We start from the raw sequence: 57,671 nt of genomic DNA on the forward strand, positions 1-57,671 counted from the left end.
ACGCTAAAAAATTCTGGAAAAATCATGGTTTCTGTAGTATTTCGAATCACTTTGGTTGGTCCGGTCAATGAGATTTCATCATACCCATCCAAAGCATGCAAAATGGTATAGTTGATATCCGTGTTTTGGTAAAGATAGCTATACATTCTAAGCAATTCCAAGTTGAAAACACCCACCAATTGATTTTTTGGAAAAGAAGGATTCACCATTGGTCCCAACATATTAAAAAAGGTTTTTACGGCCAAATCCTTACGGATGGGTGCCACATTTTTCATGGCTGGATGAAAGAGTGGGGCGTGCAAAATGCAAATTCCAGCCTCGTCTAACGATCGTTTTAGGAAATCAATATCCGAGGTGAATTTAATACCCAGATATTCCATAACGTTTGACGAGCCACAAGCCGAAGAAACGCCGTAATTACCGTGTTTGGTCACATTAACACCAGCACCTGCAGTGACAAATGATGCTAAGGTTGAAATATTGAATGTGTCTTTACCGTCGCCGCCCGTACCACATAAATCGATGCCGTTATAATCGGCCAAATCCACGTGCAAACAAAGTTCTAAAAGCGCATCCCTAAAACCTTGCAATTCTTCAATCGTAATGCTTCGCATCATATAAACGGTTAAGAAAGATGCAATCTGACTTTGGTTGTAACTTCCTTTTGATATGTTGACCAAGACCTGTTTGGCTTCTTCGCTGGAGATGCTTTCTTGGTTGATGAGTCTGTTGAGTATGTGTTTCATAATACTTCCTGCGAAGGCAGGAATCTTTTGTTGTTAAACTTAATTCTTTCTAAATAACTAGTTTTTAATACTAAATAACTCTTCAGTTTTCGTCCCGTCTTCTCGGGGTGAATCCGCCTTCCATTTAAAAGGTAAGGGTTTTTGCAACTAAATAATTTTTTACATTCTTTATCAGATCTTACCTTTTAAGTCTGAAGTGTTTTCTTCCTTAAGACTTAAAGGACTAACGTTGCTGATCTTGTGAGATTCCTGCCTGCGCGGGAATTTTAATCCAATTCTCCAAGATTTTTTTTCCATCCGGTGTCAGCACTGATTCTGGATGGAATTGCACCCCTTTTAAATCGTATGTTCTGTGGCGCAAGGACATTATTTGGCCGTTTTCATCAAAGGAAGTGGCTTCCAATACGTCAGGCAAATTAGGGTCTACCACCCAAGAGTGATAGCGTCCAACTTCAATGGTCTTATCCAGACCGTTAAAAAGCGCTTCGTCGTTTACGCTAGGGGTTACTTTGGTGGCAACGCCATGGTAAACATTATTAAGATTAACCAATGTGCCACCAAATACCTCACCTATTGCTTGTTGGCCAAGGCAAACGCCCAAAATACTTTTTGTGGATGCGTAGGTCTTTATAATAGCTTTTAGCAAGCCTGCTTCATCAGGAAGACCTGGTCCTGGCGATAGCACTATTTTCTCAAAGGCGTCTACCTCCTCAAGCGACAGTTGATCGTTACGTCGGACAGTGACCTCACAGCCCAAATCTTCAAGATAATGGACGAGATTGTAGGTGAAACTGTCGTAATTGTCTATAACTAATATTTTCATATCTATTCCTCGCGAACGCGGGGATCTTTTTAATTAAACGTTATTTTTCTTTGGCAGAACTATCAGGTCCATATTTTAATCCATTCATCTCCTGTTTCAAACCTGATAGGTCATTTAAAATTCACATATTGGCATGAGAGCCTTGCTTGTTTTCTCATATCTCCTTTGCCATATCGATGGCTTTAGTCAAGGCGCCCAACTTGTTATACACTTCCTGTAATTCGTCGTCAGGGTTCGACTTTGATACCAGTCCCGCGCCCGCTTGCCAATGCAATTGATGGTTTTTGCTTAGAAACGTACGGATCATAATGGCATGGTTGAAGTTACCCTGAAAATCCATAAAACCAATGGCGCCACCGTAAAAGTCACGACTCGTTTTTTCGTATTTTTCAATCAGTTGCATGGCTTTGTGTTTTGGTGCACCGCTCAAGGTGCCTGCAGGAAACGTATCGGCAACCATTTGCATGGTAGTGGTGTCTTTATGCTTTTTACCGGTCACCTTGCTCACCAAATGAATCACATGGGAAAAGAATTGGACTTCTCTATACTTTTCAACGGTTACTTGGCTGCCATGGCGACTCAAATCATTTCTTGCTAAGTCTACCAGCATGACGTGTTCTGCATTTTCCTTGTCGTCAATAGATAATTTTTTGGCAAGTTCAGCGTCTTTTTCGTCGTTGCCAGTTCGTTTGAAGGTTCCTGCAATCGGATGGATTTCAGCTTTGTCCTTATTGATGACCAATTGTGCTTCTGGCGAACTTCCAAAAATCTTGAAATCGCCGTAATCAAAATAAAAGAGGTAAGGAGAGGGGTTGATGCTTCGCAAGGCGCGATAGACATTGAATTCGTCACCTTTAAATTGCTGTGAAAATTTTTTTGAGAGCACGAGTTGAAACACATCGCCTCGGGCACAGTGCTTTTTTGCCAGGATAACATTCTCTTTGTACTCGTCGTCTGTTAAATTAGAAAATGTTTCGCCGTCCGTTGTAAAGTTAAAAGCTGCAAAATTTTTCGATTGGATGAGTTGAAGTATTTCCGAAATATTATTTTCAGTCTCAAAGCAATTTGCAAATACATAAGCCTCATTTTTGAAATGATTAATGGCGATAATGTTTTGGTACACCGCATAGTAAATATCCGGGATATCTTGATGGCCATCTTTTTTTGAGATGTCTACATCCTCAAAATAGCGTACGGCATCATAGGCGATATATCCAAAAACACCGTTGTTAATAAATTTGAATTTATCTTTTGTATCGGATTTAAAACGTTGGGTAAATTTGTGAATAACATCCGCCACATTGGTCTCTGATGTAATGGGTTGTCTTACTTCACTTTTATCCGGAAAGCGCTGTGTAATGACCTCATTCTTAACTGTAATTGAAGCAATAGGGTTGCAACAGATATAAGAGAAACTATTGTCGTTGGCGCGGTAATCACTGCTTTCCAGAAGAATACTATTGGGAAATTTGTCCCTTATTTTCAAATAAATGCTCACGGGCGTGATCGTGTCTGCGAGAATTTTCTTGTGATGTGTTTGTAAACTGTAGGTTTTCATTCGATTATTTGTAAATAAAAAAAGACCTGTCGTGAATGACAAGCCTTTTTTATATTAGATTTAAATATACTATAGCATTACCTCACGAAGATTGTTTCGAAAAGTTCCACCACCAAGTATGATTTAAAGTTGTGTACATGTTTTTGTTTTGTCAAATATAGAAATCAAAATTAAGTCTGCAAATGATTTCTGAAAAAAAATAAAAAAAATCCCGCTACCAGAAGTTGGCAGCAGGATTCGTTTTTATTTTCGCCAATGGGTTTTATTCCCCTAAGGCTTACCTGAATCTAAAGGACAATTGTTTTTTCATATCACGTGGACCTGACCGTTAGTGCCGATTAGGCCTCGAGATACTTAATTAAAAAAGTTGCTACAGTTTAGCTTTAGGTTTAAAACTTAAGGTTTACGCTGAGATCAAAATTATCATAAATAGCTTTGTCTTTAAGGTTGTCAAAGAAACTCGCTGATCTAAATTTTATATCATATTTGGTGCGGTCAACTTTAAGGTCGGCCTTAGCGGTATTTCCAGAAATGATCATATCAAAAGTGTTAGGGTTGGTAATGCCTTTAATGGTCAGGTCTCCCGTTACTTTGTATTTGCCATCTTTTCCAGATACATTTGTGATGACAAACTTTGCTTCAGTATGCTTGTCTGTGCTGAAAAAATCGTCTGACTTTAGATGCCCTTCAAGTTTGCCTTTCATCTCGCCTTCAAGGTCTGTTACAGTTAGCGTGGTCATATCCATGACAAAAGTTCCACCGGTGAGTTGATTCTGGTCATTAAATTGTAACGCCCCTTTTTGTAGAACGATGTATCCATCATGCTCTCCGGTTACCTTATGGCCTTTCCAGGTGATTTTACTATTGTCAACATCAACTTTCTTTTCGGTTGAAGTCAATAAATGAACTGGCTGCAAAAGCCATTGCTAAAATTAGTGTATTAGTCATAAAATTTGATTTAAATGTGTAATTAATTAATGGTTTAATTTCTAAGTTTTGTTAATAAATTATTTAGAGTTTTCAGTTCGTCTTGAGTTAAAGGCGATGTCATATTGGCTTCTGTTTCTGCTACTAAAGGATCTATTTCCTCTAAGAAGTTCAAACCATGCGCGGTTATGAAAATCTCAACTTTTCTACGGTTTTTTTCACATATAAAACGTTCTACATAGCCTTTCGAAATGAGCTTGTCTACCAATCTTGTGGTGTTGCTCATTTTGCTGACCATTCTACGTTGAATGTCCTGAAGGTTTGTCGCTTTGCCTTTCTGTCCGCGTAAAATTCGGAGGACATTAAACTGTTCAATGGATATATCAAAAGGTTTAAGACTGTTTAAAATACCGTCTCGTATCACATTTGCAGTATAGGAAATGTTCAGAACGGTCTTTTTTTCCAATGGTATTTCGGAGGTAGTTAATAAGATGTCTTCCAATTCTTTCATATACAATTGTTGTGGGTACAAATGTAAGATAAATTTTAGTTCTGATTATTATTTAGACGATAATATTTTGTTAAAGTTTAAGCAGTCATCGAATGGATTTTTATTTTTATCCCATGAGAACACTCTGTTTATTGGTTTTGATTTTAACGGCATCCTGTAAGGATTCGAACTCTCAAAATAAACCCATTGTAGATAAGGAGCCAACTGAAGATTATTCTGACGTTCCCTTAGAAGTTTATGATTTTGAAGGTCTAAAACCATTATTAAAAACATCTACTGACAAAGTTTATGTCGTTAATTTTTGGGCGACTTGGTGTGCGCCTTGTATTAAGGAACTACCTTATTTTGAAGCTTTGGGTGCGGCTTACAGCGATAGAAATGTGGAGCTTTTATTGGTGAGTTTAGACTTTCCAAAGAAATATGAATCCCACCTGAAACCCTTCATAAAAAAGAATAATTTAAAATCTAAAGTTGTAGCTTTAGATGACAATGACTCCAACACTTGGATTCCCGCTATTGATCCCGATTGGACCGGTGCCATTCCGGCAACATTGATTTTCAATAAAAACAAACGCCAATTTTATGAGCAAACCTTTACTTATGAAGAATTGGAAACTGAAGTCAAGCAATTTTTAAATTAGTGCTCATAGTTCACCTTAAAAAAAGGAACAATTCTTGCGTACTATAAAGATCAAACTATAAGTAAATAATTATGAAACATATAAAAGGAATTTTTGCAGTTGTTGCCATTGTCCTGCTTTCTGGTTTTGCAACTATTAGCCCTGGTTATGATATAGGTGATATTGCGACAGATTTTGAACTTGAAAATATTGATGGGAACATGGTTTCCTTGTCAGATTATAAAGATGCCAAAGGATTTATTGTCATTTTCACTTGTAATACCTGTCCCTATTCTGTGGCTTACGAAGATAGAATTGTTGCACTTGACAAAAAATATGCAAGCAAAGGCTATCCAGTTATTGCCATAATGCCTAACAATACAGATGTCCAGCCCCGAGATAATATGGACGCCATGAAACAAAGAGCAAAGTCTAAAGGGTTCACTTTTCCTTATCTCAAAGATGAGGGTCAAAAGATTTCTCCACAATATGGCGCCACAAAAACACCTGAGGTTTATGTATTGCAAAAAACGAATAAAGGAAATGAAGTCAAATATATTGGAGCTATTGACGATAATTATCAAGATGCAGGCGCGGTCAGGTTAAGATATGTTGAAAATGCCGTGGATGCACTCTTGGCAGGTCAACCAATTAAGGAGGCCAAAACAAGGGCTATTGGTTGTTCTATAAAGTTGTAGACCAATTTATTCGTACGACGAGCATTGCTCTCGAGGTTCTTGATTTACGCAAATTAAGAACACCTTGAACTGATTAAATCGAATGAGATGTTAAAAATTGAATCCGAAGGATAACACTTCGGATTTTTTTTCGTCTTTATCACAAAGAAATGTTAATTTTGTCGCTCTAAAAAAGAGTTTCTATGGCAGATTTAAAGCAACAAGAATGGGCGTCCCAATTGGAAAATGACAAAGACGCGGTTATTTTGGACGTAAGAACACAAGAAGAAGTTGATGAAGGCTATATTCCAGAAGCCATTCATTTAGATATTCACAAAGGACAAGAGTTTATTGATGAAATCAAGAAGCTTGATCCTGAAAAAAACTACTATGTGTATTGCAGGTCAGGTGGACGAAGTGGTCAAGCCTGTTCTATAATGAATTCCTTAGGATTCAAAAACGCCTACAATTTAGTGGGAGGTTTTAGTGAATGGGAGGGCCCATCTACACAATAAATCGTGATTACTTGCATTATAATACAGCTAAACCCCATATTATGAACCGTTTTTTGTTGATTTTTATTGTTGGTTTTACCTTCTTTACTGCTTGTAAGGAAAAAGTTGAAGGAGAGGTTAATTTAGTGACTGTTGAAGAAATGCAGTCTCTCATGGAATTGGAAGATGTACAATTGGTAGATGTAAGAACGGCTAAGGAAAGAGAGGATGGCTATATTAAGAACTCGCAAAATATTGATTACTACTCGCCAACATTTGATGAGGACATTCTCAAATTAGATAAAACCAAGCCCGTTATCATCTATTGTCGTTCAGGAAAGCGTAGTGCAGATTGTGCGGAGAAAATGATAGAAGCTGGTTTTGTTAAAGTTTACGACCTTAAGGGTGGTATTACTCAGTGGTTATATGAAGACCGCGCTATTGAACTGGTGAATTAGTCGTAGAATACAATACCTACAACAACAACAACAATCCATAACCGAATTCTAAAACCTTGTATGTGAAAACATGACAAGGTTTTTTTATGGCTAAAATTTAATGAACGCGCTATTTTATAGCCGCTTCAAAACTCAAAAAATATAGTTTTTAACAATACAATAGCATCGATTATGGTTATATAGACGTAACCTGTCACATTAAACGTTATAAAAAAAATGACGTCTTATTAGCAGTACCAATACTAAATCCATGGAAACAGACCATATTCAACACTTATATTTTAGAGCGGGATTTGGTATTGATCCAAAGACTCTTGAAGCGCTTTCTTCAAAACCTCGATTGTTTGTGGTGGAACAGCTCTTTGAGAAATCCCAACAGGCAACTCTCTTAAAGCTCGATCTTTCAGAATTTGAAAGCTATTTAAATTCTGATACTAGGAGATCGAGACCTGATTCAGACGAAATGGACCTCAAAGCTTTGCAGAAAAAAAGCAGAGAAAAAGTCATGGAACTCAATTACGGGTGGATTGAACGGATGGCAACTTCAGATGCGGTTCTTGCAGAAAAGATGACGCTCTTTTGGGCCAATGTTTTTGTATGTCAGGATAATAATATATGGTACATCCAACGCTATAATAACACACTACGGGAACACGCTTTGGGAAATTTTAGGAATTTTGTTAAAGCCATAGCACGCGAGGCTTCCATGAGCAAATATCTCAATAATAGACAGAATGTTAAGGCAAGTCCCAATGAAAATTTCGCAAGAGAATTAATGGAATTGTTCACCTTGGGAATAGGGAATTATACTGAAAATGATATCAAAGAATCTGCAAGGGCATTTACAGGCTGGTCCTTTAAGATTAACGGTGATTTCTTTTTAAGACCTTTCAAGCATGATGACGGTATCAAGACCTTTATGGGCAAAACAGGAAATTTAGATGGAGACGACATTATTGATATTATCTGTGAACAGAAACAATGTGCGCGTTTTATTTGTGAAAAAATCTATCGCTATTTTGTAAATCCCATAGTGGATGAGGCCCATTTGAAAACATTGACCGATCTGTTTTATAAGGATTATGACATTAAAAATCTCATGCATTATATTTTTAGTGCCGATTGGTTTTATGAGACCAAAAATAGAGGCACAAAGATTAAATCGCCCATCGAGCTACTTGTCGGAATTCAGAAAATAGTGCCTTTGACCTTTGACAAACCGTTGCAATTGTTATATATCCAACGGATTATGGGTCAGGTTTTGTTATACCCACCAAACGTAGCGGGCTGGAAAGAAGACAGAAATTGGATCGATTCGAACACGCTCATGTTTCGAATGAAATTGGCTGCAATACTTCTCAATAATGAAATTATCAACGTTGATGAAAAAGGAGCGTTTGAAGACGATTTCGAAATGTATTATAAGCGTCAGGCCAATAAGAAACGTTTACTAAAAGTAACAAAATATTGGGATGTTTTTGAGACCAATTACGGCCACTTGAGTCCGCAAAAATTGAAGGAAATACTGATCATCTCTGCAATAGATAACGATACCGAACGGTTTTTATCAAATTTGGAAATCAAAAACAACAAAGAGTTTTGCATCCAATTGATGTCAATACCTGAATACCAACTGTGCTAAAAAATAAAATTATGGAACGACGACATTTTTTAAAACAGAGTGCTCTTGCAAGTAGTTTATTTTTCGTGCCCAGTTTTGTACGTGCTTTTGAGAATGTGTCCAAAAACGCGATAGGGTTCAAAAAATTGGTAATTATACAAATGGCCGGAGGTAATGACGGATTGAACACGATAATTCCTTATTCAAATGATATCTATTATAACAGCAGGCCGAAGATTGCCATCAAAAAAGACGCACTCATCACAATTAATGAGCATTTGGGATTTCATGAAAGTCTCGGCCCATTAAAAAATTTATACGATAAAGGTTATGTTACCATCATCAACAATGTTGGATATCCCAATCCGAACCGATCACATTTTAGATCCACGGATATCTGGCAAACGGCAAGCAATTCTGATGAATATTTGGATACGGGTTGGTTAGGTCGCTATTTGGACGAAAATATCCATAAGTCGTACGGGGGAATTGAGTTGGATGATAGTCTTTCTTTAATTTTAAAAGGAAAAACTTTGAATGGGATTGCTACTAAAAACCCGGCAATTCTTTATAATAACATGCAAACGCCTTATTTTAAAAAAGTTCTTGATCATCAGAGCGATGATCATTTGAGTGAACATAACTTAGGATATTTATACCAAACCATGATTGAGGCGAGGTCATCAGCAAAATACATTTACGAAACTTCAAAAACATTTAAAAGCAGTTTTGAATATCCTGACAATCCCTTTGGGAAACAACTCAAAACCACTGCTGAATTTATCAACTCAGGATTACAAACTAAAGTCTATTACGTTTCCATGGGCGGCTTTGATACCCACGCAGGGCAAATTAATAAACAAAGCCGATTGTTGGAACTCTACTGTAAATCCATTGACGTTTTTGTTAAGGATTTAGAGCGGAATGATACCTTTAAAGACACCTTGATCTTGACGTTTTCTGAATTTGGAAGACGGTTAAAACAAAACGCAGCCAACGGCACTGACCATGGTGCTGCAAATAATGTCTTTCTGATTGGTAAACATCTGAAATCGCCAGGGTTTTATAACGAGATGCCAGATTTGTCAAATTTGGATGGGAACGGCGATCTTAAACATACTGTAGATTTTAGGTCAATTTATGCTACCATATTGGACAAATGGTTAGAAGTCAATGATAATGCTATTTTAAATAGATCGTTCAGTAAGCTCGATTTTTAATCTATATATCGAATAATTCTGCCTTGTTTTTAAATATTTAGTACTTTCTTAACATTTTAAACTAAGGGTTAAATAAGACTTCTGCGTTATTACTGTGAATAGGTGCGAACAATCAGTTTGTAATCCTAAAAAAACTATACTACATGAGAAAATTTACAGTTCTATTCAGTCTTTTGTTTTGTTTCGGATTAATGGCGCAAAACGCCAATTACGAAGATCCATTGCCTGAAAACACTCGAGTTACAAAAGGCGTTTTGCCAAATGGTCTTACTTACTATATCTATCCGTCACAAGTGGTAAAGGATGCGGCTAGCTACTATATCATCCAGAATGTAGGATCCATCCTTGAAAATGATGATCAACAAGGTTTGGCTCATTTCCTTGAACATATGGCTTTTAACGGAACTGACAATTTTCCTGACAAGGGCATTCTAAATACACTTCAAAAGCACGGTGCTGTTTTTGGTAAGGACATAAATGCTTATACCTCATTTGATGAAACGGTCTACAATATGAACAATATCCCAACGACTCCGGAGCTTGTGGATACGTGCTTATTAGTGCTTCACGATTGGGCAAATTTTTTGTCTCTGGAAGATGAAGAAATTGATGCAGAGCGTGGTGTTATAAAGGAAGAATGGAGAACCCGCCAAAGTGGTCGTATGAGAATTTTTCAAAAAAATATGCCAACAGTCTTTAATAATAGCATTTATGCTGAGCGTATGCCCATTGGATTGATGGACGTTGTTGATAATTTTGAATATAAGGCTCTAAGGGATTTTTATCATGATTGGTATAGAACAGATTTGCAGGCTATCGCAATTATAGGTGATGTAGATGCGGAAGCTGTTGAGGCTAAGATAAAGACCTTATTTTCTGCAATTCCTGCAATCGATAATCCGAGAGAACGTTTCATAGTAAGAATTCCGGAAAATGATCAGTTAATGTTTAGCTCGGCTAGTGATGAGGAAGTAACTACCGCATCTCTAAGTTTTGGAATCAGACATCCAAAAAGCTTGAGCAATGAAACTGTTTCCGATTTGAAAGAATCGCTTTTAAATAGCATGGTTACCAAGATGATTTCAGAAAGATTGGGAGAGTTGAGTGATAAGCCCGATGCGACATTTTTCAGAGCTTTTGTAGGCTATGGCGATAATTCAAGAGCAACAAATGCTTTTACAGTTTCTATTTCTCCAAAACCAGACCAGCAACATGCCGCTTTTGAAACGGTTATGAAAGAAGTTAATCGCGCTGTAAAATTTGGTTTTAACGAGGCTGAAATCGAGAGGATGATTACGAGATACAAAAACTCTTATGAGAATCAAATCAGTAAGTTAGATGATAGATCGCATGCATCAATTCAGTCCATGATTCAAAACAATTATTTGGAAAATGAAACCATGACAGATATTGTTAAGGAATATGCAATTGCACAACAAATCTTTGATGACTTGACTCCAGAAGAAGTGCATGCAAACTTAAAAAGATTATATACGGATAAAAACCGATATATGACCGCAACTGCGGTCAGTACGGAAAAAAATATTACGGAAAATGAAGCCCTACAGATTATTGCTTCTGCAGAGAATGACATCTCCCTTACGGCTTATGAAGATGGATTTAGTGGTAAGACTTTATTGGGAGAAACGAAAATAAAACAAGGAAAGGTAACTTCAGAAAAGCTAAATAAAGCTACCGGCTCTACTACGTTCACCTTGAGTAATGGTGTTAAGGTGCATTATAAGTTTGCGGATAAAAACAAAAACGATGTCAGACTCAGTGCCTTGAGTTATGGTGGGCTCTCATTGGTAGATGACGCTAAGTTGCCGTCGGCCAATTACGTCAATAGCTTGGTAAGATCATCAGGATTGGGAGACTATTCCAGTACGGATCTATCAAAAGTGCTTGCTGGTAAAACGGCCAACACTGGTATTTTTATCTCAAATCTATCTGAGGGTATTTCTGGGTCTTCATCAACTAAAGATGTGGAAACAATGTTGCAAATGGCCCATTTGAGATTTGTAAAACCGAGATTTGATGAAGATGCCTTTAAAGTACTTATTGGCAATTTAGATAATTATTTGATCAGCAGAAGCAACAATATCAATGAGAAAATAAAAGACAGTATTAACGTTGCGCTCTACGGTAAAAACGATCCAAAACAACCACTATTTACAAAAGATTATATTAATTCAATATCTTTTGAAACCATACAACAGATTTACGGAGAGCGTTTTAAAAATGTTTCGGATTTTGAATTCTTTATTGTAGGAGATGTTTCCAAAGAACAACTCAAGCCGTTGTTGGAAAAGTATATTGCCAGTATTCCAACCAAAAAACAAACGGAGACCTATAAAGATAATTCATCACAATGGTTAAGCAAAACCATAGAAAAGGATGTGCATTTAAAAATGGAAGATCCAAAAAGTACGGTAAGAATTACCTATAAAAATGATTTGGAATATACCATTAAAAACATGTTGATAGCAAGAGCGTTAGGTGATATCCTTAAGCTTAGATATACAGAAACACTGAGAGAACAAGAAGGTGGAACTTATGGCGCCAGTGCTTTTGCCGGAATTTCTAAAAGACCTGTGGAAAAAGCGACTATTTTTGTCGGTTTTGATTGCAATCCGGAGAAAGTAGATAGATTGGTGAGCATTGTGCATGAAGAGCTTCAGAAAATTGCTGCTGGCGATATCAATCAAACTGATTTGGATAAAACCACCACGAACTATTTGAAAGAACGCGCTCAAGAAAAGGGCTTTAATCAATACGATATGAGTGTTTTGGTCAATTTTTATCGCGAAGATTACGACATGAATGACCCTGATAACTTTGAAAATATAGTTGAAAGTATTTCTGTGAATGACATCAAGGAGTTTACGAGTAATGTACTCAATGGTGCTGATATAGCTGAAATTATTGTTAAACCATCAAATAAAATAATATGAAAAATATAGTATATCTCTTCTTGATTTTATTTAGTGCACAAGCCATTTCTCAAATCCATGATCCCGTAAAATGGAAAACCTCGGTGAATAAAATTTCTGATACCGAATATGAGCTTGTGGCCACCGCTACCATTCAAGACCAATGGCATCTCTATTCGCAAAATGTTCCAAAGGATGGCCCTGTACCAACTAGCTTTATTTTTGAAGGAAGTCAGGATTATATGAAACGAGGAAATACTTCAGAAGGCACTGGTCATGAAATTGATGACAAGATATTTAACATGCGCATCAAGTATTTTGATAAAACAGCCGATTTTAAACAACGTATCCGAGTCAAGAATAAGAAGTCTTTTAAAGTAAATGCTGTAGTAGAGTTCATGGTTTGCAATGACACCCAGTGCTTGCCACCAAAAGAGGTCGATTTGGTTTTCGATGTAAAATAGTTTAGAACACTAAATCAATTGAAATTTTCTTCCAACTTATTCGATTTTCATATTTAGATTATGGAATTAGCCTAAACCGTGAAGAAAAGTAAAGAGCTGCGATTGCAGCTCTTTTTATGTATAACAGTCTCGTGATTTTTTACACCTTTAAATCATTATGGTTTCTACATCGTATAGTTTGGGAATGCGCACATGCCATTTGTAGGTGTCGGTTATTTTTACTCTAAATGCATCCAAAGCGGCCGGTTCACCATGGATAAGGTATACTTTTTCAGGAATGTTCTTAATTGCTCCCATCCAATGAAGTAATTCATTTTGATCGGCATGAGCTGATAAACTCTCAATATGCTTGATAGTAGCCTTTACCGGATGATATTTTCCGGAAAACCTGATCTCATGGGCACCGTCAAGTAACTGTCTGCCACGTGTGCCTTCTGCCTGATAACCTACCAATAAAACAGTGGTAGAAGTCACATCAATGAGTTGCTGTAGATAGGTAAGGACCCTTCCGCCAGTGACCATGCCGCTGCCGGCAATGACTATTTTGGAACGTTTGTCGTCAATGGTTTCCCAGGTTTCTTTGTAAGATTGAACAATATTCACATGATTGCACATGGCGTTATAGTCTGAATCAGACAATTTATGCCATTTAGGAAATTGTCTAAACACATTCAAAACATTGTTCCCCATCGGACTATCTACAAAAATGGGAATATTGGGGATTTTATTCTTTTTATATAATTTCCATAGAATATACATCAGTGTTTGGAGTCGTTCTACCGCAAAACTTGGGATGATCAAATTGCCTTTTTTATGAATGGTTTCATGTATAATATCGGTAAGAACCTGCTCTACATCGTCTTCCGGATGTAGTTTGTTTCCGTAGGTGCTTTCGATAAATAGAAAATCTGCCCATTCAGGACGTTTGGGATCTTCCAATAAATAATCGTCGTTTCGTCCAATATCTCCAGAAAACACAAAGCGTTTGGAATTGATATCTAACTCAATAAACGTTGCACCAAGGATGTGGCCGTTGTATTGAAAACGATAGGAAATATGCTCGGATAGACCAATCCATTTGTCGCCCATTTCAACTTGAAACAAACGGATGGTTTTTTCTGCCTCCGCAACTGTATAAAAAGGCAGTGCAGGATCATGTTTTGTATATTTTTCATCATTGGCCTTGGCCGCTTCTTCTTCATGGATTTTAGCACTGTCCATCAAAATGATTTCTGCAATAGCCAAAGTAGGTCCAGTTCCAATGATTTTTCCATTAAACCCTTGTTTTACCAACCGCGGTAAATACCCTACATGATCTAAATGCCCATGGGTAAGCAGTACTATATCTATAGTGCTGACATCTATAGGAAGATCCGTCCAATTAAGTTCGCGGAGTTCTTTCAAACCTTGGAACATTCCGCAATCAATTAGGATGTTTTTTTCTGAGGTTTCAATTAAAAACTTTGATCCGGTAACAACACTGGATGCCCCCAGAAAATTTACTTTTACATGATTTTCCATAGCTTTACTGTTTACATAACATCTTTATTTCCTTCTGAATTTTCGATTTGCGGGTTTCCGAAATGCCGAGATGATCCAAGAAAAAAAGATCGTCAATCAAGTCTCTGCACAACACCACATCTCTACTTAACAAAAATTGTTTTTCGCGATTGGTCAATAAGGTGGACACGGTTATTGGATAGAGTCCCAATCTGTCAATCCGATTTCTTAGGCCATCATTATTAGGGTAATCCCAGCTTAATAGATACAAACCAATACAGTTTCCGTATTGAATGGCGTCTTTGGTAAATCGCGTGTTGGTAACCACCCAGCCTGCTTCCAATTTTGTCTCATGACGTTTTGTGTCCCAATGGGCCTTGACATCTTTAAATCGTGATGCTATATATAAAGGAACTTTGACATTGCAGTTTCTTCCTTGCTCAGTATGGAACTTACATTCAATGAGCGTTGTCATTCCATTTTTATCAGCGACCACATCTATTTCATGGCGCACACACTTACCTTGCATAATTTCACCAACAGTCGTCTTGTAACCTGAGTATTTTAAGATGGCACTTATAAAACGCTCAAATGGATATCCTGTAGGTCCCAAATCATAGATGGCTTTTTTAAGCTTGTATTTTGACGCGAGGTGCCCGCCTTTCTTTTTTAATAATGCAAATGCTCTATTGTAGATTTCTTTTGTTGAAATGCCATCGTATAATTCTTCTTTCACTTTATCAATAATCTCGTTTACCGTTTGCTGATCTGCACCTGATTTGCCCAACGATGTGCGGAGTTTTTTCAGCGAAAATTTTACTTTTTCACCAGAAGATTTAATGATGTCGATATTGGTATTCATAGTATTATTATGAAAAAGGATGCATGCTCCTTAGAGTTAAAGAGTTAAAGTTAATAGGTAATTAAGAGAAAGCCTATGATAAATATCACGTCATGTAGAAATTAAAATCGCAATCATATTTCAATTGATATAATTTTCAGATATCTAAAGTAGAATCTACAGTTATGGGGTATGCAATAGAGCCAAGTATTATGGCACACTATTTTTGTGGTTGTTTACTATAAAACAACATGATTATTTCTCCTATCATGAGGGATGTCATTTTATAAGGTTGTAATTCAAAGTAACTTTATACTTAACCATAAAACGATAAGATCATGAAACGTTCAAATTTTTTAATTTTAATTACGGTGCTTTTTACTACCGTTCTCTTTTCTCAAAATATTACCAATGTCGACTTTATTTCACCCATGAATGAAGAGATGGCAGCAGTCAAAAAAGGAAATCAATGGGGCTTTATTAATTCTGAAGGAAATTTGGCTATCAATTTTAGAGATGATTTGGTAGTTTCCAAAACCGCAGATGGCAGTTATCCTATCTTTAAAAACGGCAGGTCTCTGATCACTCAAAAAAAGGATGGTATTAATTATTATGGATACATCGATCGTTCAGGGAAAACGGTGATAGAGCCACAGTATTTGAATGCAACAAATTTTATTGACGATGTCGCCATTGTACTCGTATTGAGAAGGAATGAATTGTCAAAAAATATTGCCTTGAATAAAGCCGTTGTCAATTATGATTATTTTGAGGTGGCTATCAATTCCGATGGTGAAGTCGTTACTTATTTAACTCAAGAGCCTGTACACATCACACTTTCGGCAGAAAAACTTAGAAAGCCACCGGTAATTTATTCCAAAGTAATTTCAAACACACTTTATGCAGTGATGAATGCACAGAAGAAATGGTCAGTTGTGAAAATCGATGCGAATACTGATTAAAAGGTGAAATTAATTTAAGACATCCTACATGAAATATATAAACCTAATTTTACTAGTTTTTTTGTTGACCAGTTGTAAAAGCGATAAGCGTGAGGAAAGTGTTATTGAAACCGAAGATACAGAACAACTGATGCCTCAAGATACCGACACGATTCAAATGATTGAAGGCGATGGAAATGTTATGACTAAATCAATTTCAATTGAATACAAACAAAAAGAGTTGATTGAGAAGAAGGATCAAAGATCGGAGTTTCAAAGGTTGATTAAAGAAAAATCATACGCAATTCAACAACCGGACTATACAATCAATTTTAAATATCCACAGCTTGATGAGTCGCTAAAAGCTTCAAACCGAAATTTTAACGAGTTTATCAATGATTATTACGTGAATATTAAAAAGACGGTTGCTGATATAGAAACGAGTAAACTATTATGTGATAGTATTGAGGCCATTAATTTTAGAGAAGATCGATTTATTGATTACAAAATTTACATTGCTAATGATCAATTGGTAAGCGTTCTTTTTTATAAAGAGAACTTTTATTCTGGTGCCATGCATCCGAGTTATTCCTTTGACTGCTTTAATTTTGATTTGAACAAGGGGGTATTTATGAGGTATGAAGATTTTTTCAATCAAGGTTCTGAAGAAGAATTATTGACTTTGATTAATGAGAGAATCGTTGATAAGATTCAGAATTCAGAGTTGTATTATGATTGTTGGGAACTATCAGCAAGTGATTTTTTTGAAAGTAAAAACAACTTTGTCATCAATGATAATAACTTAGAGTTTTACTTTGATGATTGTGTCATGTGCCCATCCTACACGGGCTCTTACTCTATTGAGCTTCCGCTTGTAGATTTGCTGTCTGTTTTGAAAAAGTCGAACTCCAACCTGCTGATGGCTGATAAAAATTAACCAAGTCCTTAATTATAAGTCGATACGTTTTGTCCAAAATGTTTTATTTTTATGCGATGATGACAGATCGATAAAAGAAATAATTTTATGAATATTGGTTTAGTTTTATCCGGAGGCGGAATGCGAGGTGCTGCCCATATTGGTGTCCTACGAGCGCTCGAAGAGCATCAAATTGATCCTACATATATTGCAGGATCAAGTGCGGGGGCCATTGTGGGGTCACTTTTTGCCTACGGCTATAATTGGGAAGAAATCTTGACTTTTTTTAAGGACGTCCAAATTCTGAATATTAGAAAATATGCTATCAATAAGCCTGGATTTATTGATGCGGAAAAGTTCTATGATGAATTTAAAGTCTATTTGGAAGAAGACGATTTTTCGTTTTTAAAAAAGGAACTGTTCGTCACGGCGACCAATATTTTAAAAGGCAAACTAAGAGTGTTTGAGAAGGGCGAATTAATAAAACCTGTTTTGGCCTCGGCGGCGTTTCCTGGGCTCTTTGCTCCAGTAAAAATAAAAAGTTCTTATTATATCGATGGGGGAGCGCTTAATAATTTTCCATTGGATGCTATTAAGAAAAAATGCGATCGGCTTATTGGCGTTTATGTGGACGGGTTTGACGTGCTTGGCATAAAAGAATTGAAGCATTCCCACCATGTGGTCGAGCGCGTCTTTAGAATAAAATCCGTATTGGAAAATCAGCATAAATTTACAGAATGTGACCTCATGATTTTACCATCAGAACTGAACGGCTTTGGCACTTTTGATAAGAAAAACATTGATGCAATTGTTGAAATTGGGTATAAGGCTGCCAAAGAAGCGATTCTAAATTATGATTTAGAAAAATTTAAATAAACTTTGTTTTTTTTCGAAATAGGTGCGATGGATAAAACGTTTCTATAAATCAAAACCGCTGATGGTCTGGGTATGGTGTAATAAAAAAAACCTCGCCTCCAAATGTATTGGAAGCGAGGTTTTCTGGTTTATGATCAACTTAGTTATTTCATCTGCTCCGTTGGGCGTTGTACAATTAAATCGTTCTCCTTGAAATTCCCAAAAACTTCGGTTACACTATCTAATCGGACCCCTTCCTTTACCGGAATTCGCTTTATATCTCCGTTGTTCTTGGTCAATACAAACAAGCCTGATTGGGTTTTTAAAATATGTTTGGGTGACACCCAGAAGGTGGCGTCTTGACGTTTCAATTTTAATTGAACTTGGGCATATTCCCCACCATTAAGGCTTTGGTCGGTATTCTTAACATCAAATTCCAGAGTCACTGCACGGTTTTGGGAATTGATCATACTTGAACTTCGCGAAAGAGCGGCAGAGAATTTTTTCCCTGGTTGTGAATTGACGGTAAAAGCAACTTCCATGGCATCGTTTACTGAGCTCGCATGTTTTTCAGGAAGTGCTATTTTCAATTTTAGGTTTTGCCTGTCGGCAACACTAAATACGGGCTGTCCTGAACCGGGTCCCACCAAAGCACCTTCAGAAACATTACGTTCTGTAATCACACCATTAAAAGGTGCCACAACTTGCAGGTACTTCTGCATTTGCGCACTATGGCCGGTTTGCGCTTGAGATGCTTCATAGGCTGATTTGGCACTGTTCATCGTGCTCTCAGCACGATCCAACTCAATAGCCGCTACAGCACCTTCAGTTTTGGCCGCTTCTTGTAGACGTTCCAGATTCTGTCTGGCGTACAAATAATCACTGTGCAGTTTCTGTTCTGAAGATCGATCAGAAACCAGTCTCTGGTCCATTTCGGGTGCTTCCAAAACGGCCAGAATTTGTCCCTTTTTGACTACATCGCCGATGTCCACGTGTAGTTTTTTTACAAAGCCATTCACCTTGGCATAAAGCAATACCTGTTCGGCTGGTTCCAATTCTCCGGGAAGGTTAAGGTCATACTCAGGGTGCATTTTCGAAATGGGTTTCGTGACAATCTCCTGCTTAGGAGCTTTGGTCTCAGCGGCAGTCGTATTTTCATTGGAATCGGAACACGAAGCAAGGATCAAAGAAGCTAGGACTGCAAGACCGCTGATTGATTTTATAGATTTAAAATTTATTTTCATAATGATAAGGATTGAGGTTATTCTTTAATTTCTAAATAATATTCACTGTCTTGATCTTCCGGATCTAACGACGCACTTTTAACGGTGGATCGTGACATCACAGAAGAATAAAAGTGGGGGATGAGCAACAAAATGGTAATGGACGAACCTATCAATCCACCAATTACGGCTCTACCTAATGGTGCGGCCTGCTCGGAGCCTTCTCCAAAGCCAATGGCCATAGGTAGCATTCCGGCAAACATTGCAGCGGCAGTCATCAAAATTGGTCGCAATCGGGATGCCGATGCCAAACGCGCAGCATTAGCTGGCTTCAATAACAATTTCTTTCGATAAAATTCGCCTTGATCTACCAGTAAAATGGTGTTGGACACTGAAACCCCAATGGCCATAATGATCCCCATATACGATTGCAGATTCAAGGTGCTTCCGGTTAAAAACAATATCAATAAACTGCCCGCAAATACCGCAGGTGCAACTGATAAGATGACCATCGGCACTTTAAAGGATTGGTAATAGGCGGCCATCATTAGGAAAATAGCTATGAGTGCCACGCCCAAACCTGACATCAAACTACTCATGGTTTCATCCAATAGATTCATGGTGCCTTCAGTCCAAACGGTGACGCCGCGAGGAGGGTCGCCTGCTTTTTCAATGGCTGCCTTTACCGCTGCTGAAGCCGATCCTAAATCTTTGTCATGGATATTAGCGATTAAAGTTACATAACGGTTAGGACCTTTTCTGTTGACCTGCGCGGGCGCAGTTGAGTGACGAATATTGGCCACGTCTTCCAACACTGGTCGCATGCTTCCTTTTTTAACGGGCATGGAACGTAATTGGGTCTCTGATAGGATATCGGCATAAGGAATTTCTACCTGCGTTTGAAAAGGTAATCCCGAACGGGGATCAATCCACATGTTTTTATTGGTGAAACGAGTGGATGACGTCGCGGCCACTAAGTTTCGAGTAATATCATCTACACCCAGATCAAATTGTCCAGCCAAGTTCCTGTCAATATCGATATTCAGCACCGGATAGTCCACTTGCTCGGCAATGCGGATGTCCCGCAAGAAGTCAACACCATCTAAATGTTGCTTGATCTGGTTTGCAAATCCAGCGGCTTGTTGAAGCTGTCTTGCGCCTACTTTAATCTCAATAGGTGTCATAGCTCCTTGTCCCATGATTTTTTCTGTGAGCTCCATCGGTTCAAAGTTGAAGGACGCTTCTGGATATTTCTGGGCGACGATTTTTCTCAATTTTTCTCGAATATCATCCATAGAACCCGTATAAATATCTTGGTCCACAGAAACCTCAAGAACTGCTTGATCTGAAGAACTGGTAAACAAAAATATTGGGTTGATCGGGCTATTGGGCGATTGTGGTCCTACAAAACCAGAAGTAATGGAAACGGCTCCTTCTGGAAGTATCTCTTCGATATCGGCAATAACATTGTTGTAGAGTTTTTCCGTTTTTTCCAATCGATCCCCTGCTGGTGCTTGTATGCGCAGTTGAAAATCGCCACTGTTGGACACTGGCATCACATCAGTTCCTACACGATTAATAAGTAGGGCTACAATGACACCAGAAGTGATCAAATAAACAAAAAACAAGGGAAGTGACCGTGGAAACCAACGTCTCAGCGTATAGGAATATCTCACGCGGAATTTATCAAAGAAAGCACGTTTGCGCTTTGAAAGTTGTACCGGATTTTCCTTGGTTTTGATCATCCAGTTGGCCAAAATAGGTACAAACGTCTGGGATGAGATAAAAGAAGCAATCATCGCAAAGGCCACCGCTAGAGATAGTGGCAAGAACATATCTTTCGAAATTCCTGTCATAATAAGCGTAGGTGTCAATACCGCTAAAATGCTCAACAATATCAATAATTTTGGAATGGAAATTTCAAACAAGGCATCCAAAATTGCCTTTTGCTTTTGTTTACCAACTTCAAAGTGTTGATGGATGTTTTCTATGGTTACCGTGGCTTCATCCACCAAAATTCCAATAGAAAGAGCCAAGCCACTCAAGGTCATGATATTGATTGTTTGACCCATGAGGTACAACACAGAAATAGCGGCCATTAAGGAAATGGGAATGGTAAGTACCACAATTATGGCACCCCGTAAATCGCCCAAAAACAGCAGTACCATTAATCCTGTTAGCACAGCACCCAAAAGTCCAGAGATCTGGAGATTGGTCAACGAGGTTTTAATATACTTGGATTGGTCAAATTCATAACGTACGCTCATATCTTCGGGCAGCATGTGCTCAAAATCCTTTAAAGATGCCTTTACATTTTGAACGGCATCCAAAGTGGAGGCATCCGCTTTTTTAATGACGGGTAGATACACCGTGCGTTTTCCGTTTACCATGGCGTAACCGTAAGTCATATCGGCTTCATCCTGCACGTGAGCCACATCGCGAACGTAGAGGGTTCGGTCATTTGTCCTTTTAATAGGCGTGTTTAAAAATTCCTCAGGTCCAGCCGAAAGAGAATTGATGGGAGCCATTAGGTTTTTGTTGCCTATCCTTAAGTTTCCTGCTGGAGAGGGCAAGTTGCTTTTAGCAATGGCAATGGTCACGTCCTCGGCGCTCAGATTGTTTGCACGAAGTAAATCAGGATCTACATTAACTACTATGGTTCGCGCACTTCCTCCAAATGGTGCTGGAGCTGAAACCCCTGGAACGTTTACCAACATCGGACGGATTTTTGTCAATACTTCTGTTTGGATCTCGTTGATGGAGCGTTGGTCGCTTTCAAAGACCAGTTTCCCTACCGGGAGTGAGCTTCCATCAAAGCGTACTACCATTGGCGGTACTGCACCGGCCGGTAAAAAGCCCATCGCCCGCGACACGGAAGTGGACAGTTCAGCCGCAGACTGTGCCATGTCGGTTCCGGGATAGAAGGTCAGCTTCATTAAGGTCAAGCCTTGGATGCTTTTAAAGTCCATCTCCTTGACCCCGCTCACAAAAAGCAATACTTTTTGAAATTCATTGGCCATAAAGCCATCCATATATTCCGGGGAAAGTCCACCATAAGGCATGGCAATATAAATGGCGGGGGATTCCACTTCGGGAAAAATATCTACGTTTATTTTTTGGACTGCGATCACAGAAAAGAAAACGATGGCCATAACTGCCACCATGATTGAGATGGGCTTTCGCAGTGCAAATCGAATTAGGTTGTTCATAATATTTTAATTAAAGATTGGCGAATAAGTGTGAAAAATCGGCTAACAACTCGGCTTCGGCAGCGCTGAGCATCCAAAAATCGTAGGCAGCATCGATATGCTTTTGCTCTGCCTGTTCCAATAAAATTTGAATCTGTAGGAGGCTGCTCAAATCCATCAAACCACTTTTATACCGTGATAAGTACATCTCATATGCACCATTAGCCTGTTTTTGTGCCTCATTGGTTTTTTGCACTTCGGCATATTGTCTAATCAATTTATTTTGAATGGAGGCCAACTGCGCCTGCATTTGTCGCTCGTATTGTTTGTAACGATGCTCTTCGCTTTCAGCCTGTTTTTTAAAACTTCCAGCGCGTTGTTTTTGGGTGTACAGATCGGAAATATTCCAAGTGATTCCCACGCCTACCAAACCGTTGGAGACCGTGTTGGAGAAGCCGTCGTTCCAGTTGTCCGATACGGTGCCATCATTTCCAATGCCCACACCGCGATAAGCGTAGCCCCCAACTAAATTGAAGGAAGGTAAAGCGGCTCTCGCTTCACTTTCCCCTTTGTATTCTAAACTTTTACGTTGATCGTCGAGAGCAGTCAGGACGGGATGGGAAGGATCTATTGCTGATGCCTTGATCAAAGAGGCTTCCTGTGGATCTAAAAACCGAGGGACCGAAGTGAGATGATCGACTTCTTTTCCGTTGGTAAGCTCCACTAATTGGATGAGGGCAGCCTGTTTTTTACCTTTTAAATTTTCATTGTCTCCCAATGCCTGATTAAACGAAGAGGAGGCCAACAAACTGTCTGCAGCCGATTTCAATCCAGCTCTTGCCAAGCTTGATGTAATGCTGCGAATGGTATTGAGCCTGTTAACGTTTTGCTGATTGGATTCCAGTTTGGTTTCGTTGAAAAGTAACTGAAGATAGCGTTGCGCAAGTTCTTTTTTAAGATGCAGTCTGTATGCTGTATGCTCTCCTTCCATGCTTTGGGTCTTTGCCTTGGCAGCTTTGGATTTATAATTAAATTTTCCAAAGGAAAAAAGTTCCCATTCCAAGGTAGTTGACGCATAGGTATTGAACGTCCAGGATGGACCGGTTAAGCCGTTTGCCCCGCTTACATTAAAAAGTCCAGGTTGCGGGATAAATGCCCCGCTGATGCCTTTATAGGTAGCATAGGAGTTTTGTGCTTGTGCACGCAGTTGCGGAAGGCGCTCGCCAAAGACGGACCGTTCTTCCAGTTTTGCCGATTCTACGTTGGCTTCCTTGGCTTCCAGACTTGGATAGGAACGTTCAACCTCCTCCCAGAGCGTGTTTAATTGACTTTGATGCTGTTGTGCGACGGCAGATTGGTAGCCGGTAAGCGATATGCCAATACCGAGAACTACCACAAATATTCTTGTCATTGATTATATTTTTACGATTAGTGATATTGCCTGAGCCACATTTTAGAAAATGAGGTCAGCATCACGCTTAATGAAAAGCATGATTAATTTGGTTTTTTTAGAAATGAAGAATATAAGGGCGGATGCGAAATGCCAAAAAAAAGCAAAGTATGACAATGCAATGTTCGTATTCTTCGACTAAAGAAAAGTGTTAATTATCGTAAATCGTAAAAAAGAAGTTTACTAAAAAGAAGATACTTGGGAATATTAAGTCCAAGCGTTGGTGTCTTGAAATTATGATTTCCTTCTGGCCTAAAGAATGCCAATAATAAAAGAGAAAAAATAACGCTAATAAAAATAGCTGAATTGAGATTCTTTATCAAAGAATGGTCAAAAGAATCTGCGGTAAGCACTTGGAGGTCCTTACATTTTAAGCAGGCCGTTTCCCCGTGGCCTAAAGCCGAAATATGGTGACCATAGGTCCCGGTTTGTACTGTTTTAACAGGGATGTCAAATAAAACCTTGACGCCTCTTTTTAAGGAACATGAAGATAAAAGAACCACCAATAGCAGGGCAGTAGACAGAAACTGTCTGAACATTAAGTTGCCGTTATGTACTTTGGTGTTTTTCACAACCGGCAAAGATAGTAGAAATGATTGAAAAAAAAACGGGAATTTGGTTAAAGGTCTTTTTAACAGAAATTTCACTTTTTTACGACAGATGTAAACAACCTATGGATCTACTTACTACTCTTTACTTCGATATATGGATTCCCATCACGTGATGAACACGGATTTATACTGATGCTTGTGTTGGAATACTAACTGAAATTTAGCGATGGAATGTCGTATTTTGGATTTCTATATTGAAGGAAATTGGAGTTTTGGTATTAACAATATGGCTGCTAATGTTGGGGTTGAGGGGGTTGTGTTAGAAAGTGTACTTGCTAATATGTTGATGGTAAGTTTGAATAAATCCTAAAGAATGGTCATGTAACCTGTTATACAATTTTGTATTATGTTATAGGCAACTTACAGGGTTTGTTTTTAAACAGTCTTCTCTAAAAATTGTTACACCAAACTATGTGATTATCTTGTGCTTAAATGGTCCATTTGAAGTTTTATGGGTTATTCTTACCCCTCTATCAGACCAGATATACCCCCATTATTTTCATCCTATGTCAATAAATTTGGTTAGTCAGTAATTTGTCAAAAATATTATAATATGAAAATCTTTACGCAATTAAGTTTTATCTCATGTTTATTAAGTTTTCTGTTATTTAATACAGCTATAGCTCAAAATCCAAGTGCATTATATCAAGATTGGTTAGATGCACAAACAAATAAAACAGAGCCTATTTTACCAACATTCTCTTATGCTGGCTACCACTATGGTGAGCGTGGATTGCCATCAGATAATGAGTTGCCTTCAACAGTTTTTGATGTGACGAAGCCACCATTTAATGCGGTGCCAAATGATAATATTTCTGATAAAGAAGCAATAAAATCAGCTATAGCTGCCGCTGAGTCTAATGGTGGCGGCGTGGTGTTTTTCCCCCCAGGACGTTTTATCATCAGTGACGAGGCCGATAGAAATGATGTTATTTATATCAGAAAAAGTAATATTGTTATTAAGGGAAGCGGCAGTGGGGCCGGAGGTACTGAACTGTATCAAAAAACGTATAGTATGGAAACCCAGCCTGGAAACGACTGGACTGTGCCTTACATCATACAATTTAGACCGTCCAACCGGGGCGTTCAGAAAGTTGCCAATATTACCGCAGATGCCGTAAGAGAAACATTTGCTGTTGAAGTTGATAATGTGTCCCAACTATCGGTTGGAAAATGGGTGCAGTTGGAACTTACGGACAATTCACCTGATTTGATAGCGAGTGAACTATATCCATTCACCAAAAATGATTTATACCAAGCCAATTCCACAAAAATTGTCACCGAAGGCGTTTTGGTCAAAGAGCTGCATCAAATTAAAAGTATTGATGGGAACACGGTGACGTTTGTCGAACCCATCCATAAAACCATCGAGTCTAAATACAATTGGATCCTCAATGCCTATAACACCATTGAAGAAGTAGGGATGCAGGATTTGAAGTTTACCGGCGGTTTTGTTTATGAGCATTTGCACCATCAAGCGCCGCAAGAGCTTTATCCAGGCGAGCCTAAAAGTGGTCCCCACGCCTTTATAAGTTCTTCCGGATGGAGCGGTGTCCAGTTTGGAAACGTGGTTAACGGTTGGTTAAAAAATATTGAATTCAGTCAAATGTCACAAGCGGCACAATTCAAACTATCTGGTTATTGCACGGCGCTCGATATTACCTATACCGGTAATCCTGGACATAATTTTATCAGTACCAACTCGGCCACGGGTTGTTTCTTGGGCAATGTTAATGACTACACCACTGGTGTTTGGCACGGTAGCGGACTCAATTCACAATCTGTTGGTAATGTCATTTGGAGAAACAACAATCCCACAAACGGAAGTTCAGGAATGGAAGTCCACGCCAGTCAACCGCGAGCAAATTTGTTTGATGTGTGCAAAGGGGGATTCTTCTTTAATATGGGTGGTTCAACAGGGGCGTTGCCAAATCATCTTAGAGATTTGGTCCTTTGGAATTTTGAGGGTACCTCTTACCAGCCGACCAATGTGAAATCCTGGCGTCCAAATAACGAAACTGTTTACAGCAAGTTTTTAATGCCGATCATTTCTGGGTTGAAAGGCTTTACCATGTCGTCCGCGCCCAATCAGTACCAGGTCAATGAATCTCCAGGTACTTTTGTGGATGAAGAGTCGTTGTATGAAGCGCAATTGGAATATCGCTTAGGGTATCTTCCAAGTTGGATTAACGGAGAAACTTCTAATCCATACTACCCAATCTTTTTTTATGAAGACTTCGGCGCGGTCAATCGAGGCTATTCGGTTCAAGTGGTATCAAATCCTGACGGACAGAATAGCAATGACATTGGGAAACGAATTAACGACATTCCCGATGCCTTAGACTCTAATGGCGAATTTACCGAAACACGACCAGATAGCAGAATTCCTGCAAATGGCATGCGAGATCAGAAAGCCTTATCTATTGTTGGATCAAGCTCCCAAACGAATTATGGAATGGAAGCATGGGTGGTTATGGAACCCGTAGATGTTTCTGATAACAATCCGTTTATCAGTATTAATGATCCTTATAAATATGTCAGTTTCTGGACCGAACAACGTTATGCCAACGGAGGTATTTCAGCTTTGGAGGTGTTCGTTTCCACTGATTATACGGATGATGTACTGACTGCCAATTGGACAAATGTTACGGCCAACGTGGGACAAATTGCTACCTCCGATGAACAAGGACAGACTTACCTTGAATCGCTTTTGGATCTATCGGCTTATGATGCTACCTCGTTTACATTGGCATTTAAGTATACCAGCAGTAGTTCGGCGTATTCTCCTATCAATCGGAATGGTACCTTTTACATTTCGGATGTTAAATATTTTGTATCAGATACGACCTTGTCCCATGCAGCGGTTGAATTAGAGAATAATTCAATTAAAGTATATCCGAATCCTTTCGGTTCTGAATTGAACATTTCAAATTTAAAGGGAAGATTTACCAAAATGGAACTCATGGACATCTTTGGTAGAACGGTGCTAAGCAGGCCGATTACACATGCTTCGCACTATAGTTTCGGCAACGCGTTGACATCACAGGCCTCAGGAATTTATTTTTTAAAACTGAGTGGGGATCATGGCGCCGAAGTCTATAAATTGATGAAGAAATAAGTTTTTTTATAATGGAATATAGGAACCGAAGCCATTGTAATAACTCGCTTTGCAGGTATTCATCCGGTAAGTGAACACTGGAGGTTATGAGCAAAATTCTGATGGATCGTACAATTTCTTTATAAAAGGTGTTGACAGATTTATTCTAATGTTGCAGAAAGGTATAGTCTGGATTACACAATTTGTCAATGCTTTTCTGAAAGACGATATTTTATGGAAAAGTTTTCAAACTATAATCAATGAGTTTGTGAACAATAATGGTGGCAAGGCTACCATTCTGCCAATAATAAAAAACAGACCTGATTGTAAAAAAGAAGATAAAGTATTAAAAGGTGAAAGATCTTTAAGTGAATTGGGATGTAATTAAGGCATTATACTATTTTAGTATCCAAAATTAAATCATTTTCTCACCTAAGTATTATCATTTCATTGATCATACTGGTTTTACCTGTAGATTATAAAAATGCTATTTATACACCTAATATTTCAGGTTACATACTGGTATTGTTATTTCCTATAATTTTAATCTGCTATATCTCTTAATGCTTAAAAGTAGTTTTACCAAAAAAATAAATTTCAAGAAACCACCATTTTGACATTATTTATTTTAGTAACTGTGTGTTTTTGGATTTGTCAGGCCGTCAAAATTGGAAATGTATAAATACTACTTATAATTTATAGATAGATTTTATTTTTTATCATAGTTTCCATTTACCAAGTTTGACCATAAAAAATGTCGTTCCTTCAGTTAAGAAAGAACGACATTTTACATCGCTTCAACAAGCAGACTGTTTAGTCTAAGGTTACTGTCAAAGGATTATCTAATCGCTTGGCAAAATCATCTAAATGTGCTTCCCACAATTCTTTGGTTGGGTATTGATCAGATTTTTTCCAAGCAAACCCAGCATAGTAAACTACGCGGTTGTCAATCACGTTAAGATGGGCATAAGCATTGCTTAAATCCTTCACATCGGTATCGTAAGTTTCATAATCGATAAAATATTTATCGGTGGCCACGATGGCGATTCCAATTTCCGTATCCGCAATTGGTTCCCAATAGTTCACCCAGCCGTTTTCTTCATTTCCAGAAACTTCTCCTTTTTTATCATGTAGGGTCAAACCTGCAGAAATCTGATCAGTGCCTTCAATATGGGTATCGAATTTTGAGAAATTCTGACCCAAATCTAAACTGATCACTTTGGATTCCTTGATACTTTTTCCTCCAGCATCCCAAGTTTCATATTCCAAATAAAAACTTGTTCTAAGCGGTCCGGTAGTGATGGTGCGCCAATTGGTATAATTCTTTGAAATATAGTATTCTGAATCACCTCTCACCGCAATTCCACCTACACCTCGACTTGGTCCCACGTGAAAATTATCGAGACCTTCACCGGTATCTTCATGATAGCTTCCCGTTCCGTCAGTGGCTTTTTTGTACCACTTATCAATGATGGGATACTCCACACGCTTTAACCAAGCATCAACCCCGCTCGAAAGCGTTCCGTTAGGATCTCCCGCTTCAAATAACTCTTGGGCATTAGGTCCATACACTCTAAAAGCGACTTTATCATTTTCCCACGCATAGTCATCGGTGCGCTCAGGTACAAAGCGCGAATAGCACAATTCTGGTGCTTCAGGGCGTTCTGTTTCAGTTATGTTTACAACTTCAAATGTTTGTTCATCATTGGCCATTATTTCCGGCTGAAAGATGATCATATCCAAAGTTCCATCACCATCACTATCTATTGCTTGAGTTACTAATAAAGTCCGTGTTTCTGTATTTTTAATACCAATATTAGAAAGATCGTCGACCTTTAAAAAGTCTTTGGTCAACTCAACCGTTTCAAAATTACGGTCCCTATCCAAACTGTTTTTTACAGTTATTGTTTTCGCCTTTTCCTGTTCTGCACAAGAAGATAGCATTCCGAAAACCGCTATGAATAGTGCGTATTTGCGAAGTTGTGTCATCTTTTATTATTTTTCGTTAGAAGGTTTTCCTATTGTCGCTAGAATACCCCCATCAACATAAACGATATGGCCATTCACAAAATCACTAGCTTTAGAAGCTAAAAACACAGCGGTCCCTTGTAAATCCTCAGGGTTTCCCCACCGTCCTGCAGGAGTTCTTCCAATTATAAATTCGTTAAATGGATGTCCATCTACGCGGATAGGTTCGGTTTGGCTTGTGGCAAAGTAACCTGGGCCGATTCCATTGGTTTGGATATTAAAGCGCGCCCATTCTGTAGCCATGCTTTTGGTCAGCATTTTTAGACCGCCTTTTGCTGCGGCATATGCACTTACAGAATCTCTTCCCAGCTCACTCATCATAGAGCAAATGTTAATGATTTTTCCACCACCTCTGTTGATCATGCTTTTGGCAACAAATTTTGAGACGATAAACGGGCCCACCAGATCCACTTTAATAACTTCTTCAAAGTCGGCCGTCTCCATTTCTATAATGGGGGTTCTTTTAATAATGCCCGCATTATTGACCAAAATATCAATTGGTCCGACTTCGGCTTCAATTTTCTTTATGGCCGCTTCAACAGCATTAGTATCCGTCACGTCAAAAACGTAACCATGAGCCTTTAAACCGGCATCTTTATATTCCTTAACTGCAGCTTCCAAAGAATCTTCTGAATGGTTGTTGACTACTATCGTGGCCCCTGCATTTCCTAAGCCTTTGGCCATTGCCATTCCAAGACCGTGAACCGCACCTGTTACTAGAGCTATCTTTCCTGTTAAATCAAATAATTTAGTTGACATAATGTATTTTTTTGAAGTTTATCTTAATTCATTTATTTTGCAATGGTCCATATCGCCATAGTCTAAGTTTTCTCCTGCCATGCCCCAAATGAAGGTGTAGCTACTCGTTCCTGAACCGGAGTGAATAGACCAAGGTGGAGAAATTACCGCTTGATCATTGGCCATCCAAATATGCCTGGTTTCTTGTGGTTGTCCCATAAAATGACATACGGCTTGGTCTTCTGGTACTTCAAAATAGAAATAGACCTCCATACGTCTATCGTGGGTATGCGCCGGCATGGTGTTCCAAGAACTGCCTGGTTTTAATGTTGTCATTCCCATTTGCAATTGGCATACGTCGACCACAGTGTTGACTATATATTTACGCAAAGTCCTCGCGTTGGCAGTTTCTGGAGCTCCTAATTCAATGACTTCAACATCATCTTTGCCTATTTTTTTTGTGGGGAACGCCTTGTGAGCGGGTGTTGAGTTTAGATAAAACTTGGCCGGATTATTTTCTGAGGTACTTGAAAAAATGACCTCCTTGTTGCCTTGGCCTACATATAGCGCTTCCTTATGGTCCAATATATAGTCAGTTCCATCAACAGATACAGTACCCTGGTCGCCAATATTAATGATCCCTAATTCTCTTCGTTCCAAAAAGTATTCTGATTTTAAGGCATCAACAGTATCCAATTTTAAAGGGGAACTTGTTGGTACAGCACTACCTGCCATGTATCGGTCGTAATGTGTATATACAAAATGGATTGTATTTGGCTTCATTAGTGAGTCTATCAAGAATTCATCACGTAATTTCTGGGTGTCATAGGATTTAACATCATTGGGAGACGCTGCGTATCTCACTTCATAGGTCGTTTTCATAACTTCAGTATTATTTATTTTAAATATTAGAAATGTAAAAGTAATAAAATAAAAATACAATCGATTGTATTTTTATGTATATCTTTGTAAAAGATGCTTAAACGACGCCTTGAATGGCTATTGAATAGGCTTGCATACGAAAAATTGTCAGTTTTAAATCTTACAGAATGAGGTAAGCAGATGATATGATACATTAAATTATGAATCCCAATAAAGTCACGATCCACGATATTGCCAAAATCTTAAATATTGATAGTTCTACTGTTTCTCGAGCGCTCAATAATAGCCCTAGAGTAACTGAAAAAACTAAGAAAAAAATTATTGCAAAAGCTAATGAGTTAGGCTATCAACGGAACGATTTGGCGTCCAACTTGCGCAAAAGCAAAACCAATACCTTAGGGGTTATTGTGCCTCGCATTTCACGTCATTTCTTTTCTTCTGCAATTGCGGGTATAGAGGAAGCCGCTTTTAAAATGGGTTATAATGTTGTTATTTGTCAATCATTGGAGCAGTTGGAACGCGAAAAGAGTAATATCAAAACCTTATTGGCCAATAGAGTAGATGGTGTTTTAGCATCTATTTCAATGGAGACGGAGAATTATGACCATTTTGAGGGTTTAAGAAAAAGAAAGATTCCATTCGTTTTTTTTGATAGACATTGTAATATCCCAAATACCAGTAGTGTTCTGTTAGATGATTTCCAAGCTGGATTTGACGCTACAGAACACCTTATTTTTCAAGGATATAAATCTATAGCACATTTTTCAGGACCCAAACATTTAGAGATTTATAAAAATAGGTTTGAAGGTTATAAGGCGGCACTCAAAAAACATCATATAGATTTTATTGAGGAACTCATTTTTTATTCGCGTCTAATGGAACAAGATGGTATTGATAATATAAATAAGTTGTTAAGTTTGCCTATAAAGGTAGATGGGATTTTTTCAGCGAATGATGTAGCGGCTATTAGTGCCATGAAGCAACTCAAGAAAAAGGGATTAAGGATTCCAATTGATATTGGGGTGGTTGGATTTAGCAATGAAGCAATTTCTGCCGTTATTGAGCCATCATTGACGACTATAAACCAGCCTGGTTTTGAAATAGGCACAAGGGCTACTGAACTGTTGGTATCACAAATCATGGTCGGTAATGATTCTTTTATCCATGAGAAAATAATTATTCAAGGCAGTCTTATAGAACGGGAATCATCCCAAAAGATAAAAGAAACCATTGAATAATTTAATAATCTTCATACCTTAGGGCAATACCGTATTATGCATATTTATTCAAAATGATTAAAAATGTTTTTCTATTTTTTCTTTTTATTGCCGGTTTAAGTGGCTATAGTCAAACGGTACTTAATGACAATCAAAAATTAAAATTCAAACACTACTCGCTAACAGAGGGTTTGTCACAAAGTTCGGTATTGTGTATCCTTCAAGATAGTAAAGGATTTATGTGGTTTGGTACAAGAGATGGTCTTAACAAGTTTGATGGCCAAAATTTTACAACATTTAGGCACAATTCGCAAGATTCAACTTCTATTAGTAATAGTTATATAAGATCATTAATTGAAGATAAGGAGGGCAATTTGTGGGTTGGGACAATGAATGGTCTCAATAAGTATATAGCTAATGGAAATAAATTTGAACGTTTTAAGCAGGACGATGGTAAAAACAGTATTGCAAATAATGAAATTTGGGACATGGTCTCAACAAAAGATGGAGATCTGTGGTTAGGGACCAATTTTGGTCTTGAAAGGTTTGATCCTAAAACTCATAAAGCGTCCCATTTTAAACCAAAAGGAAAAAATGGAAATCCCAACACTCAAATTCGCTCGCTTTTGGTCGCTTCGGATGGAAACTTATGGATTTGTCATACCAAAAATATAGAAGTTTATAATCCTCAATCCAAAATCTACAATGAATATAATTATCCACATGGTGAAGCCAAAGAGGTGAATAAAAACTATGCACCTATAATTTACGAAGATGATCAAAATAACCTATTGCTTGGCTATAAAAACGGACTATTTCTTTTTGATCCTAAGGACTCGACTTTTAAGCCTTATCAACTAAAATCAAAAATATATCCAGTCATACGAGATGAGATAAGAAGCATCGGTCAAGATTATTTGAACAATCTTTGGATTGGAACCTATAATGGCTTGTATCTGATTCATAAGAAAGATGGTCAGGTATATCATTATGTCCACGATGAAAATGACCCAACCAGTTTAAGCCAAAATTCCATTTATTCCATTTATGAAGATGTCAGAGGCGATTTCTGGATAGGTACTTATGCGGGAGGTGTCAATTATTATGATAGAAGCTATGATGTTTTTAAGAGTTTTATTGCAGGCTCCAACGATTTGAAGTTGAACTACATGGTGGTGAGCTCCATCATTGAAGATCCGAATCAGAATCTCATTATAGGAACTGAAGGTGGAGGTATTAATGTGTATAATCATTCTACGGGCCGTTTTACTTACTATACACATAGCGATTCAAACGCTAATAGTTTGAGCACGGATAATGTGAAGGCAATGATCCGAACAAGTGATGGTAATTATTGGGTGGGGATGCATGATGGCGGCATCAATGTCGTTAATTTGACAAAACAACCCTACTCTATTAAAAAATATGTGAATCACCCGACTGATAGCATGAGTTTGAGTAGCAATCGGATTATTTCTTTGTTTGAAGATGCGCGCCAGGATGTTTGGATTGGTACGTCTGGTGGCGGGCTAAATAAATGGCAACATGATACAAAGAACATCATCCGGATAAAGGCTCCTTCAAACTCTATAGGATCTATCATCTATGCCATAACCCCAATGAGCAACAAAAACAGTTTGCTGGTTTCAAGTAACAAAGGGTTGGCAAAAATAAATGTCCTAACGCATGAATGGACCCCATTACCCTATAAAAGAATGATTCAGAACACCGATCATATTCATGCTACTTTATACGCTTATGAAGATATAAATCATAAACTTTGGGTTGCCACTGAGGGTGATGGATTGTACCATTATGATTCCGAAACTCAAGAAAGTACTAAATATGGGATGTCCAATGGTTTGCCTAACGAAGTGATTTATGGGATTTTGCCTGATGATTTCAATACCATCTGGCTTAGTACAAACAACGGTTTGAGCCGTTTTGATCCTGTGACTAATACTTTTACAAACTTTGATGTATCGGATGGCTTAGTCAGTAATGAATTCAATTATGGAGCCTTTAAAAAACTGTCCAATGGTGACCTTATGTTTGGTAGTGCCAACGGAATTACCTATTTCAATCCTAATGACATCATTAAAAATACCTATGTACCACCTATATCCATTACCTCTTTTAGGGTCAACAATCAACCTTTCTTTGTTGATGATGAAGAAGAAAAAATCACACAACTCAAACACTATCAGAATGCCGTTAGTTTTAATTTTGTTGCGCTTAGTTATTCCCAACCAAATAAAAATGAATATGCATATAAGCTTGAAGGGTTTGACAACGAATGGGTCAATATAGGAAATAATAAATCCGCAACGTATACCAATCTCGATTCGGGAATCTATACTTTTAGAGTCAAGGCCGCTAACAATGATGGACTTTGGAATGAGGAGGGGGAATCTATGTCTTTTATCATCAAAGCTGCACCATGGTTGACATGGTGGGCATATCTTATCTATGCGATAATAATTGTAACGGTTCTTTTAATCATCAGAAAATACAGTTTGATCAGAATCCACGAGAAAAACGAACTAAAGTTTGAACGTCAGGAAAAGGAGCGGATTGAAGAGATCAATCAAATGAAACTTCGCTTGTTTACAAACGTATCTCATGATTTCCGTACCCCATTAACCCTAATTATTGGGCCATTGGAACGCATGTTGCATAAAAAAATTGGGTCGGCATATATTCAGCGACAACACGAAATTATGCATAGAAATGCTAGTGTTCTGTTACAATTGATCAATCAATTATTGGATTTCAGGAAAAGTGAATCGGGGCAATTAAAATTGGCAGCTTTAAAAGGCGATATAGTTCCATTCATTAAGAACATAAAAATATCGTTTGATGAATTGGCACGTCTTAGAGATATCGACTATCACTTTCACACAGAAGACGAATCGATCGAATTATGGTTTGATAATATCGACCTAAAGAAAGTTGTTTATAATTTGCTTTCAAATGCATTTAAATTTACACCAGAAGGAGGTCAAATTTCTATTAGACTTTCAAAAGCAACTAAAATGAAATCTAATCTGACGGCGAAGGAGTTTTTAAGATTGGAGGTCAAGGATAGTGGAAGAGGTGTGCCTAAGGAAAATCTTAAATTTATTTTTGATCGATTTTATCAGTTGGGACAGGATGATACGACACGTTCTGGTACGGGGATTGGTTTAGCCTTGACCAAAAGTATTGTCGAATTACATCATGGAAAAATTAAAGCGAAAAGCAACGAAGGAGAAGGTACCACATTCATAGTTTTGTTACCGTTGGGTAATGCACATTTATCAGAGACGGAAATGACTAGTAATCAGGATATCGTTTCTGGATCATTTTATTTTAACAATCCAAATTATATGATCAAGGACTTGCTGCCTGAAGATCTTGATGAAGATAATGAAGAACTTGAAAACAATATTTCAGGAATCACTATTTTAATTGTTGAAGATAATATGGAAGTCAGGTTATTTATCAAGTCAATCTTTGAATTAAATTACGACATTTTGGAAGCCGAAAATGGCGAAATGGCTATTGAAATTGCGAACAACCATAAAGTGGATCTCATTATCAGTGATGTGATGATGCCAAAAATGAACGGTATTGAAATGTGCCACCATATCAAAAGTAATATTTTAACTAGCCACATCCCGGTCTTATTGCTGACCGCCAAAACATCAGAAGGTGCACAAAGACAAGGTTATGAAACTGGGGCTGATGCATATATTACTAAACCTTTTGATGCTAATATATTGGAATTGAAGGTTGATAACTTATTGATGACAAGGAAAAGATTAATTGAGAAATTTCGAAAGGACATTATTCTTGAGCCTTCAAAACCAAAGGTAACCTCTCCCGATGAAATCTTTTTGCAAAAAGCTATTGATTTGGTTGAAGCTCATATTAATGATTCGGAGTACTCCATTAATGATTTTGTAAATGAAATGGGGATGAGCCGTTCAGCGTTATATCGGAAATTAAAAGCGGTAACTGATCAATCTATTACCGAGTTCATCAGAACCATTAAATTAAAAAGAGCAGGGCAATTAATCCTTCAAACTGAACTTAATATTTCAGAAATAGCATTCGACCTTGGATTTAACGATTTAAAACACTTTAGAAAATCTTTCCAGAAATTATTTGATGAACTACCGTCACAATATCGTGCAAGACATGGTTCGAATAACCTAGGAACTCCAGAATCATAAAATTGAGATGTAAGATTTATTTACTTAAATCGTACTATTATCACCTAATTATGTGATGTTTGAGGTTAAAGAACAGATAACCCCTTGTCAAAAATCTCATTACCCCCTCAAAAGATGTTAATTGTCTCTTAATTTTACAGTACTATTTATTTAAAGTCATAAAACTAAGACGCAAATGAAAAATCAAATTCAAATCCAATCGATTAGGCCATCTTATAATGGCAATGTCGTTTTTCTTATTTTTTTATGTTGTACCTTATTTAGTATGTCCTCCTTTGCGCAAGCTCAAACGATAAAGGGAACCGTACTGGATGAAATCGGGATGCCCTTACCAGGCGCCAACATTTTGGAGACCGGCACAAAGAATGGTGTCACTACGGATTTTGATGGTAACTATACGCTCCAGGTGACTCCAGGTTCGAGCATTACAGTTACCTATCTTGGTTATAAGACCCAAGTGATTAGCGTAGGGACCAAATCGACTATTGATATTACTATGGAACCTGATTTACAACAATTGGAAGAAACCGTAATTATTGGTTATGGTTCGGTACAAAAGAAAGATCTCACGGGGTCGGTTGCAACAGTCAATATGGATAAACTAACCGAGGCACCCGTAGCCAATTTTGACGAAGCCTTAGCTGGACGTGTTGCTGGTGTTCAGGTAAGTGCTAGTGGCGGTGAGCCGGGGAGTGCAATGAACATTGTTATTAGAGGGGGGAACACTGTTAACGGTGACAACTCGCCATTATATGTCATGGATGGCTTTATAGTTGAGAATTTTGACCCTGGAATAATTGACCCATCAGATATTGAAAACATGACTGTATTAAAAGATGCTTCGGCTACGGCCATTTATGGGGTACGAGGTGCCAATGGAGTGATTATCATAACTACAAAACGAGCAAAGACAGGAGCCACAAAAATTACCTATGAAACGCGCTTGGATGTTAAAAACGTATCAAATACCTTAGAGGTGTTGGATCCGTATGAGTTTTTAAAATTATCGTCTGAAATTAATGAAGGTAGTACTACGAGTAGATTTCTTACTGTTCCTGACGAAGATACAGGTCAAAACATCCTTGTAGGAACGCTTGAAGATTATAAAAACGTTAAAGGAAGAGATTGGCAAGACGAAGCATTTAGAACGGCTTATTCCAAAACCCACAAACTTAATATTTCAAGTGGTAGTGACAAGACGCGCCTAAATGCCTCCATCAATGCGGTGCAAGATCAAGGATCGCTATTGAATTCCGTTTATAATCGTATCAACGGTAGAATTACGGTCAATCATAAAATTAATGATAAACTCGATGCAACAATCGATGTTCTTTATACCAACGACATTCAAGATGGATTGGACGTAAGAGGATCATCCTCCTATTCATTTATGAGAAACTTGATCACCTATAATAATGTAGCCAATAAGTTTATTGACTATCCTGAAGGGTATGATCCATTGGATCAGGTAAGTGATGAATACGATTTGATTAATATCGTAAGTTGGCACCCTATCGTGTCCCTGAAAAATGAATACAGACGACGTGAGAACGATCGTTTCATTGCCAACGTAAGTTTAAAGTATAAAATCAATTCTGACTTTACTTTTGAAACCAAAGGCAGTTTCAATACACAGTTTAGAGAAACTGGGATTTTTAACAACAGTAACACGGTATATGGTCGTTTGACCAATAAGATTAATGGTATCAACGGTACCAAGGATCATCAGCGTTGGAAAAACTTTTCTACGGTGAACACCTTGAATTATAAAAAGAAATTTGATGATCACTCCATCGATGGTTTGGTGGGTGTGACCTTGAACGTCAGAAAAACGTCAAGAGACCGATACAGTTCCATCGAGATTCCGAAATATCTTGAAGGATTGGGAATCAACTCCATGGACGGAGGTACGTTGGACAGTTCCAATGACATCAACAGTACGAATGAATCGAGAATCTTTTCAATATTAGCGCGGGTCAACTACGGTTATAAGGGCAAGTACTTGTTTACGGCCTCAATAAGACGTGATGGATCGTCTGCCTTCCCAGTCGCAAATAGAATTGGGTATTTCCCATCGGCAGCGGTATCGTGGAATGCAGATCGCGAAAACTTCATCAAGGACTTAAATGTGTTTTCTCAGTTGAAATTAAAAGCAGGTTACGGTAAGACGGGTAACGACAGAATCCCGGGAACGGCCCGATTTGAGTTCTTAACAGATTCCAATGCCTCTTATTTTTATGACGGACAAACTGTTTCAGGTCAGCGCCCTACCAGTTTTGGAGCTAATCCAAACTTATTCTGGGAAACTACGGAGCAATATAACGCCGGTTTGGACATGGGTTTCTTTGATGATCGTTTGTCAGTGTTAGTTGAGGTGTACCAAAAAGACACCAAAGATCTTTTGATCAATGCCGATGCTGCACTTTCCCAAGGGTTTTCATCGATCTGGACCAACTCAGGACAGGTAAGAAACCGAGGTTTGGAAATCAGTTTGAATACGTTGAACGTAAAGACCAAAAACTTTAGTTGGTCATCAGACTTTAATATTTCCTTTAACCAGAACTCCATTGTCTCCTTACCAGAAGGGAAACCTATTTTTGGAAAACCTAATTACTATCAGAGGTTGAGCACCAATCAATTTATTGTTCAGGAAGGAAAATCTCTAGGTAATATGTTCGGCTATATTTCGGATGGTGTCTATCAACCGGAAGATTTCGAGAATTATGATCCTACCGCATCATCACATACCCTTATTGCTGGACAACCAAGCTATAAGTCCAACCACCAGCCAGGTGATGAAAAATATAAGGATTTAGACGGAGACGGGAATATCTCAGGTGGTGACAAAACTATCATCGGAAACGCCTTGCCAACGCATTTTGGCGGATTTGGGAATACGTTCACTTACAAAAATTTCCAACTGAGTGCCTTTTTACAATGGTCCTACGGTAATGACATCCTCAACGCCAACAGATTGGTATTTGAGCAAATGGATAGACCAAACCAAAATCAATTGGCAACTACCCTAAACCGATGGTCACCTGAAAATCAAGATACCGATATGTTTAGAGCCGGAGGACAAGGATTTGAGGATATCTCTTCTCGTATCGTAGAAGATGGTTCTTATTTAAGATTAAAAACCGTAAATCTTTCATATAAGTTATCGAAAGATGTGGTCGAGAAATTAAAGATGAACAGTATCGAACTATACCTCTCTGGACAGAACTTAATCACTTGGACCAATTATTCAGGATTTGATCCTGAGGTGTCCGTAGAAAACTCATTAATCACCCCGGGTATTGATTATTCTGCTTATCCAAAGCATAGAATATTCAGTTTTGGTGTCAATGTTTCATTTTAAAAAAATTAGATCATGAAAATAAAATTCATTTTAACAATAATGCTCACCGCTTTTATTTTGCAAGGTTGTGATGACCAATTAGAAATAGATCAGCAAGACAATATAACCGCTGAAAATCTCTATGATACCAGAGATGGCGCTTTGGCAGGTTTAACCGGAGCTTACAGCCGCGTGGTTCAGGTGTATAGGAAAGCCGTAATTAATGCCCATTATCCAACAGATTGGACCGATGAAGGTTTGTACAATAGAAAGGGAATGCAGGATATCAGTAAAAATAACTTTACGGCATCCGATCCTACGTTGACTGAGATCTGGGCTCAATACTACGAAGGTGTAGCCGCAACCAATGCACTTTTGGTTGGTTTGGCAGATTCTCCTTTGGACGATGACATCAAACAAGGTTTTATTGCCGAGGGACGTTTTTTAAGAGCCTTCCTGTATTTTGATATTGAAAAAGCATTTGGTGGTGTTGAAGGTATTCCGATGCCTTTGGAAGAAACCAACAAACAACTATTGCCCAGAACCCCTGGGATAGAAGTTTATAAACAAATTATAAAAGATCTGGAATACGCTGAGCAATATTTGCCTACAGCAGCCGCGGCAACGCCGGGTAGAGCTAATAAAAGTGCTGCCAGAGCTTTACTGGCCAGGGCTTATTTGTATATGGCCAGCAAGCCGTTCAATGAGGCCGGAGCCTATCAAAAATCGAGTGAATGGAGCAAGAAAATTCTTGATGATCCGTATCACCAATTGAATCCAAGTTATGAAGATGTTTTTAATCAATTGGCCATGGGCAATTACGAAACCAAAGAAACCTTATTTCAGATTGGGTTCTCTTATGCCGATCTTGATAACAATCAGGCCTCTAAATTAGGATCCTCCTTTGGGATGAAAATTGACGACGAAAGTTGTGGTGGTAAAGGATATGCAACAGCGTACGTCACCATAAATTTGGTGTTGAAATATAGATCAGACCCTTCCGATGATAGAGGCTGGTGGAACGCGAGCCCCTATTTTATGAAGCGAAATAACGACTGTGAATTGAGTACGATCAATAGCCAGTTTATGTATCCGGTATCCAAATGGCGCCGATTCTTGGAGCCAAACAATACCAATACCAGTTGGGGACCTCACCATTGGCCCGTTATCCGGTTGGGTGGCGTCATGTTAATGTATGCAGAAGCACAGAACAAATTATCTCCAGGATCGACAGAAGCGTTAAACGCTGTGAATGCCGTTAGAGAGCGTGCAAATGCCACACCAATAACTACGGTTACTGATGAAGCTATTCAGGAAGAACGTTTATTGGAATTGGCATTTGAAGGCCAACGTAAATTTGATTTGGTAAGATGGGGATTGTTGGAGCAAAAAGTTACACAGACCAAAGCGTTGATGAAAACTTTAGAAAATGACCCTAACTTTATCAACGACGACTGGACCTCATTAGGCGAGCCTAATTTGGGACCGGATGGCATTCCGGAAAGTGGTGATGAGCCTACCAATCGGAATATCCGAGTGAACGTAATGAATCCATCATTTGAATTCTATGATGGTTATAATGATTTTGATCCTTCAAAGCATTACATCTTGCCAATTCCAGAACAGGAGTTAGGGGTGAATACCAATTTAAAACAAAACAAAGGCTGGTAGTCAAAGATTATAACAATTAAAAAACATAGAAAATGAAAAATACAATTTATAAGTTGTCAGTACTGGTCTTCGGAATACTGGTGTTTCAAAGTTGTGATGATTTAGATGAAGTGGAGGTCCCTAATTTTGATGTCGCTTTTAATACCACCGCAAAAGTTGATGAACCGGTACAATTTACAGTTGATAACGCACCCAATTTCCTAAACTTTTATGCTGGCGATTTTGGTCATCAATATAAGTATAAAGATCGCACCAATGCCGATGGGAAAGTGACCATGTCATTTTTAAATTCCCAAAAATGGGGATTAGGCTCTAACGCTACGGAAACTTTGACTGTTTGGTATTCCAAGGATTATGATGGTAGTGGAACTGCTGAAGCCGTAAATAATGCCACCTGGATCGAAATAACCGATCGTTTCGATATCTCTGACCGATATGATTTTGATTTTCAAAGTTCTGGTGAGGTTGATATTTCCGACTTGGCAGATGGAGAAAATATTTATTTTGGTTTTAGGTACTTCTCAGATAATGTAGAAGATCGAGGAGCAGAGTGGTATTTTGATGGGTTTGAGATTGAGATGGACGTTGAAAATGCTCCAGCACCTCTCACCGTTGCCGATATGATCAATCCCGGATTTAAGTCGGTTGACGTACAAGGCATTGTAGATGGTTGGAATGCGGCCAAATGGTATTACGATACCGGCAAAAATATTTGGAGAATGCGAGGGAATAGTGATCGAATAGTAAATGAAGACTGGCTCATTACGAATGCCATTAATCTCACAAAAGTGAACCCGGATAAAGGGATGCCTTTAAAAACATATTCTGAACAGTTGAAGACATTTGAGTATATCTATGGAAAAGCCGGGACTTACACCATCACTTTTGTAGGTAGTAATGAGACTATTTATGGACAGGAAGGAAATGTGAAGGAATATACCATCACCGTCACCGAATAACGGTTTTTAGATAAACGTCTTTTTAGATCGTGTCTTATAGATTATAGAAAGCCCCGAACAGTGCAAACATTTTTTGCCACAGTTTGGGGTTTTTACGTTTATAACCATAGGCCAAAATAGGAAGATTGCGCTACTGGTTGTTTAAGTAGAGTGTGAGTTTAAAAGATCGGAAGACAGCATTATACTTATGAAAATCAAGGGATAATATCAGGATTGAACAATATAGCCCCCTTTCATTACGAGTTAGCCCCCCCTTTTTAACACATCTAAAATGCTATATTTACTAAAACAAATCTTTTAATCTTAAAACAAAATCAATATGAAAAAAATTACTCTTAAAATCTCACTGCTACTCCTATTGAGTGTAGTAACGTATTCAATGAATGCCCAAGTCACTTATTACGAGGATTTCAGGTATGAAAATACAGAGAGAGGATTTACCGTTCAGAAAGTATCCTTGGGTGGCCATGATGCCAATCAAGTTGGAAAACGAGTCAATGATATCGTGGGGCCACAAGGCTCTGCTGGAGACGATTCCAATGGCCAATTCGATCCTACCTCAAGGCCGGACGAGAGAATCCCTGACGGTAGAACACGCGATCAAAGAGCCATTGCATTTACCAATACCTCTGGATCAGCCGATGATAACAATCAGGCCAACTATGCTATTGAGGCTTGGGCATTAATGACCAATCAAGATCTCTCAACAGTCAATTCTCCTATGGTTTCGTTCTGGACGCAACAACGTTTTGTATTTGGAGCTGGCGCTACTTTAACGGTTTGGGTGTCTGAAAACTATACTCACGGTGATGCACCGAGTACTGCTACTTGGACCAATGAAACTTCCAATATTGTGGGAGCTATAGCTACCTCAGGGGTCGCTCCTCAAACCTATGTGAAAGGTGAACTGGATTTATCCGCCTATACAGGGAATTCGGTTACCGTGGCTTTTAAAATGGAAACCAACGATGCAGCTTTTGAAGAAGGAGTGATGCAGCATGGCACTTTTTATATTTCGGATGTTGCTTTTGGCGCGGCTCCCCAACAAGTTGCCAATGGTGCATTCAGCGCACTGAATATCAGTGCTTCAGGGCAGGCCAATATTTTTAATACACCAAGCGCCTCTATCTCAGAGAGCAATTTTAGCAATACCTCAAAGTGGGCTAATGTCTTAACTGATGACGTTGCCACACCGAGATTGCAAAATGGTATTACCGTACCTGCGGGAGAAGGCTATAAGTTTGAAGTTTCAGGAGCCTATAAACCTATTGTGGTCACCGAAGTAAGATATATTTTAGCCAATGGGACGTCCAATAAGGGAGAGCCAGGTGAGTCAAAATGGATTGTACAGGGAAGTAATGACGACGCCAACTGGGATGATTTGAGTGCGCCTTTAGGTATGTTTTCCAATAACTCAGGTGCTGGTACTGAATATCCTATTGCTCTAAATACAACTAAAGCCTATAGATATTACCGGTTCGTTTTAGCGTCTGAATGGATTCCAACCAATGCGTATACGGCATTGCAGCAATTGGATTTTACGGTGGATGATTCGGTATTATCGGTATCCGAATTTGAAATGGCAACGGAGGCAATTGCCGTCTACCCCAACCCGACTAGAGGCATTATTAATATTAAATTGCCTTCAACTTTAAAAATTCAAAAAGTTGCACTGATAGACGTAACTGGAAAGGAAGTATTTAATCAAGATAGCGGACTTGGAATTGATGTTTCTAACTTTTCTAAAGGATTGTACATTCTAACAGTTCAAACCCAAGATGGCGCTATCACCAGTAAAAAAGTATTGATCAACTAAAAGTAAAATCGTAAAATACATTAAATTAGAAAAAACACTTTATTCACGGTTAGATATGGGTAAAGTGTTTTTTTATGCCTATTCTTTAAGGTTAATGTGAATATGGGCCTATTGTATCTTAGCTAAGGTGTCACTTAACCGTTGTGCCATTTCAATATTGATTGGTGTTTTAGTGGTGCCAAATCAGCGAATTCATCCAAAATGACCAAAAGAGACCCCTTCAATGACCTTTTATACCGCCCTAAATGCTGTAATTCGTCTTTACTTTGTTACTATAAATTGTTGACCAGCAATAAAACCAATTTAAATTTAAAAAAATGAAACATTCCCTATTAAAATCTATTCAGCCTATAAAGCGATCTTACATGATTGCTTTAGTTTGTATTGCCGTAGTAGGCGTCAGCTGCAAAAATCTGGACAAGAAAGAGGTGGCCACCGCCGAAGCCTCCCAAACACCTGAAACACCATCTTTTGATCTCAAGAGCGCTATTGCTGATGTAGATTCACAATTGGAAATATCTGTACCAAAATTAACCGACTTGACCAAACATCCAAGATTGATAGAAACCAATGAAACAGAATGGAAAGAAGTGAATAATCATAAATTAGTATGGACTTCTGGTTTTTACCCTGGTATCTTATGGTATGCTTATGAGGTTACGGGGAAAGACAAGTGGAAAGAAGAAGCGATAAAACGTACGGAAGTTTTTGAGAACTTTAAAAATATTACTGAGCATCATGATATTGGATTTATGATGTATCCAGCTTACGGCTTGGGTTATGAAATTGGCGGAAAAGAAGAATATAAAGATATCCTGTTAACCTCTGCTAACTCTTTGGCCTCTCGATTTAACCCGAAGGTGGGCACGATTAGATCATGGTCAAATAAAATGCATCCGCGGTGGCAACAGCATATTACCATCATAGATAATATGCTTAATTTGGAGTTGCTCTTCTGGGCCGCCAAACATGGTGGTGACCAAAAGTTCTATGATATCGCGGTGACCCATGCTGAAACCACTATGAAAAATCATTTCCGTCCGGATTATACCTCTTGGCACGTTTTGGAATATGACTCTATTAATGGTAATATTCTTAATCATCATACCAAACAAGGTTTTAGTGATGACAGCCGTTGGTCGCGAGGACAGGCATGGGGAGTGTATGGCTATACCATGGTCTATAAGGAAACAAAAGACAAAAAATTCTTGGATTTTGCACAGAAGATAACCGACAAATATTTAGAGTTACTTCCAGAAGACATGGTTCCATGCTGGGATTTTGATGTGGCTCAAGATCCAAATGAAGAAAAGGACGCTTCTGCTGCCGCAATTGTTGCCAGTGCATTGCTGGATCTAAGTATTATGGTTGAGTCTAAGGAAGATCAAGAACGTTATTATAACGCAGCTATCAAAATGCTATCTTCATTGGCTTCAAGCAATTATTCAGGAGTTGGAAAAGCAGATTCATTTTTATTACACTCCACAGGAGCCAAATCATTAGGGCATGAAATTGATGTAGCTCTTATTTATGCCGATTATTATTATATTGAAGCATTGTCCCGATTACAAAAAATGCAAACCCAATAAATTTTCAGATGATGTTTATATTTAATAGGCCTTTTTTTATTCTGATATTAACTGCCTCTTTCCTTCTGAATTGTAAGGAGAAAAATACTGGTGTCGCAGAAGACCACAAGGAAAAGTCACAGCCCAATTTACTGTTTATTTTCCCTGATCAATTTCGTAATGCCGCTATTGGTATCAATAATCAAGATCCCGTGATCACACCCAATATTGATAAAATGGCTGGCGAAGGCATGATTGTTTCCAATGCCATCAGTAGTTATCCACTGTGTAGTCCATATCGCGGGATGTTAATGACGGGCCTATTGCCTTATCACAACAATCTACTGACCAACAGTAATTCACAGCGCTATAAATACGATAATTCTTGGCAAAAGGACGATATCAGTTTTTCTGATGTGTTAGTCGAAAATGGTTATGATGCGGGATACGTTGGTAAATTGCATTTGACCTCACCACCACCCATTGCAGGTAAGGACTCCGTCATTTGGGATGCCTATACCCCTAAGGAATTCCGCCACGGATTCAATTTCTGGTATTCTTACGGCACCTTTGATCAGCACAACAACCCACACTATTGGATCAATGACGCCAAAGAGGACGAGTTGACTCAAATCAATGAATGGTCGGCAAAACATGAGGCCGATGTGATTATTGACTACTTAAAGAATCCATCTGCCGAAACACGCAGTAAAGATAAACCGTTCGCTTTGTTCTGGTCCGTAAATCCACCACATCCACCTTATCATTATGTTCCCGAAAAATATATGAAATTCTATGAAGACAAATCTCTTGATGAATTGCTGGTAAGGGATAATGTCGATTTGGAAACGGCTGCCAAAGACTTGGCATTCCATAAAGGCGCTACCAGAGGCCGCACCAATTTGGCTAAAGACCACGTTGCTGAATATTTTGCCATGGTTACCGGTGTTGATGAACAAATCGGCCGTGTCTTGGAGGCCTTGGAAGAAGAAGGTTTGGACGACAATACCATTGTGGTGCTAACTTCCGATCACGGTGAAATGATGGGCAGTCACGGATTGATGTCAAAAAATATCTGGTACGAAGAATCCATTAATGTGCCGTTCATTATCCGCTGGCCAGAACGTTTAAAAGCGGGGCAAAAATCGGATCTATTGATCAGCCCTACGGATATTATGCCAACCATTTTAAATATGATGGGCGCTACCAAAGGCATCCCTTCAGATTTGGATGGAAAGGACCTTTCCAGTCTTATTTTGGAGGATAAAGGTGACGAACCACAATCGGTCATGTATTATTTTATTGAGGAAGGCCAGCCTGCCTCAGGACATCGCGGTTTACGCACCAAAAGATTTACCTACGTGATTACTTTAGATGGCAAGGACCAAGAGCGGAATATACTTTTTGACAACCAGGAAGATCCTTATCAAATGAATAATATTGCCGATTCTGCTCCTGATATCAAAGAGAAATTGCATCAAGACTTGTTGGAGCAATTAAAATTGAAAAAAGATCCGTGGTTGGAGCGTTATAAGGAACTTCAAAAAAATAAGTGAGGGTGCCATTCAGCCTTTGGTATGAAACATGCATCTCTGGCGTTAATTAAATTGATAAAAAAATGATGATGATACAAACCGCTTTCCAAAATACCCACAAATCCCTAATTTTAGCAACTTTATTTTTGCTCACCTCGGTAGTCAGTTTTTCCCAACAAAACTATCGTCCGGCGGTGGAATCTTTTGAATCCCCAACCGCTTTGAGTTCTTTTGATAGCACTAATGGGAAATTGTCTTTGTCAAACGCGCACAGTCGTTTCGGGAAATCGTCACTGGAATGGACTTGGCATGGGGAAAGTGCCATAGGAACTTCACACTTTAAGATTTTGAGTATGGAGGAGAGCCCATTACAATATGGTGCCCATTTTCCTGCATCGCCTACGCTTCATTTGTCAGTTTATAGTGAAGCACCGCAAGATGGCAGCATTACCATAGCGTTTGAAAAGGATGGAAAGCAAGAGGTCCATTTTGATCTGAATCTGGACTTTAAAGGCTGGCGACGTATATGGGTGCCATTTTACGAAATGAAAGGAAATCCTCCTCAGAAAGGAGCACAAGTAGATTATGATTATTTTAAAGTCAGTACGACCTCTGCAAAAGGAAAACTGTTTTTTGACGATATCATTTATGCACAGTACCAGGATGACAGACACCAATATCCCGATGAGTTTGTGCCGTTTATAAAAGCGGATAAGGTTTTGAGTGATGACCATTGGATGCCGCTGATTTCAAACTTTGATCGCATCAGGAATTTGGAAGCTGGTCCAGTGTCTATGGCCATCCGCATGGACCTTAAAAAAATTGAAGCGCAGATTGATCAAGACCTTACCATTGCCGATCGGTACAAAGTGTATATGAACACGTTGAAAGAGGATTATAATAGTCTTGGTCTTAAAGATACAGGCGAGACAGTACAAGGACCGCCATTGACTTTTAGAGAGCAACAGGAATATTTTAACGAACGACAACAAGGTAAAAAAACCTTTAATGATATATCCGATCTGGGCAAAGTATTGAACAAGCTCAGTAAATTTCACGATCGGGCCACCCCGGAGCAAAAAAAGCAAATCGCTGACATGTTTGTTGCCGGAACCAAATACTTTTTGGACCAAGGTTGGGTTGCCGGAAGTAATGGAGGCACCAGACATCATATTGGTTATGGTGTACGGGAAATCACCGAAGCTTTTTTTAGAATGCGGATCGTGCTCTATGACAACGGACTTTTGAATGATGTTGGAGCGAGTCTGCATTGGATCTATAATTTAGGAATGCTCTTGGATAATCCCGATAATTTTCATGTAAATATCGATTATTTGAATACCCAGGCCTATTACCACTTAATGATGATTTTTCTTTTTGAAAAACAGGAAGATCAAGCTGCATTATTAGCCGCCTATTCTAAGTTTCTATCTATTACCATGGCTCAGGAAGATGAGGAGTGGGGCTTTAAACCAGACGGATCTGCTTGGCACCATAACGGACATTATCCTGCCTATGCTTTGGGAGCTTTCAGCACCGTCCCTAAAATCATGAAAATGTTGTCTCCTACCCGATTCAGAATCCGTCCAGAAGGCCATCACAATTTTAAACGCGCATTTTTGACCCTGAAGGATTTTAGCCAACTCTATAATTGGGGCTTTGGAAATTCTGGTCGTCATCCTTTGGAAGATGGTGGCATCCAGAGCTTAAAAGATGAGTATTTAATGCTCGCTTATTCGGGCAATCCGGATGGGACGGAAGCTATCGATAAAGATGTGGCTTCGGCCTATCTCAGACTTTGGGGTGACGATGATCTTTTTAATACCAATATTTTTACCGGAATCAATGGTATTCAAAAAGAACGCATGCCCGGTTATAAAACCTTGCCTTATGCAGCAACGGCAGTACACAGACGGAATCAATGGGCTGCATTATTAAAAGGGTACAGCAAATATGTATGGGCCTCAGAGATTTATGTGGATGAAAACCGCTACGGCCGATATCCTGCTAATGGCACCATTGAACTTCTGAATAGAAACGGCGAAAGTGGCAGTGGTTTTCGTCAAGAGGGCTGGGACTGGAACCGATATCCAGGAGCTACCGTTGTGTATTTACCTTTTAAAGAATTGGAGCCCAAAATGCCATTGATCATGTTCAGGTCCAATGAGTCCTTTGCTGGCGCTACAACATTGGATGGCAACGGCATCTTTGGAATGATTCTTAACGAAGGCAAAGGATCCAATGCCGATGGGAAAGAGGTGAATGTCGGTTTCCCAGGTCGGTTACGAGCAAAGAAATCGGTGTTTTCTTTTGGCGATAAATTGATTGCCATTGGTACGAATATTTCAAGTATTGATAAGGAAAACCCAACGCAAACCAATATATTCCAATCCTATTTGGAAGATTCCAAACAGATCCTATATTCCTCTGCAGGAGATATGAAGAAATTTCCGATGAATTCTGAATTGAAATCTGATGGAAAGCAACACTCTTGGATTGTGGATCCTTATGGATCTGGATATTATATGCTATCCGACAACGCGGTACATTTTAAAAAAGCACATCAAAAATCTTATCATAACAAGTATTCCATCAACACGGGTGGGATGAACAAAAAGGGGAAAGGCGCCAAAGAAACCGAGGGCGATTATGCCTCAGCATGGATTGACCACGGTATGGCACCCGATAATGATGCTTACCAATACGTGATTTATCCATTTTTAAACAGTAGGGATCAGCATGGTTTTGGTAAAATGGCAGCGGACGATGATTCATACATAATTAAAAGAGCCGATAGTATTGCTCACGTGGTGTATGATGTACCTTCGAAAACTACAGGCTATGTCATTTTTGAGGCCAATAAGCAGATGACCGATGGAATATTAAAAACCGTATCGGAGCCTGCCTTTGTCATGCTCAAAGAGAATACGGTAAACTTGATCACCATCAGTGTGGTTCAACCTGACCTTAACTTTCCTGAATACAAGAAAGGTAAATTTCGAAATTACAGTCAGCCGGTAGAAATGGAAATTACTTTAAATGGTAAATGGAGTCCTTATGCAGAAGATTTTATAAAGTCCACATCTCACGAAAACGGGACCACAAAAATTAAGATGCGTTTCATTGATGGCTTGCCAAGAGAAGTAAAATTAAATAAACTATAGACGTTTTGATCATAGGCTTCTTTGGATGGGTATAGGAGAAGCCATTGGCTAAGATATAAGATTGAAGAATGAGACACCTGCGTTCAAATAGACATGTATCGCTTGTTAAAGTGATTGGGCTAACGGTTTGTTTGGCACTTTTAGCCGGCGCCTGTCAATCCGTGCGGACTACAGGAAGTTCAGTTAAAACACCAAACCAAGCGTTGATTTGGCAAAAATACACCGGTGAAATTAATAGTCCTGAAATCCCGACGCTTTTCGATTATTCCTATGCCGGCTACCAACTTGGTGAACAAGGAATCCCTGAGAAATTCCCAAAACTCAACGTGTTTAATGTGCTCGACTATGGCGCTATTCCTAATGACACCCTTTCCGACCAGGAGGCCATTCAAAAGACCATTGATGCCGCTGAATTGAACAATGGAGGCATAGTGTTGTTTCCTCCTGGGGAATTTTTGGTCAATGTCAACCCCACCGAAGCCATCCCCATTGAGATTACAAAATCAAATATTATTTTAAAAGGACGTGGATGGGGAGTAAACGGGACCACCATAAATATGAAAGACCACATGCTTCAAAGCTATCCGGACCAACCGGAATGGCAGGTCAACTATATGTTCAAATTTTTTTCCAAGCAGAAAGATGGCACACCGTCTCCCATTATTAAAAGTGCAAATTCAGGGGATTTCACCATTGAAGTCGAGAATGCTTCTGCTTTTAAAAAAGTGAAATTCATCCAACTTGAAATGCCACCCAATGTCGAAGCGGTTACGGAAGCTCTTCAAGACAATCCTGCCCGTCCGCATTGGGAACGCATCAAAGAAACTGGAGTCACCTATGTGGAAAATCATGAGATCGTAGATGTCTCTGGCAATATCATTACCTTAAAAGATCCGGTGATCAATACCATCAACGCGAATTACCATTGGGTGGCAAAACCATTTTATCCTTTGGAAAATGTCGGTGTCGAGGACATCTTTTTCAAAGCTAATTTTGAGGACAAATTTATACATCATAAAGATTTTTTGCACGATAATGCCTGGTCCATGGTGTCCTTGAATCGGGTGGCAAATTCGTGGGTAAGACGTTGCCGTTTCAGTTCGGTAACCGGTGGTGTTTCTTTTGCCAACAGTTGTGCGTCCTCCATGCTGATGTTGTTATTTGAAGGCAATAGCGGTCATAAATTGACCAATGTCACCCAGTCGGCACGGATTCTGACCGGATTGATTAACGATCAGTCCTGTGAAGGGCAGTTTCACGGCGCTTCCATGTCACATAAAACTTCAGGTTCGGTAATTTGGCGCGTCAAAAATCCGAAACAAGGCTGGGATTCCCATGCCGAATTTCCGATCAACAATTTAGTCGATCTTTATGAAGGTGCTAAAATGACCAATCACGGCGGATTTTATAAAAATGAACCGCATCATTTGGAAGGCCTGACTTTATGGAATTACAAGCGCGTAGGGGGCACGGTGGAGAATTATAATTTTTGGAAAATGTCCGGAAAACATGAACGGGATATGTACTGGGGATTTTCAGTGGTCCATCCTATTGTGGTGGGCTTGCACGGATCGGTAACTACATTTAATAAGGACCATGTCGGCTATCTTGAGAGTTTGGGTGACCCTGTGCTGCCCGCATCCCTATATGAAGCCCAATTGAAATTTCGCTTAAAGAACATCCCAGACTGGATTCCCAAAGCCTTAAGGGATTGGCAATCCATGCAGGACAAATGGATTCCAAATAAATCATAATCATGATGAAAAGAGTTTTTTTTATAAGTATGTCGTTGATTTTCCTGTGCCTCTTCGTGTCCTGTAAGAATGATAAGGCTGAAAACATAAGCGCAAAAGAGGAGGCATCAAAAAACAATGGTCCCAACATCGTGTTGATCATGACTGACCAGCATCAGGCGGAAGCGTTAAGCATCGCCGGCAATACCGAGTTGAGTACGCCTAATTTAGATAAATTGGCAAAATCCGGTGTCCGTTTTGAAAACGCCTATGTGACGTTCCCGCTTTGCAGTCCATCGCGATCCAGCATGTTTACGGGAAAAATGCCGCATCAAGTGGGGATCAATTCCAATGCCGATAAAAAGTTGGATACAGAATATATCAATCAGAATTTGCCCCACCTATTGAGTGCCAACGGTTATGATTGCGCCTACGGCGGAAAATGGCACGCACCAGAAGTGGAAATCGATTTGGAAAGTGGCTTTGAAAAAATTTCCGAGTTTGGTGATATTGGCCTTGCCGAAAACACCATCGCCTATATGGAGTCCAAAAAGGATGGTGATACGCCTTTTTTCTTGGTCGCCTCTTTTGACAACCCTCACACCATTTGCGAATGGGCCAGAAATCAGCCGTTACCTTATGGGAATATTGATCTAGTAGATAAGTTTCAAACCCCCGATTTGCCGGTGAATTTTAAAAAGGCCGATGATTTTCCTGAGGCCCTGCAAATCGAACAGGACGCCGATAAATTATCCTATCCCACCCAAAATTATACCGAGGACGATTGGCGCCAATACCGCTACACCTATTACCGATTGATTGAAAAAGTGGATGTTGAGATTGGAAAAATTCTGGATGCAATTGATGATTTGGGTTTGCGCGAGAATACGATTGTAATTTTCACTAGTGATCATGGCGATGGGAATGCCTCTCACGGCTGGAATCAAAAAACAGCCTTGTTTCAGGAATCTATCAACGTGCCCTTTATCATCCGTGATCCATTGATGTCACAAGGTGAACATAAATTGAGCGATCAATTGATTTCCACCGGATTAGATTTTTATCCAACAGTGTTAGACTATGCAGGCATGAAGCCCACAGACGCGTTACTTGGGAAAAGCATTAGGTCTTTAATTCAAGATTCTACCTATAAAAATCACGACTTTGTGGTGACCGAAACCAAATTCGATAGTAAAAACAGTTATGGTACCTTGGGAAGAGCAGTGACCGATAAAAACTACAAATACGTGGTGTACAGTTGGGGAAAAGATCGAGAGCAGTTTTTTGATCTGCGAAGTGATCCTTATGAAATGACTAACTTGGCGGATGATCCTGAGCATTTGAGCATGGTGGACCACTATCGCCAACGGTTGATTGATTGGTGCATCCACACGAATGATCACCAATTTTTAAAACGAGCCATATTGCCGAGTACTAGTGATATGCCGGCCCAAAATCTGTTCAATAAACCTTATTAAAAAATTTAAATAATGATTAAGAGTATCACTTTTTATGTATGTGCCTTGCTTCTTATAGGATGTCAGGACAACGTGATTTACGACGATGTGTTAAAGGATCCGAGCCAATGGGTGGTGGAGCAACAACCGGGTGGCGAAACCAAATTTGTTGACGGGAGTATTGAAGTTGTAGATGTTAAAGGCTGCACCATTTGGTTCAAACACCAATTAGAGGCCCCAGTGAAAATTTCTTACGATATTACTATTATAGATGAGGGCGGACCTTACGATCGGGTGTCGGACATGAATTGCTTATGGATGGCGACTGACCCCAAGCACCCTAATGATTTTTTCGCCGAATCAGAGGAACGTGCTGGGCATTTTCCAAATTACCATCATTTTACTGGGTATTATGTGGGCTATGGCGGGCATCACAATGGGCAAACCAGGTTTAGACGCTATAATGGCAATGTCGATAGACCCTTATTGCCAGAACATGATTTATCTGATCCAAAATTTCTGATTACCGCGAATAAGAAAATGCATATTGAAATTATCGTAAAGGATGGCATGACCAGTTACTCCAGAGATGGCGAGGTCATTTATAAGGTGGATGATCCAGACCCTTATACGCAGGGGTATTTTGGATTTAGAACGGTAAATAACCATATGACCATAGAAAACTTTAAAGTGGAGCGGATTTAAATCAAAACCCGATAGATAGTGTTGACATTTTTAGCCCAACGTTCACTATTTTTTTATCTTGTTATGGCTATGTGAATCTTAAGAAACCTTGCTCCAACGGTGGTAGACTCACGAAAAATTTATAGGTATCTTTAAAGCCATCTAACGGCTCAATGCATTAATTAAAAAATTATGATGACATTCAAAAAATATAGCTTTTTCTTTTATTGCCTTTGTGCTTTACTAGTTGTAGTAGGGTGTAAGGACAACGCAGCAACTCCCAAAACAGAAGACACTGCTCGTTCCGAAGACTCAAAAAAATCAAACATCGTATTTATCTATACGGACGATTTGGGCTATGGCGATATCAGTGCTTACGGAGCGACCGAGATTTCAACGCCAGCCATAGATGCGTTGGCCGATGAAGGCATTCTATTTAACAATGCGTATGCCACGGCGGCCACCTGTACACCATCACGCTATTCGTTATTGACCGGAGATTATGCTTGGCGTAAAAAAGGAACAGGGGTGGCTGCAGGAGATGAAGCCCTCTTAATCGATACCAAAAGAACTACTTTACCGGGGGTATTAAAAACTGCAGGTTATAAAACAGGCATTGTCGGTAAATGGCATTTAGGTTTGGGAGATGAAATGGGGCCGGATTGGAATGGGAAAATCAGTCCTGGTCCGTTAGAAGTTGGTTTTGATTATGCCTATATGATTCCGGCAACTGGCGATAGAGTGCCATGTGTTTTTGTTGAAAACCATCATGTTGTCAATTTAGACCCTAACGATCCTATTTCAGTAAATTACAAAGAGAAGGTTGGAGATTGGCCTACAGGAAAGGAAAATCCAGAGTTGTTGACTATGAAACCATCACAAGGACATAACCATACCATCGTAAACGGCATCAGCAGAATTGGCTACATGGAAGGTGGCAAAACGGCGTTGTGGGATGATGAGACCATCCCGATGGAATTGGTGAATAAATCCAAAATCTTCATCAATTCCAGTAAAGATCAACCTTTCTTTTTGTTGCTTTCTACACATGATATTCACGTCCCAAGGGTGGCTAACTCTATGTTCCAAGGAAAAAGTGGTATGGGTCCACGAGGCGATGTCATATTACAGTTGGATTGGACGGTCAATGAAATTGTAAACACACTCAAAGAAAAAAACTTATTAGACAATACAATTGTCATTTTTTCTAGTGATAATGGTCCGGTTGTAGATGATGGATACCAGGATCAAGCTAGAGAGTTATTAGGAAATCATCAGCCTTCAGGTGGTTTGCGTGGTGGCAAATACAGTGCTTATGATGGCGGTAGTAAAGTACCGTTGATTATCAGATGGCCAGATGGTACTGGAAAAGGAACAGTTTCCGATGCTCTCGTGAGTCAAGTTGATTTCTTGAGGTCATTGGCGGCGTTAGCGGGTGTCGAGAAGGTATATGATGATGTTGTTGACAGTCAAAATACTTTAGATGTCTTTTTAGGAGATAATACTGCAGGGAGAACCTCATTAATACAAGAAAGCTTTATGGGACCATTGTCTTACATAGAAGGAGAATGGAAATATATTGAACCTTTAGACGGACCGACATTAGTGCCTTGGGGGCCAATAATTGAAACCGGCTTTCAATTAGAACCACAGTTGTTTCATTTAAAAAATGATCCGAATGAACAAGAGAACTTAGCTTCCGAATACCCAGAAAGAGTTGAAGAATTAAAAACAAAGCTTGCCGATTTTAAAAAACACGGATTTAAGAATCAACATGAAGTAAATCTAAATTAATTTATAAAAATATCGACTTGAGCACCTAAATTCTAAAATAGAACGGATAACCTGTTTCAATCTTTAAATTAAAAGAATAGTATCATTTTCACCCTAAATTTGGAGAATTTGTCTATACATAATTACCATATTCTTTAGATTTTGCCAATTTATGTATCATCATAAGTTAAATTTGTCTTTAACTTGTGGAAGCTTAAAACGTTTATATCTTGCGAGAAGATTCCTTATACAAATAAAAGAGATTGATTGTTGTGTGTAAGTTTCAGTATATCATTCTTATAGAAGGAGTGTCTTTTAACGCCCCCTTAATTGGATAGTAAGACCCCCTTGATTTATTAGAAGTTATCTGAAATTAGTATTTTATCAGCTTTCAATTGTATAAGGTTTACAGAAAATAACTAATTATTATATACAATAAAATTTATTTAATGCAAAAAATAGTCACCTTTGGAGAAATTATGCTGCGCCTATCTACGGAAGATCATTTAAGGTTTTCACAAGCCAACTCTTTCAAGGTTAATTATGGAGGTGGTGAATTTAATGTGGCCGTTTCTCTAAGCAATTATGGTTTTCCTTCTGAATTCGTAACCAGACTTCCTAATAACGATATTGGACAATCAGCATTGATGGAAATACGTCGACAAAATGTGTCTGCAGAAAACATTATTTATGGCGGTGAACGTTTGGGAATTTATTTTCTAGAAACCGGTGCGGGATTACGTGGCAGTAAAGTGGTCTATGATCGTAATCATTCGGGCATTTCTGACGTTGAAATTGGTGTGATTGATTGGAAAAAGGTCTTTCAAGATGCAAGTGTATTCCATTGGAGCGGACTTACACCAGCTATATCCCAAAATGCAGCTGATGTGTGTTTGGAAGCGGTGAAAGTTGCCAAAGGTATGGGAGTCCTAATTACCACTGACCTAAACTACAGGGCAAAACTTTGGAAATACGGTAAAGCACCTAAAGACATTATGCCAGAACTTTTAAAATACAGCAATGTCATATTGGGAGACCTTGATACCGCTTTCATGATGATCGGAAAAGATAAGGTTAACCCAAACTATAAGGATGCTGACAGTTTACCACAGTTTTATGATCTTTTTTTTGATCAGTATCCTGATTTGAAATATATGGCGACGACCTTGCGATACTCCCGAAGTGCATCCCATCAACAAATAGGTGGTATTTTTT

The 57,671-nt window shown here is 38.9% G+C and carries 41 protein-coding genes (2 of these 41 cut by a window edge); 27 read left to right on the forward strand and 14 right to left on the reverse strand.

The genetic code is table 11. From position 1 onward, the window contains the following. From trpD to H3Z82_RS14875, 5 genes are all read right to left on the reverse strand, one after another. A protein-coding gene (gene trpD / locus H3Z82_RS14855; RefSeq protein ID WP_182206292.1) for an anthranilate phosphoribosyltransferase crosses the window boundary here: on the reverse strand, nucleotides 1–746 show its 5' portion. 250 nt of this gene lie to the left of the window's left edge; the window shows 746 of its 996 coding nt (coding positions 1–746); it begins with the start codon at nucleotides 744–746; its stop codon lies beyond the left edge, outside the window. Nucleotides 747–969: 223 nt separating this feature from the next. After that, nucleotides 970–1,569 (reverse strand): anthranilate synthase component II, encoded by a 600-nt coding sequence (locus H3Z82_RS14860; RefSeq protein ID WP_182206293.1) that lies wholly within the window; start codon nucleotides 1,567–1,569, stop codon nucleotides 970–972. Between the two features lie 154 nt (nucleotides 1,570–1,723). Then, entirely contained in the window at nucleotides 1,724–3,127 is a 1,404-nt protein-coding gene (locus tag H3Z82_RS14865; protein WP_182206294.1) for an anthranilate synthase component I family protein, read from the reverse strand. Between the two features lie 389 nt (nucleotides 3,128–3,516). Further along, nucleotides 3,517–4,044, reverse strand: coding sequence for a YceI family protein (locus tag H3Z82_RS14870; RefSeq protein ID WP_235982458.1), 528 nt, complete (start codon nucleotides 4,042–4,044; stop codon nucleotides 3,517–3,519). Nucleotides 4,045–4,109: 65 nt separating this feature from the next. After that, nucleotides 4,110–4,586, reverse strand: a complete 477-nt coding sequence (locus tag H3Z82_RS14875) for a MarR family winged helix-turn-helix transcriptional regulator (protein WP_235982459.1) — start codon at nucleotides 4,584–4,586, stop codon at nucleotides 4,110–4,112. Between the two features lie 92 nt (nucleotides 4,587–4,678). Here H3Z82_RS14875 and H3Z82_RS14880 point away from each other — a divergent pair, with 92 nt between their 5' ends. From H3Z82_RS14880 to H3Z82_RS14915, 8 genes are all read left to right on the forward strand, one after another. Next, nucleotides 4,679–5,206 carry a TlpA family protein disulfide reductase gene (locus H3Z82_RS14880; RefSeq protein ID WP_182206295.1) on the forward strand — a complete coding sequence of 176 codons (528 nt, stop codon included), beginning with the start codon at nucleotides 4,679–4,681 and terminating at the stop codon, nucleotides 5,204–5,206. A gap of 71 nt (nucleotides 5,207–5,277) precedes the next feature. Further along, complete coding sequence (locus H3Z82_RS14885) at nucleotides 5,278–5,883, forward strand: thioredoxin family protein (RefSeq protein ID WP_182206296.1); 606 nt, start codon at nucleotides 5,278–5,280, stop codon at nucleotides 5,881–5,883. Nucleotides 5,884–6,065: 182 nt separating this feature from the next. After that, complete coding sequence (locus tag H3Z82_RS14890; RefSeq protein ID WP_182206297.1) at nucleotides 6,066–6,377, forward strand: rhodanese-like domain-containing protein; 312 nt, start codon at nucleotides 6,066–6,068, stop codon at nucleotides 6,375–6,377. A 41-nt stretch (nucleotides 6,378–6,418) separates the two neighbouring features. Beyond that, nucleotides 6,419–6,814: a rhodanese-like domain-containing protein gene (locus tag H3Z82_RS14895; protein WP_182206298.1), complete on the forward strand. Its 396-nt coding sequence runs from the start codon at nucleotides 6,419–6,421 to the stop codon at nucleotides 6,812–6,814. Between the two features lie 250 nt (nucleotides 6,815–7,064). Beyond that, the gene (locus tag H3Z82_RS14900; RefSeq protein WP_182206299.1) at nucleotides 7,065–8,456 is read left to right on the forward strand and encodes a DUF1800 domain-containing protein; all 1,392 of its coding nucleotides are present in this window, start codon (nucleotides 7,065–7,067) and stop codon (nucleotides 8,454–8,456) included. Between the two features lie 11 nt (nucleotides 8,457–8,467). Continuing rightward, on the forward strand, nucleotides 8,468–9,655 hold the full coding sequence (locus H3Z82_RS14905) for a DUF1501 domain-containing protein (RefSeq protein ID WP_182206300.1): 1,188 nt from the start codon (nucleotides 8,468–8,470) through the stop codon (nucleotides 9,653–9,655). 143 nt (nucleotides 9,656–9,798) lie between these two features. Further along, nucleotides 9,799–12,609 (forward strand): M16 family metallopeptidase, encoded by a 2,811-nt coding sequence (locus H3Z82_RS14910; RefSeq protein WP_182206301.1) that lies wholly within the window; start codon nucleotides 9,799–9,801, stop codon nucleotides 12,607–12,609. Then, nucleotides 12,606–13,052, forward strand: a complete 447-nt coding sequence (locus H3Z82_RS14915) for a protein-disulfide reductase DsbD domain-containing protein (protein ID WP_182206302.1) — start codon at nucleotides 12,606–12,608, stop codon at nucleotides 13,050–13,052. Before H3Z82_RS14910 ends, H3Z82_RS14915 begins: the two co-directional genes overlap by 4 nt. A 147-nt stretch (nucleotides 13,053–13,199) precedes the next feature. Here the strand turns inward: H3Z82_RS14915 and H3Z82_RS14920 are convergent, their stop codons facing one another. After that, entirely contained in the window at nucleotides 13,200–14,573 is a 1,374-nt protein-coding gene (locus H3Z82_RS14920; protein ID WP_182206303.1) for an MBL fold metallo-hydrolase RNA specificity domain-containing protein, read from the reverse strand. Nucleotides 14,574–14,577: 4 nt separating this feature from the next. Further along, the gene (locus H3Z82_RS14925; RefSeq protein WP_182206304.1) at nucleotides 14,578–15,414 is read right to left on the reverse strand and encodes an ATP cone domain-containing protein; all 837 of its coding nucleotides are present in this window, start codon (nucleotides 15,412–15,414) and stop codon (nucleotides 14,578–14,580) included. Between the two features lie 317 nt (nucleotides 15,415–15,731). On the opposite strand from H3Z82_RS14925, the gene H3Z82_RS14930 reads away from it, so the two are divergent. The 3 genes from H3Z82_RS14930 to H3Z82_RS14940 all read left to right on the forward strand — a co-directional run bounded on the left by H3Z82_RS14930 (nucleotide 15,732) and on the right by H3Z82_RS14940 (nucleotide 18,126). Further along, nucleotides 15,732–16,355, forward strand: a complete 624-nt coding sequence (locus tag H3Z82_RS14930; RefSeq protein ID WP_182206305.1) for a WG repeat-containing protein — start codon at nucleotides 15,732–15,734, stop codon at nucleotides 16,353–16,355. Nucleotides 16,356–16,383: 28 nt separating this feature from the next. Next, nucleotides 16,384–17,271 carry an RsiV family protein gene (locus tag H3Z82_RS14935; protein WP_182206306.1) on the forward strand — a complete coding sequence of 296 codons (888 nt, stop codon included), beginning with the start codon at nucleotides 16,384–16,386 and terminating at the stop codon, nucleotides 17,269–17,271. 87 nt (nucleotides 17,272–17,358) lie between these two features. After that, nucleotides 17,359–18,126 carry a patatin-like phospholipase family protein gene (locus tag H3Z82_RS14940; protein WP_182206307.1) on the forward strand — a complete coding sequence of 256 codons (768 nt, stop codon included), beginning with the start codon at nucleotides 17,359–17,361 and terminating at the stop codon, nucleotides 18,124–18,126. A 143-nt stretch (nucleotides 18,127–18,269) separates the two neighbouring features. Here H3Z82_RS14940 and H3Z82_RS14945 read toward each other — a convergent pair whose 3' ends face one another. The 4 genes from H3Z82_RS14945 to H3Z82_RS14960 form a co-directional block, all read right to left on the reverse strand. Further along, entirely contained in the window at nucleotides 18,270–19,349 is a 1,080-nt protein-coding gene (locus H3Z82_RS14945; RefSeq protein WP_182206308.1) for an efflux RND transporter periplasmic adaptor subunit, read from the reverse strand. Nucleotides 19,350–19,366: 17 nt separating this feature from the next. Then, nucleotides 19,367–22,537: an efflux RND transporter permease subunit gene (locus tag H3Z82_RS14950; RefSeq protein ID WP_182206309.1), complete on the reverse strand. Its 3,171-nt coding sequence runs from the start codon at nucleotides 22,535–22,537 to the stop codon at nucleotides 19,367–19,369. A 10-nt stretch (nucleotides 22,538–22,547) separates the two neighbouring features. Next, nucleotides 22,548–23,927, reverse strand: coding sequence for a TolC family protein (locus H3Z82_RS14955; RefSeq protein WP_182206310.1), 1,380 nt, complete (start codon nucleotides 23,925–23,927; stop codon nucleotides 22,548–22,550). Nucleotides 23,928–24,121: 194 nt separating this feature from the next. Further along, a complete protein-coding gene (locus tag H3Z82_RS14960) occupies nucleotides 24,122–24,505 on the reverse strand; it encodes a hypothetical protein (protein WP_182206311.1) in 384 nt (127 codons plus the stop codon). 625 nt (nucleotides 24,506–25,130) lie between these two features. On the opposite strand from H3Z82_RS14960, the gene H3Z82_RS14965 reads away from it, so the two are divergent. Then, nucleotides 25,131–27,695, forward strand: a complete 2,565-nt coding sequence (locus H3Z82_RS14965) for a DUF4955 domain-containing protein (RefSeq protein WP_182206312.1) — start codon at nucleotides 25,131–25,133, stop codon at nucleotides 27,693–27,695. Nucleotides 27,696–27,765: 70 nt separating this feature from the next. Then, nucleotides 27,766–28,062, forward strand: a complete 297-nt coding sequence (locus H3Z82_RS14970; protein WP_182206313.1) for a hypothetical protein — start codon at nucleotides 27,766–27,768, stop codon at nucleotides 28,060–28,062. Nucleotides 28,063–28,487: 425 nt separating this feature from the next. On the opposite strand, the gene H3Z82_RS14975 is transcribed toward H3Z82_RS14970, so the two are convergent. Genes H3Z82_RS14975 through kduI form a run of 3 tightly spaced genes read right to left on the reverse strand, consistent with a single transcriptional unit; the run spans nucleotide 28,488 to nucleotide 31,322 of the window. Continuing rightward, a complete protein-coding gene (locus tag H3Z82_RS14975) occupies nucleotides 28,488–29,663 on the reverse strand; it encodes a DUF4861 family protein (RefSeq protein ID WP_182206314.1) in 1,176 nt (391 codons plus the stop codon). A gap of 6 nt (nucleotides 29,664–29,669) precedes the next feature. Further along, nucleotides 29,670–30,461, reverse strand: coding sequence for a gluconate 5-dehydrogenase (locus H3Z82_RS14980; protein WP_182206315.1), 792 nt, complete (start codon nucleotides 30,459–30,461; stop codon nucleotides 29,670–29,672). Nucleotides 30,462–30,479: 18 nt separating this feature from the next. Continuing rightward, nucleotides 30,480–31,322 carry a 5-dehydro-4-deoxy-D-glucuronate isomerase gene (gene kduI, locus H3Z82_RS14985; protein WP_182206316.1) on the reverse strand — a complete coding sequence of 281 codons (843 nt, stop codon included), beginning with the start codon at nucleotides 31,320–31,322 and terminating at the stop codon, nucleotides 30,480–30,482. 200 nt (nucleotides 31,323–31,522) lie between these two features. Between kduI and H3Z82_RS14990 the strand changes: the two genes are divergently transcribed. The 14 genes from H3Z82_RS14990 to H3Z82_RS15055 form a co-directional block, all read left to right on the forward strand. Next, entirely contained in the window at nucleotides 31,523–32,560 is a 1,038-nt protein-coding gene (locus tag H3Z82_RS14990; protein ID WP_182206317.1) for a LacI family DNA-binding transcriptional regulator, read from the forward strand. A 53-nt stretch (nucleotides 32,561–32,613) separates the two neighbouring features. Further along, on the forward strand, nucleotides 32,614–36,756 hold the full coding sequence (locus H3Z82_RS14995) for a hybrid sensor histidine kinase/response regulator transcription factor (protein WP_182206318.1): 4,143 nt from the start codon (nucleotides 32,614–32,616) through the stop codon (nucleotides 36,754–36,756). Nucleotides 36,757–36,931: 175 nt separating this feature from the next. Continuing rightward, nucleotides 36,932–40,117, forward strand: coding sequence for a SusC/RagA family TonB-linked outer membrane protein (locus H3Z82_RS15000; RefSeq protein WP_182206319.1), 3,186 nt, complete (start codon nucleotides 36,932–36,934; stop codon nucleotides 40,115–40,117). A 12-nt stretch (nucleotides 40,118–40,129) separates the two neighbouring features. Next, nucleotides 40,130–41,767 (forward strand): RagB/SusD family nutrient uptake outer membrane protein, encoded by a 1,638-nt coding sequence (locus H3Z82_RS15005; RefSeq protein WP_182206320.1) that lies wholly within the window; start codon nucleotides 40,130–40,132, stop codon nucleotides 41,765–41,767. 32 nt (nucleotides 41,768–41,799) lie between these two features. Continuing rightward, entirely contained in the window at nucleotides 41,800–42,726 is a 927-nt protein-coding gene (locus H3Z82_RS15010) for a DUF5017 domain-containing protein (protein WP_182206321.1), read from the forward strand. 319 nt (nucleotides 42,727–43,045) lie between these two features. Further along, complete coding sequence (locus H3Z82_RS15015; protein WP_182206322.1) at nucleotides 43,046–44,542, forward strand: T9SS type A sorting domain-containing protein; 1,497 nt, start codon at nucleotides 43,046–43,048, stop codon at nucleotides 44,540–44,542. 317 nt (nucleotides 44,543–44,859) lie between these two features. Beyond that, complete coding sequence (locus H3Z82_RS15020) at nucleotides 44,860–46,131, forward strand: glycoside hydrolase family protein (protein WP_220459196.1); 1,272 nt, start codon at nucleotides 44,860–44,862, stop codon at nucleotides 46,129–46,131. A gap of 8 nt (nucleotides 46,132–46,139) precedes the next feature. Next, the gene (locus H3Z82_RS15025; protein WP_182206323.1) at nucleotides 46,140–47,666 is read left to right on the forward strand and encodes a sulfatase family protein; all 1,527 of its coding nucleotides are present in this window, start codon (nucleotides 46,140–46,142) and stop codon (nucleotides 47,664–47,666) included. Between the two features lie 62 nt (nucleotides 47,667–47,728). Continuing rightward, nucleotides 47,729–50,809 carry a chondroitinase family polysaccharide lyase gene (locus tag H3Z82_RS15030; RefSeq protein ID WP_182206324.1) on the forward strand — a complete coding sequence of 1,027 codons (3,081 nt, stop codon included), beginning with the start codon at nucleotides 47,729–47,731 and terminating at the stop codon, nucleotides 50,807–50,809. Between the two features lie 68 nt (nucleotides 50,810–50,877). Then, nucleotides 50,878–52,563, forward strand: coding sequence for a DUF4955 domain-containing protein (locus H3Z82_RS15035; protein ID WP_182206325.1), 1,686 nt, complete (start codon nucleotides 50,878–50,880; stop codon nucleotides 52,561–52,563). Nucleotides 52,564–52,565: 2 nt separating this feature from the next. Beyond that, on the forward strand, nucleotides 52,566–54,020 hold the full coding sequence (locus H3Z82_RS15040; RefSeq protein ID WP_182206326.1) for a sulfatase family protein: 1,455 nt from the start codon (nucleotides 52,566–52,568) through the stop codon (nucleotides 54,018–54,020). A gap of 12 nt (nucleotides 54,021–54,032) precedes the next feature. Beyond that, the gene (locus H3Z82_RS15045) at nucleotides 54,033–54,704 is read left to right on the forward strand and encodes a DUF6250 domain-containing protein (RefSeq protein WP_182206327.1); all 672 of its coding nucleotides are present in this window, start codon (nucleotides 54,033–54,035) and stop codon (nucleotides 54,702–54,704) included. A 171-nt stretch (nucleotides 54,705–54,875) separates the two neighbouring features. Beyond that, the gene (locus H3Z82_RS15050) at nucleotides 54,876–56,477 is read left to right on the forward strand and encodes a sulfatase family protein (RefSeq protein WP_235982460.1); all 1,602 of its coding nucleotides are present in this window, start codon (nucleotides 54,876–54,878) and stop codon (nucleotides 56,475–56,477) included. A 428-nt stretch (nucleotides 56,478–56,905) separates the two neighbouring features. Beyond that, on the forward strand, nucleotides 56,906–57,671 hold the 5' portion of the coding sequence (locus H3Z82_RS15055) for a sugar kinase (protein ID WP_182206328.1). The gene runs 257 nt beyond the window's last position; the window shows 766 of its 1,023 coding nt (coding positions 1–766); it begins with the start codon at nucleotides 56,906–56,908; the stop codon falls past the right edge of the window.

The organism is Gelidibacter maritimus, from assembly GCF_014062315.1.
In the GTDB taxonomy this organism is placed as follows: Bacteria; Bacteroidota; Bacteroidia; order Flavobacteriales; family Flavobacteriaceae; genus Gelidibacter; species Gelidibacter maritimus.

What these genes read in the sequence shown, in the direction of transcription:
- H3Z82_RS14925 (WP_182206304.1), bottom strand. Translation starts at nt 15,414, where the DNA reads ATGAATACCAATATCGACATCATTAAATCTTCTGGTGAAAAAGTAAAA.
- H3Z82_RS14930 (WP_182206305.1), top strand. Translation starts at nt 15,732, where the DNA reads ATGAAACGTTCAAATTTTTTAATTTTAATTACGGTGCTTTTTACTACC.
- H3Z82_RS14905 (WP_182206300.1), top strand. Translation starts at nt 8,468, where the DNA reads ATGGAACGACGACATTTTTTAAAACAGAGTGCTCTTGCAAGTAGTTTA.
- H3Z82_RS15050 (WP_235982460.1), top strand. Translation starts at nt 54,876, where the DNA reads ATGATGACATTCAAAAAATATAGCTTTTTCTTTTATTGCCTTTGTGCT.
- H3Z82_RS14895 (WP_182206298.1), top strand. Translation starts at nt 6,419, where the DNA reads ATGAACCGTTTTTTGTTGATTTTTATTGTTGGTTTTACCTTCTTTACT.
- H3Z82_RS14940 (WP_182206307.1), top strand. Translation starts at nt 17,359, where the DNA reads ATGAATATTGGTTTAGTTTTATCCGGAGGCGGAATGCGAGGTGCTGCC.
- H3Z82_RS14945 (WP_182206308.1), bottom strand. Translation starts at nt 19,349, where the DNA reads ATGAAAATAAATTTTAAATCTATAAAATCAATCAGCGGTCTTGCAGTC.
- kduI (WP_182206316.1), bottom strand. Translation starts at nt 31,322, where the DNA reads ATGAAAACGACCTATGAAGTGAGATACGCAGCGTCTCCCAATGATGTT.
- H3Z82_RS15005 (WP_182206320.1), top strand. Translation starts at nt 40,130, where the DNA reads ATGAAAATAAAATTCATTTTAACAATAATGCTCACCGCTTTTATTTTG.
- H3Z82_RS14980 (WP_182206315.1), bottom strand. Translation starts at nt 30,461, where the DNA reads ATGTCAACTAAATTATTTGATTTAACAGGAAAGATAGCTCTAGTAACA.
- H3Z82_RS14955 (WP_182206310.1), bottom strand. Translation starts at nt 23,927, where the DNA reads ATGACAAGAATATTTGTGGTAGTTCTCGGTATTGGCATATCGCTTACC.
- H3Z82_RS14885 (WP_182206296.1), top strand. Translation starts at nt 5,278, where the DNA reads ATGAAACATATAAAAGGAATTTTTGCAGTTGTTGCCATTGTCCTGCTT.
- H3Z82_RS14920 (WP_182206303.1), bottom strand. Translation starts at nt 14,573, where the DNA reads ATGGAAAATCATGTAAAAGTAAATTTTCTGGGGGCATCCAGTGTTGTT.
- H3Z82_RS14950 (WP_182206309.1), bottom strand. Translation starts at nt 22,537, where the DNA reads ATGAACAACCTAATTCGATTTGCACTGCGAAAGCCCATCTCAATCATG.
- H3Z82_RS14900 (WP_182206299.1), top strand. Translation starts at nt 7,065, where the DNA reads ATGGAAACAGACCATATTCAACACTTATATTTTAGAGCGGGATTTGGT.
- H3Z82_RS15025 (WP_182206323.1), top strand. Translation starts at nt 46,140, where the DNA reads ATGATGTTTATATTTAATAGGCCTTTTTTTATTCTGATATTAACTGCC.
- H3Z82_RS14935 (WP_182206306.1), top strand. Translation starts at nt 16,384, where the DNA reads ATGAAATATATAAACCTAATTTTACTAGTTTTTTTGTTGACCAGTTGT.
- H3Z82_RS14860 (WP_182206293.1), bottom strand. Translation starts at nt 1,569, where the DNA reads ATGAAAATATTAGTTATAGACAATTACGACAGTTTCACCTACAATCTC.
- H3Z82_RS14990 (WP_182206317.1), top strand. Translation starts at nt 31,523, where the DNA reads ATGAATCCCAATAAAGTCACGATCCACGATATTGCCAAAATCTTAAAT.
- H3Z82_RS14880 (WP_182206295.1), top strand. Translation starts at nt 4,679, where the DNA reads ATGAGAACACTCTGTTTATTGGTTTTGATTTTAACGGCATCCTGTAAG.
- H3Z82_RS15045 (WP_182206327.1), top strand. Translation starts at nt 54,033, where the DNA reads ATGATTAAGAGTATCACTTTTTATGTATGTGCCTTGCTTCTTATAGGA.
- H3Z82_RS14910 (WP_182206301.1), top strand. Translation starts at nt 9,799, where the DNA reads ATGAGAAAATTTACAGTTCTATTCAGTCTTTTGTTTTGTTTCGGATTA.
- H3Z82_RS15010 (WP_182206321.1), top strand. Translation starts at nt 41,800, where the DNA reads ATGAAAAATACAATTTATAAGTTGTCAGTACTGGTCTTCGGAATACTG.
- H3Z82_RS15015 (WP_182206322.1), top strand. Translation starts at nt 43,046, where the DNA reads ATGAAAAAAATTACTCTTAAAATCTCACTGCTACTCCTATTGAGTGTA.
- H3Z82_RS14995 (WP_182206318.1), top strand. Translation starts at nt 32,614, where the DNA reads ATGATTAAAAATGTTTTTCTATTTTTTCTTTTTATTGCCGGTTTAAGT.
- H3Z82_RS14865 (WP_182206294.1), bottom strand. Translation starts at nt 3,127, where the DNA reads ATGAAAACCTACAGTTTACAAACACATCACAAGAAAATTCTCGCAGAC.
- H3Z82_RS15020 (WP_220459196.1), top strand. Translation starts at nt 44,860, where the DNA reads ATGAAACATTCCCTATTAAAATCTATTCAGCCTATAAAGCGATCTTAC.
- H3Z82_RS14965 (WP_182206312.1), top strand. Translation starts at nt 25,131, where the DNA reads ATGAAAATCTTTACGCAATTAAGTTTTATCTCATGTTTATTAAGTTTT.
- H3Z82_RS14915 (WP_182206302.1), top strand. Translation starts at nt 12,606, where the DNA reads ATGAAAAATATAGTATATCTCTTCTTGATTTTATTTAGTGCACAAGCC.
- H3Z82_RS14890 (WP_182206297.1), top strand. Translation starts at nt 6,066, where the DNA reads ATGGCAGATTTAAAGCAACAAGAATGGGCGTCCCAATTGGAAAATGAC.
- H3Z82_RS15030 (WP_182206324.1), top strand. Translation starts at nt 47,729, where the DNA reads ATGATGATGATACAAACCGCTTTCCAAAATACCCACAAATCCCTAATT.
- H3Z82_RS15040 (WP_182206326.1), top strand. Translation starts at nt 52,566, where the DNA reads ATGATGAAAAGAGTTTTTTTTATAAGTATGTCGTTGATTTTCCTGTGC.
- H3Z82_RS14960 (WP_182206311.1), bottom strand. Translation starts at nt 24,505, where the DNA reads ATGTTCAGACAGTTTCTGTCTACTGCCCTGCTATTGGTGGTTCTTTTA.
- H3Z82_RS15000 (WP_182206319.1), top strand. Translation starts at nt 36,932, where the DNA reads ATGAAAAATCAAATTCAAATCCAATCGATTAGGCCATCTTATAATGGC.
- H3Z82_RS14975 (WP_182206314.1), bottom strand. Translation starts at nt 29,663, where the DNA reads ATGACACAACTTCGCAAATACGCACTATTCATAGCGGTTTTCGGAATG.
- H3Z82_RS15035 (WP_182206325.1), top strand. Translation starts at nt 50,878, where the DNA reads ATGAGACACCTGCGTTCAAATAGACATGTATCGCTTGTTAAAGTGATT.